This window comes from Rhodopseudomonas palustris (assembly GCF_007005445.1).
GTDB lineage: Bacteria > Pseudomonadota > Alphaproteobacteria > Rhizobiales > Xanthobacteraceae > Rhodopseudomonas > Rhodopseudomonas palustris_G.
The window spans coordinates 2985357-3042609 of sequence record NZ_CP041387.1 but is presented as its reverse complement, the minus strand read 5'-3'; the positions used below and the strand labels follow the sequence as shown (position 1 = coordinate 3042609).

The window sequence follows — 57253 nt, the reverse complement described above, 5'->3', positions numbered from 1 at the left end:
CGCGGGCGTGAAGGGTAACATCGCCGCCCCGGTCGGGTATCTCTACGAGACGCTGATGACCTCGTCGCTGGACGAGGTCGGCACCGTCTATGGTCTGCTCGCCGAGTCCGCCGCGCATCCCGACGATTTTTCGTGGGTCGTCTACCGATTGCGCACCGAGCCTCGCTGGCACGACGGCAAGCCGGTGACGGCCGACGACGTGGTATTTTCGTTCGACACGCTGAAGAAATACAGCCCGCGCTACGCCTCGTACTACCGTCACGTCGTCAAGGCGGAGAAGATCGGGGAGCGGGACATCCGATTCACATTCGATGCTCCGGGCAATCGCGAACTGCCGACCATCGTCGGCGAATTGATGATCCTGCCGAAGCATTGGTGGGAAGGCACCGACGCCCAGGGGCGCAAGCGCGACGTCTCGGCGACCATGCTGGAGCCGCCGCTCGGCTCGGCGCCTTACAGGATCAAGGACTTCGTCGCCGGCCGCTCGATCGCGCTGGAGCGAGTCAAGGACTACTGGGGCGAGAAGCTGCCGGCGCGGATCGGCCAGTACAATTTCGACGAACTGCGCTTCGAGTATTTCCGCGACAACACCGTGGCGCTCGAAGCCTTCAAGGCCGACCAGGCCGACTGGATCATGGAGAACTCCGCCAAGCAGTGGGCCACTGCCTACGATTTTCCGGCGATCACCGACAAGCGCGTCGTCAAGGAGGAGTTTCCGATCAACGATTCGGGGCGGATGCAGGCCTTCGTGCTCAACACCCGCCGCGATATGTTCAAGGACGCCCGGGTGCGGCGAGCCTTCAATTATGCGTTCGATTTCGAGGAGATGAACAAGCAGCTCTTCTACGGCCAGTATACGCGGATCGCGAGCTTCTTCGAGGGCACCGAGCTTGCCTCCAGCGGCCTGCCGGAGGGGCAGGAGCTGGCGCTGCTGGAAACCGTGCGCGACAAGGTGCCGGCCGAGCTGTTCACGCAACCCTACACCAACCCGGTCGGCGGCAGTCCGGAGGCGGTTCGCGCCAATTTGCGCGAAGCCATCAGGCTGGTGAAAGAGGCCGGCTTCGACATCCAGAATCGCAAGCTGGTCGATCCGTCCGGCAAGCCGGTCGTGGTCGAGATGCTGGTACGGGATCCGTCCTCCGAGCGCATCGCGCTGTTCTACCGGCCTTCGCTGGAGCGGCTCGGCGTCACCGTCTCGATCCGGGTGGTCGATGATGCGCAGTATCAGAACCGGACTCGTGCGTTCGATTTCGACATCATCACCGACCTGTGGGGCCAGTCGCTGTCTCCCGGCAACGAGCAGCGCGACTATTGGGGATCGCAGTCGGCGGATCAGCAGGGCTCGCAGAACACGATCGGTATCAAGAACCCGGCGGTGGATGCGCTGATCGACAAGGTTATCTTCGCCAAGGATCGTCCCTCGCTGGTCGCGGCGACGCGGGCGCTCGACCGCGTCCTGCTGTGGAACTTCTACGTCGTGCCGCAATTCACCTACGGATTCATGCGCTACGCGCGGTGGGACCGCTTCGGCCACGCGCCGCTGCCTAAATATGCGCGCTCGGGATTGCCGTCGCTGTGGTGGTACGACGCCGACAGGGCCGCCAAGCTCGGCAAGCGCTCTTGAGGATCGCTCCGGGTATGGCGCCGCTCAATCGCCGCAACGTGCTCGCTCTTGGCGTCGGCGCACTTGCGGCGGCCCAGTTTCGCGCCGCCGCCGCCGCCGCCGAGACTCTTGCTCACGGCATGTCGGCGTTCGGGGATCTGAAGTACCCCGCCGATTTCCCCCATTTCGACTACGTCAATCCCGATGCGCCGAAGGGCGGCGTGTTCTCGACCATCCCGTCGGTCCGCGCGTTCAATCAGTCGTTTCTGACCTTCAATTCGCTCAATGCCTATATCCTGAAGGGGGACGGAGCCCAGGGCATGGGCCTGACCTTCACGACCCTGATGGCGCGGGCCGGTGACGAGCCGGACGCGATGTACGGTCTCGCCGCCTCCAGGGTGGCGATCTCCGCCGACGGTCTGAGCTATCGCTTCACGATGCGACCCGAAGCGCGGTTTCACGATGGCAGTAGGTTGACCGCGCGCGATGCCGCGTTCTCGCTCAACATCCTCAAAGCCAAAGGCCATCCAGTGATCACGCAACAACTGCGTGACTTCATCGAAGCGAAGGCCGAGGACGACACCACGCTCGTGGCGACCTTCAAGCCGAAGCGTGGACGGGACGTGCCGCTGTTCGTCGCCGGCTTGCCGTTGTTCTCGGAAGCCTACTATTCCAAGCAGCGGTTCGATGAATCCACCATGGACGTGCCGCTCGGCAGCGGGCCCTACAAGGTCGGCCGGCTGGAATCGGGCCGTTACATCGAATTCGATCGGGTGCCTGATTGGTGGGGCGCCAAGCTCCCGGTCAACATCGGGACTTACAATTTCGACACCGTGCGGTTCGAATTCTATCGCGATCGCGACGTCGCCTTCGAAGGCTTCACCGGGCGGAGCTATCTCTTTCGCGAAGAGTTCACCTCGCGGATCTGGAACACCCGCTACGACTTCCCGGCGGTCCGTGACGGCCGCGTCAAGCGCGATATACTGCCGGACGAAACCCCGTCGGGCGCGCAGGGTTGGTTCATCAACACTCGCCGCGACAAGTTCAAGGACCCACGCGTGCGCGAAGCGCTCGGCTGCGCGTTCGATTTCGAGTGGACCAACAAGACGATCATGTACGGCGCCTATGCCCGCACGGTGTCGCCGTTCCAGAACTCCGACATGATGGCGGAGGGCCCACCCTCGCAGGGGGAGCTGGCGCTGCTCGAACCGTTCCGCGGCAAGGTGCCGGACGAAGTGTTCGCTGTCCCGTTCTCGCCGCCGGCGTCCGACGGCTCCGGTCAGGACCGTTCGTTGTTGCGCCGGGGGGCGCAGCTTCTCAACGAGGCGGGATTCGAGATCAAGAGCGGCAAGCGGCTGACACCATCGGGCGAACCGTTCCGTGTCGAGTTTCTCCTGGACGAGCCGGCATTTCAGCCGCACCACATGCCGTTCATCAAGAATCTCGGCACGCTGGGGATCGATGCCAGTTTGCGGCAGGTCGATCCGGTGCAGCTTCGAGCCAGACGTGACGATTTCGATTTCGATCTGGCGATCGAGCGCTACAGCTTTTCGACCGTGCCGGGCGACGCCCTCCGCAACTTCTTCTCGTCGCAGGCAGCCGCGACCAAGGGCTCCAACAATCTCGCCGGCATCGCCGATCCGGCGATCGACGCGATGATCGACGTTGTGATCGCCGCCGACAGCCGTGCCAAGCTGGTGGTCGCCGCCCGGGCGCTCGACCGGTTGATCCGCGCCGGCCGCTATTGGGTGCCGCAATGGTACTCTGCTTCGCACCGGCTGGCGTATTGGGACGTGTTCGGCCATCCGTCCAAACTGCCGAAATATGCCGGCGTCGGCGTGCCGGAATTGTGGTGGGCGACCGATACGGCGGCCGCCGGCCGAGGGAAATAGCATGGCCGCCTATATTACCCGCCGCATTCTTCTGATGTTTCCGACGCTGCTCGGGATTCTGTTCGTGTCGTTCGTCGTGGTGCAGTTCGCGCCGGGCGGGCCTGTCGAACGGGTGATCGCGCAGATCTCTGGTGCCGACACAGGCGCATCGTCGCGCGTCTCCGGCTCGTCCGGCGGCGATTTCGGTTCGCGGCCGCAAGCGGCGGGGTCGGCCGATGCGGTCAACTCGAAATATCGCGGTGCGCAGGGCCTCGATCCCGAATTCGTCAAGAGTTTGGAGAGACAGTTCGGCTTCGACAAGCCGGCACCCGAGCGCTTTGCGATCATGCTGTGGAATTTCGCCCGGTTCGATTTCGGCAACAGCTACTTCCGCGACGTCAGCGTCCTGCAATTGATCAAGGAGAAGCTGCCGGTCTCGATGTCGCTCGGAATCTGGATGACGCTACTGACCTACCTGGTGTCGATCCCGCTCGGCATCCGCAAGGCGGTCCAGGACGGCTCGAAGTTCGACACCTGGACTTCGGCGGTGATCATCATCGGGTTTGCGATCCCGGGCTTCCTGTTTGCGATCCTGTTGATCATTCTGTTCGCTGGCGGCTCGTTCTTCAGTTGGTTTCCGCTGCGCGGGCTGACATCCGACGGCTGGAGCGATTTTCCCTGGTACTGGAAGATCATCGACTATTTCTGGCACCTGACCTTGCCGCTGATCTCGATGGCGCTCGGCGCGTTCGCCACCATGACGCTGCTGACCAAGAACTCATTCCTCGACGAGATCCGCAAGCAATACGTCATGACCGCGCGCGCCAAGGGCTGCAGCCAGACCCAGGTGCTGTATGGTCACATCTTCCGCAACGCCATGCTGATCGTGATCGCCGGGTTTCCGAGCGCCTTTATCGGCGCGTTCTTTTCCGGATCGCTGCTGATCGAGACCATCTTTTCGCTCGACGGGCTCGGCCTGCTCGGTTTCGAGAGCGTGTTGAACCGGGATTATCCGGTGGTGTTCGGAACGCTGTTCGTGTTTTCGCTGGTCGGCCTGGTGGTGAACCTGATCTCCGATCTCACCTATATGTGGATCGATCCGCGGATCGACTTCGAGGCGCGGGACGTCTGATGACGCTGATCGCACGCGAGCCGATCGAGAGCACCACCAACATGCCGCTGGGCGAGGCAGTACCGCCGACGCGAAACCGGCTGGCGCTGTCGCCGCTGAACAAGCGGCGGTGGCAGAACTTCAAGGCCAATCGCCGTGGCTACTGGTCCTTGTGGATATTCCTGGTGCTGTTCGGGGTGTCGCTGTTCGCCGAGTTCATCGCCAATAACCGGCCGCTGCTGATCAAGCTCGACGGTCATTACTATTTCCCAGCCGTCGTGACGTATTCCGAGACCACCTTCGGCGGCGATTTCGAGACGGCGGCCGATTACCGCGACCCATATTTGCAGAAGCTGATCGCCGACAAGGGAGGCGTCGTGATCTGGCCTCCGATCCGTTACTCCTACGGCACCCACAATCTCGATCTGCCGACGCCGGCGCCGTCGAAACCGACCTGGATGCTGACCGAACAGGAATGCGCGGCGGTGGTCGCCAAGAAAGACGTCAAGAGCTGTCGAGACCTCGAGTACAACTGGCTCGGGACCGACGATCAGGGTCGCGACGTGGTGGCGCGGCTGATCTACGGCTTCCGGATCTCGATCCTGTTCGGCCTGAGCCTGACGATTGTGTCGTCGATCATCGGCATCGCGGCCGGCGGTATCCAGGGCTATTTCGGCGGATGGGTCGATCTGACCTTCCAGCGCTTGATCGAAGTCTGGACCGCGATCCCGTCGCTTTATCTGCTGCTGATCCTGTCGTCGGTGCTGGTGCCGGGCTTCTTCGTGCTGCTCGGCATTTTGTTGCTGTTTTCCTGGGTGTCGCTGGTCGGTCTGGTGCGCGCCGAATTCCTGCGCGGCCGCAATTTCGAATATATCACCGCGGCTCGCGCGCTGGGTGTTTCCAATGCCAAGATCATGGTGCGGCACCTGCTGCCGAACGCGATGGTGGCGACCATGACGTTTCTGCCGTTCATCGTCTCGTCCTCGGTGATGACGCTCACCGCGCTCGACTTCCTCGGCTTCGGCCTGCCGCCCGGCTCGCCGTCGCTCGGGGAACTGCTGGCGCAGGGCAAGGCCAACGTCCAGGCGCCCTGGCTCGGCTTCACCGGCTTCTTCGCGGTTGCGGTCATGCTGTCGCTGCTGATCTTCATCGGCGAGGCCGTTCGCGACGCCTTCGACCCGCGCAAGACGTTCAGGTGAGCCGCATGGACGCGATCAACCAGCCCCTGCTCGACGTCAGCGATCTGTCGGTTGCGTTTCACCAGCCGAGCGGCACCACCACCGCGGTCGACCATGTTTCGTACCAGATCAAACGCGGCGAATGCGTCGCGCTGGTCGGTGAGTCCGGTTCGGGCAAGTCGGTCAGTGCGCTGTCGATCCTGAAGCTGCTGCCTTATCCGAGCGCTTCGCATCCGTCCGGTCAGATCCGGTTCAAGGGCCGCGAGCTGCTCGGGATGTCGGAGCACGAGATTCGCGGCATTCGCGGCAACGAGATCTCGATCGTGTTTCAGGAGCCGATGACCTCGCTCAATCCGCTGCACACGATCGAGCAGCAGATCGGCGAGATCCTGCAACTGCACAGCGGTCCGCGCGGCGCCAAGGCGCGGGCGCGGATCGTCGAACTGCTGACCCAGGTCGGCATTCCCGAGCCCGAGACGCGGCTTGCCAGCTATCCGCATCAACTGTCCGGCGGCCAGCGGCAGCGGGTGATGATTGCGATGGCGCTGGCCAACGAGCCGGATCTGCTGATCGCCGACGAGCCGACTACCGCGCTCGACGTCACCGTGCAGGCGCAGATTCTGGCGCTGCTTGCCGACATCCGCGCCAGACTCGGAATGAGCATGCTGTTCATCACCCACGATCTCGGCATCGTCCGCCGCATCGCCGACACCGTCTGCGTGATGCACACCGGCAAGATCGTCGAGCAGGGGCCTGTCGAACAAGTCTTCACCGCACCTCAGCACGCCTACACGCAGGCGCTGCTCGCCGCCGAGCCGAAGCCGGATCCGGCCCCGCCGCGTCCCGACGCGCCGGTCGTGATTTCGACCGACGATCTCAAGGTCTGGTTTCCGATCAAGCGCGGGCTGCTGCGCAAGACCGTCGGCCATATCAAGGCGGTGGACGGCGTGACGCTCGCGATCCGCAAGGGCGAGACGCTCGGTGTGGTCGGCGAGTCCGGTTCGGGCAAGACCACGCTGGGACTGGCGATGTTGCGGCTGATCTCCTCCGAAGGCCCGATCGTGTTTCTGTCCAACAATATCCAGGGGTTGAAGTTCAAGCAGATGCGGCCGTTCCGCCGCGACATGCAGATCGTATTTCAGGATCCGTTCGGCGCGCTCAGCCCGCGCATGTCGGTCGGCGACATCATCGCCGAGGGACTGAGCGTGCACCAGCCGCAGATCGGCGAGGCCGAGCGCGAGGCGCGGGTGGTCAAGGCGCTCACGGATGTCGGTCTCGATCCGGCGACGCGCTTCCGTTATCCGCATGAGTTCTCCGGCGGCCAGAGGCAGCGCATCTCGATCGCGCGCGCAGTGGTGCTGGAGCCGAACTTCGTCGTGCTCGACGAGCCGACCAGCGCGCTCGACATGTTGTTTCAGGCGCAGATGGTCGACCTGCTGCGCGAATTGCAGCGCAAGCGCGATCTCACTTACATGTTCATTTCCCACGACCTGCGAGTCGTCGCCTCGCTCGCCAGTCATCTGATCGTCATGAAGCACGGCAAGGTCGTCGAGGAAGGCCCGGCGGCGGAGCTGTTCAAAAACCCGAAGACGGATTATACGCGAGCGCTGTTTGCCGCCGCGTTCCGGCTCGAAACCGCTCCGGACGTCGCCGCGGCGCAATAGGTGCTTGATGAGCGAACGTGACGAAACTGATCAGCTCGCGGATCGCGCGGCCGATGTTACCGTGTCGGTGCCCGAGACGATCGGGAAGGGCTTTATGGCCTACGAACGCTACGAGGTTTCGCTGCGGCGCGAGGGCGAACCTCCGTTGCTGCAGCAGCGCGATGTGCTGCGCGCCAGCCGGGTCGCCGCGGTGATCCCGATCGATCTCGCACGGGACGCGGTGGTGCTGATCCGTCAGTTCAGGCTGCCGGCGCATTTCGCAACCGGGCGCGGCGACATGGTCGAGATCGTTGCCGGGCGGATCGATCCGCACGAAACCGATGCCGAGGCCGCGCGACGTGAATGCATCGAGGAGATCGGGGTCGCTCCCGATCAGCTCGCGGAGCTGTACTGCGTGCTGCCGACGCCCGGCATCACCGACGAGCAGATCGTGTTCTTCGTCGGCCACGTCGATTCCAGCGCGGTGCTGCAACGTGCCGGTCTTGCCGAAGAGGACGAGGACACCGAGCCGTTCGTCGTGTCGATCGACGAGGCGCTCGCGGCGCTGAGCCGGGGCGCGTTCAGCAACGCGCTGCTGGTCACCGCGATGCAGTGGCTGGCACTGAATCGTGCGCAGTTGCGGGAGTGTTTCAGCCGAGCCGCTTGATCGCGGTCAGGGCGCTGCCGCCGTCTGCGATCCGGACGATCGCTTGCTGCGCCGGTTCGATCGCCGTCGCCATGTGATACGCGTTGGCGTGAACGATGCTCTCCGCGTCGCGCACGATCGCGACGTGGCCTTTCCAGAACATCAGGTCGCCACGCTTGAGCGCCGGCCCGCCAGTGAGCGGCAACGGTTTCCCCAGCGCTGCCTCCTGCATATCGCTGTCGCGGGGAGCGTTGATGCCGCAGGCGGCGAGCGCGGTCTGGACCAGTCCTGAACAATCGATGCCGAGACTGGTACGTCCGCCCCACAAATACGGGGTGCCGACGAAGCGCTCGGCGACGGCCACGAAGTCGGTCTCGAAGCAATCGAGCGCGGCAAGGTGCTGTAGGGGCAGGTACCAGCCGTCCTGCGTGACTGCGAAGCCCGCGTCCTCGCCGAGAACCGCGAGCCGTGCGCCGAGCGGCAACGTCGCGATCGGCGGCAATTTGATCGACGCAGCGGGGAAAGCAAAGGCGCGGAGTGCTGAAACCCTGTGGGTCGGCTTCGAGGCGGATCGACGCAAGGCCGCAACCGGCAGCCAGCCGACATAGTGGTCGGTCACGAGCTGACCCCACGCCCAGCCGTCGTCGTTGCGATCATAGATGACGACGCGTTCGCCGAGCAGCGCCTCGGTCTCCAGCGGAGCGTCGGTGTGCGGCGTCCGCCGCAGCGGTGCGATCGCGGCGCCGATCGCGAAGGTCTCGCCGTCGACGAACCGCGCAGCGGCGACCTGGCCTTCGAGATGTCTCGCCGCGAGATCGGGCCGCGCCGGCGTCAGTCTCCGATCGAACTCTGGATCAGCCATAGCGCTCGCTCAACAGCGCGAAGATCGCGCGCGCGGCCTGGCATTCGCCGCCTTCGGGCCGGCCGGGCTTGGCCTTCGGGGTCCAGCCGTAGATGTCGACATGCAGCCAGCTCCTGGCTGCTTCGACGAAACGCTGCAGGAACAGCGCGCAGGTAATCGAGCCGGCGAAGCCGCCGGACGGCGCGTTGTTGATGTTCGCGACCTTGGAGTCGAGCCACGAGTCGTACGGGGCCCACAGCGGCATCCGCCACAGCGGATCGTGCTCGGCCTTCGCGTGGCGTGCGAGGTCCAGCGCCAGCGCTTCATCGTTGGTGTAGTAGGGCGGCAGGTCGGGACCGAGCGCGACGCGGGCGGCACCGGTCAGGGTGCCGAGATCAATCAACAGGTCGGGGGCTTCTTCATCCGCATAGGCCAGCGCGTCGGCCAGCACCAAGCGGCCTTCGGCGTCGGTGTTGCCGATCTCGACGGTCGGCCCCTTGCGTGAGGCGAAGATGTCGAGTGGACGCATCGCATTGCCGGCGACGGCGTTCTCGACAGCCGGGATCAGTACGCGCAGCCGCAGCTTCAATCCGGCATCCATGATCATCGAGGCCAGCGCCAGGACGTTGGCGGCGCCGCCCATGTCCTTCTTCATGATCAGCATGGCGCTCGACGGCTTCAGGTCGAGCCCGCCGGTGTCGAAGCAAACGCCCTTGCCGACCAGCGTCACCCTCGGATGCGAAGCGTCGCCCCAGGTCAGGTCGATCAGCCGCGGCGCGCGGGTCGAGGCCATGCCGACGGCGCGGATCAGCGGGAAGTTGCGGGTGGCGAGGTCGTCGCCGACGATCGTGTCGAATGTCGCACCGAAGCGTTGCGCCAGAACCTGCGCCGCTTCGGCAAGTTCGGCCGGTCCCATGTCGTTCGCCGGGGTGTTGATCAGGTCCCGTGCCAGCGCCACGGCTTCTGCGGTGCGGCTGATCGCTGCCACGTCGATGCCGTCCGGCGGCACCAGTTTCACGGCCGAGGGCTCGGCGTGGCGATAGCGGCCGAACTTGTAGGCCCCGAGCGCGAAGGCCAGCACCGCGAGCCGGGCGTCGTGCGGCGCGTTGGCGAAGCGATAGCTGCCGGCCGGCAGCAGGCCGGGCAGGGCGCCGGGACGGAACGGGTCGTGCCCCTTGGCATCCGCCTCGTCGAGCCCGAACAACACGTGGCCGATGTCGCCTTCCGCCGTTGGCAGCGCCAGATACTGCCCGGGTTTGCCGTTGTAGCCCGCCGCCGCCGCAAACCGCTGCGCGGCTTCGGGCAGCCCGGCGCGGATCGTGTCCCAGCTCGATCTGGTGACGAACGAGATCGGAACGGCCGGCTGGTCGGAAACAGATTGAAACATCGCGTGCATGAGTTGCGTCTTTCGAATCGTGGGCGGCGGCGACGCCATCGGATTAACCCAACATTAGGGTTAACGCTCTATTGCTGAGCCGGAAGTCGTCGGCTTTGTGAGTAAGGGTGCCATGCGCGAGCTGTCTTGTCTTGCCCGGTTTGTTGCATCCGCGGCGCTGACCGTCAGCCTTGCGGTCAGTCTCGCAGGTTGCAAGACGGTGGGCATGTCGGGCGTCACGGGGGCGCTCGGCGAACGCAGCGAGGCTCCGGCCGATCCAAGCCGCACTGCGGATATCACCGGTGAGCGATACCGGGCGCGACCGAGCGATCCCGCCGCTGCTATCGCTTACGGCAACGCGCTGCGTGCGATCGGGCAGCGCGCCCAGGCGGTGGCGGTGCTGGAAAAAGCCTCGCTCGCCAATCCGAGCAACAAGGCCGTGCGCGCCGCCTACGGCCGCGCGCTCGCCGACAACGGCAATTTCCAACTCGCGTTCGATACGCTGTCGCGGGCACACAGCCCGGACAATCCGGACTGGCGGATTCTGTCGGTGCAGGGCACCGTGCTGGACCAGATGGGTCGCAACGACGAGGCGCGGCGCTACTATGCCAGCGCGTTGCGGCTGGCGCCGGGCGAGCCCTCGGTGCTGTCGAACCTCGGCATGTCCTATGTGCTGACCAAGGAACTGCCCAGGGCCGAAGAGACCTTGCGTCAGGCCTATTCCAGCGGCCGGGCCGACGAGCGGGTACGGCAGAATCTGGCGCTGGTGATCGGATTGCAGGGCCGCTACGCCGAGGCGGAGTCGATCGTCCGTGCGGATCTGCCGCCGGACGAAGCGGCCGCCAACGTCGCCTATCTCAAGCAGATGGTGAGCGGCCAGGACGCGGCGCGTGCCGGCCGCGGCGTGATGGCTTCGGGCCGCTGACGGCGAACCACGGCCGGGTCTCGATGCGTTACTGCATCGCCGCGAGGCGGATGCCGGTCGGGCCGAGGATCACCACGAACAGCACCGGCAGGAAGAACACGATCATCGGAACGGTGAGCTTGGGCGGCAGCGCGGCGGCCTTCTTCTCGGCCTCGTTCATCCGCATGTCGCGGTTCTCCTGTGCCATCACCCGCAGGCTCTGACCGAGCGGGGTGCCGTAGCGCTCCGACTGCTGCAGCGCCAGGCAGACCGATTTGACGCCGTCGAGGCCGGTGCGCTGCGCGAGGTTTTCGTAGGCCTGCTTGCGATCCTGCAGGTACGATAATTCGGCAGTCGTAAGGGTGAACTCTTCGGCGAGCGGTATCGACTGCGAGCCGATCTCGATCGACACCCGGCGAAACGCCGCTTCGATCGACATGCCGGATTCGATGCAGATCAGCAGCAGATCGAGCGCGTCGGGAAACGCCCGCTTGATCGACAATTGCCGCTTCTGAATCGCGTTCTTCAGAAACAGCATGGGAGCCTGCATGCCGAAGAAGATCGCGGCGATGCAAATGCCGATCTTGACGGTGAGCGGCTGCTGCAGATCGGTGATCACGAAGATGTACAGCGCCGAAGCCAGGCCGAAGACGACCGGCATCACCAGGCGGAAGAACAGAAAGGTGATGTAGGGCGCCTGGCCGCGATAGCCGGCCATCACCAGCTTGTCGCGCGCACTCTCCTGCGCCAGCCATTTGGCGAGGTTAAAGTCTTCCACCACGCGGGCCACGAATTTCTTCGGCGCCTGGCGCAGCGACACTTTTTCTGCTTTGGCGAGCCGGTCACGCTCGCGCTGGCGTATCCGCTCGCGTTCGCTGCCGACCGCCTTCATCCGCTTGGCCAAGGTATCGCCGACGATGAACGGGGTGACCAGCGTGTAGGCGGTGGCGGCGGCCGCGATCGCCGCGAGCAGCGTCGCCATGAAGCGCGTATCGTGGAATTTCTCGATCAGAAAATCGACCATGGATCGCCCTCAGAAGTCGAAATTGATCATCTTCTTCATCACGAAGATGCCTGCCGACATCCACAGCGCGGAGCCTGCGAGCAGAAGCCGCCCGGTGGGATGCGTCCACAGTAACGAGATGTAGTCGGGGGTGGTCAGGTAAACCAGCAGCATCACGATCAGCGGCAGCGCCCCGATGATCGTCGCCGAGGCTTTGGCCTCCATCGACATCGCCTGGATCTTCTCGGCCATCTTCTTGCGATCGCGCAGCACCTTGGAAAGGTTGCTGAGTGCTTCCGAGAGGTTGCCGCCGGACTTCTGCTGGATCGCGATCACGATGCCGAAGAAATTGGCTTCGGGCAGTGGCATTCGCTCGTACAGCCGGGCGCAGGCGTCGGCGAGCGGCATGCCGATCGCCTGGGTCTCGATGATCGCGTTGAATTCGCTGCGGAGCGGCTCCGGCGCGTCGGCGGCGACCACCTTGATCGAATCGAACAGCGGCAATCCCGCCTTGATGCCGCGGACGATGACGTCGACCGCGTCGGGGAGGGCTGCGAGAAATTTCTTTTCGCGGCGCCGCTTGAGGAAGCCCAGTGTCCAGCGCGGCAGGCCGAAGCCGGCCGCAAAGCCGAGACCGGCCGCGGCCACAAGCCCGGTGCCGATCATGATCGCGATGCCGAGGACCACCACGCCGATCGCGGCGGAGACCACGCCGAACTTGGCGGGCGTCCAATCCAGTCCCGCCTGCGACAGACGCATTCCCAGCGGAACGTTCTTCTGCTTCTGGCTGCGGGTCTCGATTTCCTTCAGCGAGCCCTCGATCTGCTCGCGACGTGATCGCTGGGTGCGGTCGACCTGACGAACGGCCGGAGTCGTTCTGGCCACGGAGGTGAGCCGCTTCTCCACATTCTTCTCGCCGGACAGCAGCGGATAGATGAAGACCCACGCCACCCCGCCGACGGCGACCGCCGCGAAGAAGCCGAGTGCGAGCGTCTGCATCTCCATCGCACCGGCTCCTTATGGGGTCGCGACGACCTCCGCGGCATCGAGCGCCGCGGCGAGTCGTTGCTCTTCGCCGTAGTAGCGGGCGCGTTCCCAAAATCGCGGACGACCGATGCCGGTGGCGCGGTGTCGGCCGACGATGTGGCCGTTGGCGTCCTCGCCCAGCAGGTCGTAGACGAAGATGTCCTGGGTGATGATGGTGTCGCCTTCCATCCCCACCACCTCGGTGACGTGGGTGATGCGACGCGATCCGTCGCGCAGGCGCGCAGCCTGGATGATGACGTCGATCGAGGCGCAGATCATCTCGCGGATGGTCCGCGACGGCAGCGCGAATCCCCCCATCGTGATCATCGATTCGCAGCGCGACAGCGCCTCGCGCGGGTTGTTGGCGTGGAGCGTGCCCATCGAGCCGTCGTGACCGGTGTTCATCGCCTGCAACAGGTCGAACGCTTCCGGACCGCGGACTTCGCCGACGATGATCCGTTCCGGCCGCATACGCAGGCAGTTGCGGACCAGATCGCGCATCGTGATCTGGCCTTCGCCTTCGATATTCGGCGGCCGGGTTTCGAGCCGGACCACGTGAGGCTGCTGCAACTGCAGTTCGGCGGCGTCTTCACAGGTGATGATGCGTTCGTCGTCGTCGATGTAGTTGGTGAGGCAATTGAGAAGCGTGGTCTTGCCCGAGCCGGTACCGCCCGAGATCAGTACGTTGCAGCGGACGCGACCGATGATCTGCAGGATCTGGGCGCCCTCGGGAGTGATCGCGCCGAACTTGACCAACTGGTCGAGCGTCAGCTTGTCCTTCTTGAATTTGCGGATGGTGAGCGCCGGCCCGTCGATCGCCAGCGGCGGTACGATGGCGTTGACGCGCGAGCCGTCGGCGAGGCGCGCGTCGCAGATAGGAGAGGATTCGTCGACACGCCGGCCGACCTGGCTGACGATGCGCTGGCAGATGTTGAGGAGCTGCTGATTGTCGCGAAAGCGGATGCCGGTGCGCTGGATGCGGCCGGCGACCTCGATGTAGACCGTGCCGGCGCCGTTGACCATGATGTCGGAGATGTCGTCGCGGGACAGCAGCGGCTCGAGCGGTCCATAGCCGAGCACGTCGTTGCAGATGTCGTCGAGCAATTCTTCCTGCTCGGCGATCGACATCACGATGTTCTTGATCGCGATGATCTCGTTGACGATGTCACGGATCTCTTCGCGCGCGGATTCGCCGTCGAGCTTGGCGAGCTGCGCAAGATCGATCGCCTCGATCAGCGCGCCGAAGATCGTCGCCTTGACCTGGTAGTAGGTGTCGGAGCGGCGGGTCTCGACTGTGGCCGGCGGAGGGGGCGTGGGGGCGGCCCGTGCGGGTGCGATCGGCGGCGACAGAACCTCCGGCCGGAATTCGGACGCGCGCGCCGCCGGCTCCGGCGCGAAGCTCGCCGGTTTCGGGGGTCTGACGTCGTTTTCCGGTCCGCGCTTACCAAACACCTCGATACTCCAACACCAGGCTTACTTGGCCCGCAGCTTCTCCAAGATCGGTGCCAGGAAGGAGCCTTTCGACTTCTTGGCTTCACCGCGCCCGGTCAATCGCTGAGCGATCTGCAGGAACATCTCGGTCGTCTTATGATTCGCGGCGATCTCCGCGATCATCTGGCCGTTGTTGGCGGCCGCGCCGAACATCTGCGGATCGAACGGGATCGAGACGATCGGAGGGCTCTCGATCGCCTTGGCGAACTCGGCGGTGGAGATCTCGGGTCGCTTGGGCACGCCGACCTGATTGAGGCAGTACAGCGGTGGACGGTCGTTCGGCCGCGCCGCCTTCAGAAGGTCGATCAGGTTCTTGGTATTGCGCAGATTGGCGAGGTCCGGCGTCGCGACGATCAGGATGTCGTCGGCGGTGATGAGGGACCGCTTGGCCCATCCGGTCCATTGGTGCGGAACGTCGAGCACGATGCACGGCATCGTGGCGCGTAGCGTATCGAAGATCGCGTCGAACGCTTCAGTGCCGAAATCGTAGACCCGGTCCAGCGTCGCCGGTGCGGCGAGCAGGCTGAGGTGATCGGTGCATTTCGACAGCAGCCGGTCGACGAATGCGGTGTCGACCCGGTCGGGCGAGAACACCGCCTCGGCGATGCCTTGCGGCGGGTCCTGGTTGTAGTCGAGGCCGGCGGTGCCGAAGGCGAGATCGAGATCGGCGACCACCGAATCCAGTGCCAGATCGCGGGCGATCGCCCAGGCGACGTTGTGGGCGACCGTCGAGGCGCCGACGCCGCCCTTGGCGCCGACCACCGCGATGATGCGGCCGACCGCCTTGGCTTCCGGCGCCGAAAACAGATTGCAGATCGAGCGCACCACGTCGATCGGCTGCACCGGCGCGATCGCGTAGTCGCTGACGCCGCGGCGGACCAGCTCGCGGTATAGCGTGACGTCGTTGACCTTTCCGATCACGATGACCCGCGTCCCCGGATCGCACACCGTGGCGAGCTGGTCGAGACCGGCCAGCACGTCGCTGCGGGCGTCGGTCTCGAGCACGATCACATTCGGCGTCGGAGCCGAGCGATAGGCCTCGATTGCAGCGGCGACGCCGCCCATCTGGATCTTCAGGTGGGCTTTGGCGAGGCGGCGGTCCTCGCCCGCGGCCTGCACCGCGGTCGCGGTTTCGACGGTCTCGCAGAAGGCTTGAACCGACACGCGCGGCGCCGGCGCGATGTGCTCGTCCGGCCCGGAGTCCGGGGCGGCGGTCGCCGATTCGTCCTGGTTCTGGCGCGAGTAGCTGATCATTGTCCGGCGTTGCTCAACTTGGTCTTGTCGGTGGTGTCCGGTTTGGTGGTGCGATAGACGTCGTTGGTCACCATGCGACGAGCGGTATAGGCCGGCGTCTCCGGCCGCGGTTGCACCAGGTCGGCCGGATTCTCGACCATTGCGGCGAGGTTGCGCTGGTTGGCGCAGCCCAAATTCCAATACGGGCGGTTGTCGTAGTAGCCCTTGTTCTTGATGCTGGGGCCGATGTCTTCCAGCCACAGCCCGCACGGCCCGGCGACGGCGGTGATCTTCGGATAGATCAGACGGATGGTCGCGAACGTGCGCGGATCCGCAGGGCGATAGTGTTTCACGGTGACGCCGCGCGGCGGCACGCCGTTGGCGGACAGCACCGATTGGATTTCCCGGATCGTATCCGATGCGGCGCGGGCGTTGGGCGTGTCGGAGGGCACCTCGGCGATGATCGCGCCGGTGCCTTCACGGAGCCAGGCCTGGCCGAGCTCGGCGACTTCGGCGCGTTGGAGCGCGGTGAGACCGCCGCGGCCGTTTCCGACGAACACCTCGACGGTGCGGTCGGCCTCGCGGATCGCGATCGGATGGCGCTGCCGATAGTCGGTCGGAATGCTCTGGGTGACTTCGACTTCCCGCTTGGTATGGGTGCAGGCCCCGAGCGATAGAGAAAAACCGATCAGGGCGACCCCGAGACCGAGGCCGCGCATCGCTCTGGCGGATGTAGGCAATGTCATCGTCTTGTCCTCGCTCCGCCTAGTCGGTGATGAAGCCGAAACGGCCGCGATAGGTGCGTGCCGGCTCGCTCCGCCCGGGAACGCCGTAGAGCTTGTTGAGGCTGCCGAGCAGATCGCTCTGCGGATCGGACGCGTCGGCGAAGCCGTCGTCGGGCCGCGACAGATCTTTCTGTGCCACCGCCCGCACCACGTAAGGGGTGACCAGCACCATCAGTTCGGTCTGGCGATTGATGTAGTCGCGGCTGCGGAACAGCGTTCCGAGAATCGGCAGTTGTGCGGCGCCCGGCATGCCGTTGATCGCCTGCTTGGTCTGCTCCTGGATCAGGCCGGCCATCGCCAGCGAGCCGCCGGAGGGGATCTCCAGAGTGCTTTCGACCCGGCGAGTCTTGATTGACGGCACCGACAGGCTGTTGATGACGACGGCGTTGTCGCTCGACACCTCGGAGACTTCCGTCATCACCTTGAGGCTGATCCGTCCTGCGGTCATTACCACCGGGGTGAAATTGAGCAGGATACCGAACTTCTTGAACACAACCGACGGGGTACAAACGCCGTTGGTGCAGGTGACGCCGCTCGGCACCGGAAATTCGCCGCCGGCCAGAAACGTCGCGGGCTCGCCGGAAATCGCCGTCAGGTTCGGTTCGGCAAGGGTGCGCACCACGCCCGCGCTCTCCATCGCCCGCAGGGTCGCGGTCACCGACGGCAGCGATCCGAATTTGGTGGTCAGCGCATTGTTGGGCACAAGGGCGCTGCCCGATTGCGTGAACGGGTTGGTATTGTTGAAGTTCACGACGGCGGTGCCGTAGGCCATGTTGGCGCTGAGATCGACTCCGAGCTGCTTGACGATGTCGCGCTGCACCTCGGCGACGGTGATCTTCAGCATCACCTGGTCGCGACCGCGGACCGCGATGTTGTTCACCACCTTCTTGTCGTCGCCGACCAGACGGGCGGCCAGATCGAACGCCTGCTGCGCCTCGATCGGGGAGGCCACCGAGCCGTTCAGCATCACGCCTTCGCCGAGTCCTTCGACGTGGATGTCGGCGGTCGGCAACGTCTGCCTGAGCGCGGTCCGGATGCCGTTGAGGTCACGGGTCACGGCGATGTCGTAAGCGGCGATCTGCCGGCCGGTCGAATCGAAGAATACGATGTTGGTCTGTCCGACCGCGGCGCCGATGATGTAGGCCCGCTGCGCCGACCGGATCACCGCATTGGCGATCTTCGGATCGGCCACCAGCACGTCCTTAATGTCGCGGGGAAGGTCGATCACCATCGACTTCCCGATGCCCAGCGCGACCGACTGCGCGTTCAGCCCGCCGGACGCAGCCGGCGCGGCGCGGTAGTCGCTTGCGTGGGCTGCCGTCCAGGCTGGGATCAGTGTCAGCACCGCTGCGGTGGACAGTGCGATGGCGGTGCCGCGCAGGGATCGCGTCGATTGAAGGCCGGTTCTGCGACTCATTTCCGTCCCCCGATCATTTCGACGTCTGGGTGGTGACGCCGTAGCGCACGATATTGACGGAGTCGCGCTTGGCGTCGTTTTCGGTCGTGGACGGCTGACCGGCGTCGGCGAGGCTGCGAAGCGCCAGCGCCAGCGTTCCGCTCTGCCGCGCCCGCGCCAGGTATTCGGCCTGCTCGGGCTTCAGCTCCAGCGTTGCGGTCTTGCCGACCACGACCTTCTGGCCATTCTTCTCCTCGATCGTCTGGTCGACCGCGAGTACGCGGACGTTGCTCAGAATGATCTCGGACACGATCTGCTCGCCACTCGGACGATCCGAGTTCTTTTCTCGCTTGGACAGGATCACGTCGACGCGGTCATTGGGCAGGATGAAGCCGCCAGCGCCGGTTTCCGGAGAGATCTCGGTCGAAATCGCGCGCATGCCGCTCGGCAGGATCGCGGCCATGAAGCCGGAGCCGTTGGCCTTGACCAGTTTCTGCTCGCGGATCGGCTCGCCGGCGATGAACGGCGACCGCGCGATCGATCCGGCGAGATCGGTCGTGGCGTTGGGTTGGTCGTTACGGCGGATGAAATGCGAGCTGGCCGTGGCGGCGGGCCAGGTCTGCCATTGCAGATCACCGGGGGCGACCGCCTGGCCGAGCGGAATATCGTTCCTGGCGACCAGGACCTCGACCGTTTGCATTTTTGCGACCGGCTCGGCGGGGGCCTGCGGCTGCGGCCCGGCGGTGCTGGCCAGATAAGCGGCGACGCCGCCGGCACCGACTGCGATGGTCAGGACGACAATGCGCGCGGTATTCATACGCTTCACTTTCCACATGACACGGGCGGCGCACCCGCCGCAGTGAGGCGAGTTGACCAGCTATTCGTCAAAGCATGGTTAATGAGGCGTATCTAAATCGCGTTAACGGGAAGTTCCTGCGCTGTCAGTGCAGCGTGAACCGGGCGAGGTCGACCGCCCCGATCCAGTCGGTTTGCGGATACACCGCGAGCGCGCCCATCGCCAGCGCGATGCCGTAGGGGATCCCGGTCTCCTGGGCATGGAGTCGCAGCAGCCAAGTCTGGCCGGCGAACACATAGGGCAGCGGCCACTGCCGGAAGCTCAGCAGCAGCAGCGTCAGCGCGCCGCCAAACAGCGAGGCGTAAAGCAGAAAGTCCAGCAGGTCGCCGAAGCCGAACCACAGCGCCGCCGCCGCCGCGACCTTGGCGTCACCACCCCCGATCCAGCCCATCGCGAAGCATCCGAACGCCACGGCCAGCACTGCTGCGCCGGCGCCGATATGCATGCCGAACACGGCGAGGCTCATGCCCGACATCGGAGCGAGCACGAGGAAGCCTGCCAGCAGCAGCAGCGATACACGATTGGAGATCGTCATCGTGAGCAGGTCGCTGGTCGCCGCGAACACCATCAGCGCGGGAAACAGCAGCAGGCGGAGAAGATCAGCGATCATGATCGGGTCTCGCCGAGGAGGCAGGGCAAAGGCGGTCGCGACTTGCGCCGACCACGTCGGTCAGCTTAGTGGGCAGAGGTGAATGATCGGGAAACGACAGCGGCCGCTCACCAGATCGTTGCGATCCGTATCGCGACTGCCACGATGCCGAGCACGAGCGCCGCGCACACCGCCGCCCGGGCGTCGAGATCTCGGAGGTCGAGCCGCGAGACCCTCTGTTTCGAAGCACGGTTAACCACGCTGTTCATGATTGCCGAGGCATTCCGTTGTCGTCCTGAAGCCGGTCGCGGAGCAAAAAGGCCTCGGATAACCGAGGCCTTTGCCTATCAATCAGCCGCGACGCGTCACTTCGCCAGTTCGTCCTTGATCTTGGTGAAGTTGGTCGAAAGCTGGCCGCCGACGCCCTGAACGGCGGCGATGATCGCCAGTGCGATGCCGGCGGCGATCAGGCCGTACTCAATGGCGGTGGCGCCGGATTCGTCCTTGATGAAACGCGCAACGATGTTCTTCATCGGGTAGCTCCATGTACACGTGGCTGTCGAACTCTGTTTGGTCTTGCCGGCGTTCTCAGCACCGTGACCATGGAACTAACCGTATGGGGTGGAAATTGCAGTGCAGTTAATTCGATTGCGTAAAAATGGGGGGATCGGGTGTTTCGGCCGCACTTATCCGGGACGGTAAATGTGCTGTTAATTTGAAGTAATTGTCGACGAAAGTCAGGCTGCACCGGCGTCTCGTTACCTTGCTTCATGCCCCTCGAAAGATCGTCTGCTTCAAAACCGGACAAACTCGATCGAATCCTCAGCATTCGATTTGCAGTTCGTTCATCAATTGGCGTCACCCTCGCTCCATCGGGCGCCGGCACCGCTGCGTATCGCTTAGGTCGGCTCGTAAACGTCCCGGAGTTGAGTATGTCGTCGATCCTCACGCGCCGCCTCGGCGCAACCTTGTTCATTCCTTCGCTGCTGCTGGGCTTGCTGTCGGCATCGGCGACCGCCGGCACCGAGGATTCGATTTCGGTCAATGTCGATCAGGCCAAGCTGATCAGGCTGCCGCAGGACATCGCCACCATCGTGGTCGGCAATCCGTTGATCGCGGACGTGACCTTGCAGCCGGGTGGCATGGTGGTCGTCACCGGCAAGGGCTACGGCGCCACCAACGTCATCGCGATGGACCGCAAGGGCGCGATCGTCGCCGATCGGCTGATCCAGGTCGAAGGGCCTTCCGACAAGGTCGTGACAGTGTATCGCGGTATCGACCGGGAATCCTACAGTTGTGCGCCGATCTGCGAGCGTCGGGTGACGCTGGGCGATTCCGAAAACTACTTCAAGTCGACCATGGATCAGACCGGGAAGCTCAACGAGCAGGCGAGCGGCGCATCGACTCCCAAGACGAATTGATGACGGCAGAGGCCGGCCGATCCGGGTTCCCGCCGGCGCCGTATGGTTGACGAACGCCTAACGTCGCGTGGCATTTTGCTCCAATCCTGCGAAACACTTCAACAATGTGTTGCGATTAGTTTCGGCGGCGAACAAGTCGACTGACGGAAGAGGGATGCGGGTCGATGCCGTCCATCGTTTCACAGGCACGCAGATTCCGCCGCGACCGGCGCGGCGCCACCGCGGTCGAGTTCGCGATGGTTGCTCCGATCTTCTTCGCCTTGCTGTTCGCGATCATCGAAATCTCGATGATCTTCTTCGCAGGGCAGGTGCTTGAAACCGCGGTGCAGGATTCGTCTCGTCTGATCCTGACCAGGCAGGCGCAGGAATCGGCGATGAACCAGGAGGGCTTCAAGACCGAGGTCTGCAATCGCGTCAAGGCGCTGCTCGATTGCGGGGTCGTCCGAGTCGACGTGCAGAACTACGGCAGCGACTTCAGCAATGTCAGCCTCGTCACCCCGATCGACAACGACAAGAACTTCATCGACAATATGAAGTACGACATCGGCGGACCGGGTGACATCATCGTGGTGCGGGTATTTTATCAGTGGCCGCTGTTCGTCACCAGGCTCGGTTTCGATCCATCGAACCTGGCCGGCGGCAAGCGCCTGTTGACGGCGACCGCCGCGTTCCGCAACGAGCCCTGAGCGAGACCCGTGATGCGCGCCCCCACTGATCGTCTGCGCCGTGCGCGCTTGCTGCTGAGGAGGCTGCGAACCGACCGCCGCGGCGTGGCGGCGACCGAGTTCGCGATCATCGTGCCGTTGATGTTGTTGATGTTGCTGGCCACCGTGGAAGTGACCTCGGGGATTGCGGCCGACCGCAAGGTGACGCTGGTGGCGCGAACCCTGTCGGACCTGGTGTCCCAAGCCACCAGCGTCACTGACAACGACATGAAGAGCGTGTTCGCAGCGAGCTACAGCGTGCTGGCGCCGTATCCGACCGCTGGCGCAAAGGCGACGATCACGGAAATCTACATCGACAAGAACAACGTCGCGAAAGTGCTCTGGAGCAAGTCGGGAACGGTGACGCAGAGCGGCACCACGGCCTCCGCCGCGCTCACCGCGTCTCCCCACGGTCAGGGCGACACCATCGGTATTCCGGACGGTCTCAAGGTCGCCGATACGTTCCTGATCTTCAGCGAGTTCAGCTATTTGTATCAGCCGGCGATCGGCTATCTGGTGCCGAAGGCGGGCGTGAGCCTGAGCGACACGGCCTACACACGGCCGCGGCAAAGCAGATGCGTCAACTACCCTCAGGCGGTCGCCTGCCCCTGAGGATCCGCGCCCTGTCGATCGCGCGAGGATCGTCCGGCGGCAAGTCGAGCGGCGGCTATTCGGGCACAGATTCCGGGAGGCAAAAAGAAACGGGGCCACGCTGATGGCGCGGCCCCGTTTGGTTCAGAACCGAAATCTGCTCAGCTTGCAGCGCGCAGATTGTCGGCCGACGACTTGCCAGAGCGGCGATCGGCAACGATTTCGTAGCTGATCTTCTGGCCCTCGCGCAGGGTGCCGAGACCGGCACGCTCGACTGCGCTGATGTGCACGAACACGTCGTTGCCGCCGTCATCCGGCTGGATGAAGCCGTAGCCCTTGGTGGCGTTGAACCACTTCACGGTTCCCATGCTCACGGGTGGTAGTCCCTTCTCAATATAGACACGGTCGATACCCACTTGGTCTCAGGTGGGCTGGTGAGATCGAATTTTTGGAAGGGTCGTCAGCGTCTGAACCGGCTGTACCGGTGGATAGCTAATGTCGTCCGGCCGAAAATCGATTAACAGATATTATGCGAAGCCTGCCCTCAAGACAATCCTGGCATGCGCGATTTTTTGATCGCGCGGGTTCCGCAAGTGGGGAGCTGTCTGCGCTTTGCCGGTGACGGCAAAGCGCCTTGTCGTTAGGCAGTCTGCCCTTAGCGGCGGCGGAACTGGCCGCGCGGCGGGCCGCTGCGCGGCGGGCCGCCCGGCCGCTCGTCCTTGTGCCGGAAGATCAGCCGGCCTTTTTCAAGATCGTAAGGCGACATCTCGACCGTCACCCGGTCGCCCGCCAGGGTCTTGATGCGGTTCTTCTTCATCTTGCCGGCGGTGTAGGCGACGATTTCATGCCCGGTATCGAGCTGCACGCGATAGCGCGCATCGGGGAGAATTTCGGTCACCAGTCCTTCGAACTGGATCAGCTCTTCTTTGGCCATCGGTATCTCCAGATCGGCTTTTCGTTAGCGATGCGGTCGTTGGTGCGCGGCCGGCTGGGCCGGGCGGTTCTTGCGCTGCAAGAACGCCACGCCCTGCAGTCCCTCGCCATTCCGACTGTGCTGCGGGCGCGCCGCCGTCTCGTGGCGGCTGGCTTCCGGCTGGCGGGCAGGGCCAGCTGCAGGACCGCGGCGCCGACGATTCTTTCCCCGCGTCGGTGCATCACCATTGCGCGGCGGATGGCCGTGGGGCGATTGACGGGGGCCGCGATGCGGCGGCGGGGTGGGGGCGGCGTGGGCGCCCGGGGTACGGCGATCTTCCTTGGGCAGCGACACCTTGATCAGCTTTTCGATGTCGCGCAGATACGCCATCTCCTCGCCGGCGCAAAGCGAGATCGCAGTGCCGTCCGCTCCGGCGCGCGCGGTGCGGCCGATGCGGTGGACGTAGGTCTCCGGAATGTTCGGCAGGTCGAAATTGAACACATGCGACACGCCGTCGACGTCGATACCGCGGGCGGCGATATCGGTCGCCACCAGGGTCCGCAGTTCGCCGGTGCGGAACGCCGCCAGCACCCGCTCGCGGTAATTCTGCGACTTGTTACCGTGGATAGCGTCGGCGGTAATGCCGGCGCGGGCCAGCCCCTTCACCACCTTGTCGGCGCCGTGCTTGGTCCGGGTGAACACCAGCGCCTGATTGACCTTCTCGTCCTTGAGCAGTTGGGCGAGCACCGCCGGCTTGGCCGAATGGTCGAGCTGGATCACCCGCTGGTTGATCCGCTCCACCGTCGAGGACACCGGCGTCACCGCAACCCGGGCGGGATCCCGCAGCATCTGCTCGGCCAGGTCGGCGATATCCTTCGGCATGGTGGCCGAGAAGAACAGCGTCTGCCGCTTGATCGGCAGTTTGGCGACGATCTTCCGGATGTCGTTGATGAAGCCCATGTCGAGCATGCGGTCGGCTTCGTCCAGCACCAGGAACTCGACCTGGGTCAGCTTCAGCGCATTGCCCTGGACCAGGTCGAGCAGCCGGCCCGGGGTCGCGACCAGCACGTCGACGCCGCCCATCAGGCTGCGCACCTGCCGGCCCATCGGCACGCCGCCGATCGCCAGCGTGGCGGTGAGATGGATGTGGCGGCCATAGGCATTGAAGCTGTCGAGGATCTGGCCGGAGAGTTCCCGGGTCGGGCTCAGCACCAGCACCCGGCAGGTCTTGGAGGTCGGCTTGATTCGATTCTGCAGCAGCCGGTGCAGGATCGGCAGCGCGAACGACGCGGTTTTGCCGGTGCCGGTCTGGGCGATGCCGACGACGTCACGGCCGGCGAGCGCGAGCGGAATCGTCTGCGCCTGGATCGGCGTCGGGGTCAGGTAGTTTTCTTCTTTGAGAGCGCGAGAGATCGGATCGGCGAGACCAAAATCCTGAAAGGAGGTCAAAAGGTGGGTTCTTTCCATGATGAAAGCAGGCGCCCGACGATCTTCGCCAGGAGCGCGCGAGTGTGTCCGGGACACCCGCGTGTTTGGGGCGTCGATCTGGGTTAGCTGAAGGGGCAAGCCAGAAACCGCACTTCGCTACCGGAAAGCGGGATCAGAACACGCGGCTCGCAACGACCTGAGGATTCTCTAGGTCACACAGTCATATGGAACATCGCTGCACTGCTTTCAAGGTCGAATTGCGGGGTCGGCCAGGATTGGGGCACAGCGGCAGGGCAATAATTAATCAGGCAGGGCCGTGTTGTATATTTATTGAGCCGTCTGCCCGCCCGACGATCACGAAATCTGCCCATTCTTTAGCCGATCTGTTTGCTCGGATTCCGTCCAGGCCGAATTGAAGCACCCGAACAGAGCCTTAGGGGCACGGCCGGGCATGGCATAGTTCTTGCGAACACTTTGTCGCAGACGGCCGTTGGGGCCGCGCATCATGTCTGCGTCAGGGAGATCACACCTCATGGGTATTGCATCAAAGCGACTAGGCGCGACGCCGATCAGCCGCCGCAAATGGCTGGCTGCGGCGGCCGGCCTGGCTCTCGGTCTGTCGGCGTTCGGGCCGGCGAAAGCGGCGGACGACACCATCAAGGTCGGCGTCCTGCATTCGCTGTCCGGCACCATGGCGATCAGCGAGACCACGCTGAAGGACACCGTGCTGTTTCTGATCGACGAGCAGAACAAGAAGGGTGGCGTGCTCGGCAAGAAGCTCGAAGCGGTGGTGGTCGATCCGGCGTCGAACTGGCCGCTGTTCGCCGAGAAGGCTCGCGAGCTGATCACCAAGGACAAGGTTTCGGTAGTGTTCGGCTGCTGGACCTCGGTGTCGCGCAAGTCGGTGCTGCCGGTGTTCAAGGAGCTGAACTCGATCCTGTTCTATCCGGTGCAGTACGAAGGCGAGGAGAGCGAGCGCAACGTATTCTACACCGGCGCCGCGCCGAACCAGCAGGCGATCCCGGCGGTCGACTACCTCGCCAAGGAGGAAAAGGTCGAGCGCTGGGTGCTGGCCGGCACCGACTACGTCTATCCGCGCACCACCAACAAGATCCTCGAGGCCTATCTGAAGTCGAAGGGCGTCAAGTCCGAAGACATCATGATCAACTACACCCCGTTCGGTCACTCCGACTGGCAGACCATCGTCGCCGACATCAAGAAGTTCGGCTCGGCCGGCAAGAAGACCGCCGTCGTCTCGACCATCAACGGCGACGCCAACGTACCGTTCTACAAGGAGCTCGGCAACCAGGGCATCAAGGCCACCGACATCCCGGTGGTGGCGTTCTCGGTCGGCGAAGAAGAGCTCGCCGGCATCGACACCAAGCCGCTGGTTGGCCATCTCGCCGCCTGGAACTACTTCCAGTCGATCAAGACGCCGGAGAACGAGAAGTTCATCAAGGCGTGGCAGGCCTACACCAAGAACCCGAAGCGCGTCACCAACGACCCGATGGAAGCTCACGTCATCGGCTTCGACATGTGGGTGAAGGCGGTCGAGAAGGCCGGCTCGGTCGATCCGGACAAGGTGATCGACGCGCTGCCCGGCACCAAAGCGCCGAATTTGACCGGCGGCATCTCTGAAATGCTGCCGAACCACCACATCACCAAGCCGGTGTTCATCGGCGAGATCAAGGCCGACGGCCAGTTCGACGTGGTCTGGAAGACCCCGGGCCTGGTGCCGGGCGACGCCTGGTCGAAAGAGTTGGACGGCTCGAAGGACCTGATCGGCGACTGGGTGACGCTGAAGTGCGGCAACTACAACACCGTGACCAAGAAGTGCGGCGGCCAGGGCACCTGACGGTGCGCCCGATCGTCCGCTGACATCCAACAGGAGAGGGCGGCAACGCCGGTCGCGCGCCGCCCTTTCGCTCCCTCGACGCACCTTCATCCTTGCCGGGATATTTCAGTGCCTGTCACCCATCTGTCGCGCATTCTGTTTGCCGCGGTCGCGATCGCGTTCGCCACTTTGGGGAGCTTGCCGGCGCTGGCCGGTCCCTATGAGGACGCCATCGCGCAATTCGCCCGGGATTCCTTCTCAGACACCGAGGACGCGATCGGCAAGCTGGTCGCCAGTGGCAATCCGCGCGCCGCGGTGATCATCACCGCGCTGCAGGACGGCAAGCTCTACGCCGATCCGGACAGCACAGCGGCGTTCATCAAGGCCGACGACGGCAAGATCGCCAATGCGGCGACCGGCGATGCGGTCGGTGCGCTGCCGGCCAAGGCCACCGCGGTCCGGCTCAACAACAAGCTGCGCCGCGCCGTCTCCGGCGCGATGGCCGGACTGACGCTGCTGTCGCCGGACCTCGACAAGCGCATCCAGGCGGCGCAATCGGTGTTCAAGTCGCACGACGATACCATGCTGGAGACCGTCGAGGCCGCGCTGAAAGCGGAGAAGAACGCCGCCGCGAAGCAGGCGTTCGCCGAGGCGCGTGCCGCGATCCTGCTGTTCAAGCAGGGCGCCAGCGATGCCGACAAGCTCGACGCCATCGCTGTGATCAAGGCGCGCGGCGATCGGGAAGCGATGGCGCTCTTGACCGGCGTGCCGGCGGGGCAGAGCGCCGCCGTCACCAGCGGCATCGCCGCCGCCAAGGCCGCGATCGAGCGCAATCTGGCGATGTGGTCGATGGTGCAGAACGCCTGGTACGGGCTGTCGCTCGGCTCAGTGCTGCTGCTGGCCGCGATCGGGCTCGCCATCACCTTCGGCGTGATGGGCGTCATCAACATGGCGCATGGCGAGATGGTGATGCTCGGGGCCTACACCACCTTTGTGGTGCAGGAGACCATCCGCACCTCGTATCCGGCGCTGTTCGACTATTCGCTGCTGATCGCGGTGCCGCTGGCCTTTCTGGTCGCCGGCGCGATCGGCGTGCTGATCGAACGCAGCGTGATCCGCTTCCTCTATGGCCGGCCGCTCGAAACCCTGCTCGCCACCTGGGGCCTGTCGCTGATCCTGCAGCAGGCGGTGCGCACCATCTTCGGCCCGACCAACCGCGAAGTCGGCAATCCGAGCTGGATGAGCGGCGCGTTCGAACTCGGCCAGATCACCATTACCTACAACCGGCTGTGGATCCTGTGCTTCACGCTGGCGGTGTTCGTGCTGCTGCTGGCGATGCTGCGCTACACCGCGCTCGGCCTGGAAATGCGCGCGGTGACGCAGAACCGCCGGATGGCGGCATCGATGGGCATCGCCACCTCGCGGGTCGACGCGCTGACCTTCGGGCTCGGCTCCGGCATCGCCGGCATCGCCGGCGTGGCGCTGTCGCAAATCGACAACGTCAGTCCCAACCTCGGCCAGAGCTACATCATCGACAGCTTCATGGTGGTGGTGTTCGGCGGCGTCGGCAATCTGTGGGGCACGTTGGTCGGTGCGTTCTCGCTCGGCATCGCCAACAAGTTCCTCGAGCCGTTCGCCGGCGCGGTGCTGGCCAAAATCGCCATCCTGGTGCTGATCATCTTGTTCATCCAGAAACGCCCCCGCGGCCTGTTCGCGCTCAAGGGGCGGGCGGTGGAGGCATGAGGATGATGATCGCATTCAACTCATGGCTCGAGACGCGCCGCGATGCGGCGCTCCTCACCATGAGGACTTCGCTTGCTGCATGCTCTCAGCACAGCCCTCATCCTGAGGAGCGGCCGAAGGCCGCGTCTCGAAGGATGAGCTGCCGCGGAGGCCGCGTATGACCCCGCACATCCTTACCCGTTCGCTGAATCGCAGTGCGACGGCCTTCCTGCTGATCCTCGCCGCGGTCGGAATCCTGCTGCCGCTGCTCAATCTGCTGACGCCGGAAACCTCGGCGCTGCATGTGCCGACCTATCTGATCTCGCTGTTTGGCAAATACGTTTGCTACGCGCTGCTCGCACTCTCCATCGATCTGATCTGGGGCTATTGCGGCATCCTTTCGCTCGGCCACGGCGCGTTCTTCGCGCTCGGCGGCTATGCGATGGGGATGTATCTGATGCGCCAGATCGGCACCCGCGGCGTCTACGCCAATCCGGTGCTGCCGGACTTCATGGTGTTCCTGAACTACAAGGAACTGCCATGGTATTGGTACGGCTTCGACATGTTCTGGTTCGCGGCGCTGATGGTGCTGGTGGTGCCGGGGCTGCTGGCGTTCTGCTTCGGCTGGCTGGCGTTCCGCTCGCGCGTCACCGGCGTGTATCTGTCGATCATCACCCAGGCGATGACCTACGCGCTGCTGCTGGCGTTCTTCCGCAACGATTTCGGCTTCGGCGGCAACAACGGCCTGACCGATTTCAAGGACATCCTCGGCTTCAACGTCCAGGCCGACGGCACCCGCGCGGCGCTGTTCATGCTGAGCTGCCTGGCGCTGGCGATCGGCTTCCTGATCTGCCGGGCGGTGGTGACGTCGAAGCTCGGCAAGGTGCTGATCGCGATCCGCGATGCCGAGAGCCGCACGCGCTTTCTCGGCTACCGCGTCGAATCCTACAAGCTGTTCGTGTTCACGCTGTCGGCCTGCATGGCCGGCGTCGCCGGCGCGCTGTACGTGCCGCAGGTCGGCATCATCAATCCGAGCGAATTCGCCCCGGCCAATTCGATCGAGGCGGTGATCTGGGTCGCGGTCGGCGGCCGCGGCACGCTGGTCGGCGCGGCGCTCGGCGCGGTCGTGGTCAACTACGCCAAGACGGTGTTCACCTCCGGGCCGCTGGCACCGTATTGGCTGTTCATGCTCGGCGCGCTGTTCGTCGCGGTAACGCTGTTGCTGCCGAAGGGCATCATCGGCACCTTCAACGCCTGGTGGGAAGGCCGCAAGGAGAAGGGCGCTGCGCGCGACAGCGCCGCCGCTGCAGCCGCGGAAAGTGCCGCGCGCGAGGACGGCGTGATCGAACCGAAAGCCGGCGGAGCGACCTCATGAGCATGCTTGAAACCCGCTCGACCTCGGCGATGCTGTATCTCGACGGCGTCCACGTCTCGTTCGACGGCTTCCACGCCATCAACAATCTGTCGCTGACGCTCGAGCCCGGCGAGATGCGCGCGATCATCGGCCCGAACGGCGCCGGCAAGACCACGATGATGGACATCATCACCGGCAAGACCAAGCCGGACAAAGGCGAGGTGGTGTTCGACGGCACCGTCGATCTCACCAGGCTCGACGAGACCGAGATCGCCAAGCTCGGCATCGGCCGCAAATTCCAGAAGCCGACGGTGTTCGAAAGCCAGACCATTGAGGACAATCTGCTGCTGGCGCTCAATGTCGATCACCGCGTCCGCGGCACGCTGTTCTGGCGCCGGAGCAGGGACGAGAGCGACCGGATCGAGCGCGTGCTCGACATCATCCGCCTGCGCGACTCTCGCGACCGGCTCGCCGGCTCGCTGTCGCACGGCCAGAAGCAGTGGCTGGAGATCGGCATGCTGCTGGCACAGGACCCCAAGGTGCTGCTGGTCGACGAACCGGTCGCCGGCATGACCGACGTCGAGACCCAGCAGACCGCGGAGCTTTTGCGAGAGATCAACAGCCACGACAAGACCGTGATGGTGGTCGAGCACGACATGACTTTCGTCCGCGAACTCGGCGTCAAGGTGACGTGCCTGCACGAAGGCTCCGTGCTGGCCGAGGGAAGCATTGACGACGTGTCCGCGAACGAACGGGTCGTGGAAGTGTATCTGGGGCGGTGACAACTCATCCTTCGAGACGCGCCCTTCGGGCCGCTCCTCAGGATGAGGGCCTCGCCCTGAGGAGGTCCGAAGGACCGTCTCGAAGGGCGGGCGGCAAGGAAAGCGATGCAATGTTGAACGTCGACAACATCAATCTCTACTACGGCGCGGCGCAGGCGCTGCGCGGGGTATCGATCGCCGCGGAGCCCGGCAAGGTCACCTGCGTGCTCGGCCGCAACGGCGTCGGCAAGACCAGCCTACTGCGCGCGTTGGTCGGGCAGCAGCCGATCGCGTCCGGGGCGATCACCTTCGACGGCACCGACATCTCACATCTGAAGCCGTATGAGCGGGCGCGCCGCGGCATCTCGCTGGTGCCGCAGGGCCGCGAGATCTTTCCGCTGCTCACGGTCGAAGAGAATCTCAAGACCGGCTACGCACCGCTGAAGCGCGCCAACAAGTCGATCCCGGACGACGTGTTCTCGCTGTTTCCGGTACTCAACTCGATGCTGAACCGCCGCGGCGGCGATCTGTCCGGCGGTCAGCAGCAGCAGCTCGCGATCGGCCGCGCCTTGGTGATGCGGCCCAAGCTGCTGCTGCTCGACGAGCCGACCGAAGGCATCCAGCCGTCGATCATCAAGGACATCGGCCGGGCGATTTCGTATTTGCGCAATCTCGGCAACATCGCCATTGTGCTGGTCGAACAATATCTCGATTTCGCCTGCGAACTCGGCGACAGTTTCGCGGTAATGGACCGCGGCGCAGTGAAATACACCTGCGACCGCGCAAATCTGGACCCCGCCGAGATCAGCCGGCAGATGGCGCTGTGACGTTGCGCGGCGGAGCGGCCGCTGCCGAGGGGGCTATGCAGACGGACAAGGCCGCCACGGCATCGCAGACCTTCGCCGCCAATCGGGCGGTCGGCGAAGTGGCCGTCGAGGTGCGGGCGGACGGCGGCGTCATCCGGCGTGGGCCGGTGCACGAAGCCGGATCGCTCCGGGTGCGCTTTCCGTCGCCGGAGCAGCAGGGGCTGTCGGCCGTGCTGGTGAACACCGCGGGCGGCGTCGCCGGTGGCGATCGCTTCAGCATCCGCCTCGACGTTCAGGCCGATGCGCGGCTGACGCTGACCACGGCGGCGGCCGAGAAGGTGTATCGCAGCCATGGTCCGGCTGCGCAGCTCGATATCACCCTCAAGGTCGCGAGCGGCGGCCATCTGGCGTGGCTGCCGCAGGAGACCATCCTGTTCGATCAGGCCCGCGCCGAGCGACGGATCGATATCGAGCTTGCGGACGATGCTTCGCTGCTGCTGTCCGAGATGGTGATCTTCGGCCGCTCGGCGATGGGGGAGACCATGCAGCACGGCCGCTTCGTCGACCGCTGGCGGATGCGGCGCGGCGGCAAACTGGTGTTCGCCGAAACCGTGCGGCTCGATGGCGAGATCGGTGCCCTCTTGGCACGCCCTGCAGTGGCCAAAGCCGGTGTCGCGATCGGCACTGCGCTGATCGTGCCGGGCGATGCGGCGCTGGTCGAACGGCTGCGCGAGGCGGCCGATACGTTCGGCGCCGAGCTTGGGATTTCGGCGTGGAATGGGTTTGCAATGGCCCGGTTCTGCGCCCAAAATGCCGCGAAGCTGCGCGCCGACATGATGACCGTTCTCGGCCGCGCCGCCGGCCGCGCGCTGCCGCGGCTGTGGCTGAGTTGATCCCGCGTCACGTCCGAATTTCAGGCTCATTCGATCGAGTGCCTTCATGAACCTCTCCCCCCGCGAAAAGGACAAGCTGCTGGTCTCGATGGCAGCGATGGTCGCCCGCCGCCGGCTCGAGCGCGGCGTCAAGCTCAACCATCCCGAGGCGGTGGCGCTGATCACCGATTTCATCGTCGAGGGTGCGCGCGACGGCCGCAGCGTCGCCGAATTGATGCACGCCGGCGCCCAGGTGATCACGCGCGACCAGTGCATGGACGGCATCGCCGAAATGATTCACGACATCCAGGTCGAGGCGACATTTCCCGACGGCACCAAGCTCGTCACGGTGCACCAGCCGATCAGGTAGCAAACATGCGTTTCCGTCGCGTTCATCCTTCGAGACGCGCCCTGCGGGCCCTCCTCAGGATGAGGGCCGTGCGAGTCGAAGCCCTCATGGTGAGGAGCCCGGCGGCGCTCGAAGAGCGTAGTCGGGCGTCTTGAACCATGAGTTTGTAGGAGAAGGTCGATGATCCCCGGTGAACTGTTCATCGAAGACGGCGAGATCGAGCTCAACGCCGGGCGTGCCACGGTGACGCTGACGGTGGCCAACGCCGGCGACCGGCCGATCCAGGTCGGCTCTCACTATCATTTCTTCGAAACCAACCCGGCGCTGCAATTCGACCGCGACAAAGCGCGCGGCATGCGGCTCGACATCGCCGCCGGCACTGCCGTCCGCTTCGAGCCCGGCCAGAGCCGAGACGTGCAGCTCGTCGCGCTCGCCGGCCGGCGCACGATCTACGGCTTCCGCGGCGACGTGATGGGGAAACTCTGAGATGTCGGTCAAGATCTCACGTTCCGTCTATGCTGACATGTTTGGCCCGACCACCGGCGACCGCGTCCGGCTCGCCGACACCGATCTGATCATCGAGGTCGAGAGGGATCTCACCACCTACGGCGAGGAGGTGAAGTTCGGCGGCGGCAAGGTGATCCGCGACGGCATGGGGCAGTCGCAGGTGACCAACGCCGACGGCGCCGCCGATACGGTGATCACCAACGCGCTGATCGTCGACCATTGGGGTATCGTCAAGGCCGACGTCGCGCTCAAGGCCGGGATGATCGCGGCGATCGGTAAGGCCGGCAATCCAGACATCCAGCCCAATGTCGATATCGTCATCGGCCCGGGCACCGACGTGATCGCCGGCGAGGGCAAGATCCTCACCGCCGGCGGCTTCGACAGCCACATCCATTTCATCTGCCCGCAGCAGATCGAACATGCGCTGATGAGCGGCGTCACCACGATGCTCGGCGGCGGCACCGGGCCGTCGCACGGCACCTTCGCGACCACCTGCACCCCGGGCCCGTGGCATATCGGCCGGATGATTCAGTCGTTCGATGCCTTCCCGGTCAATCTCGGGATCTCCGGCAAGGGCAATGCCGCGCTGCCCGGTCCGCTGAAGGAGATGATCGAAGGCGGGGCCTGTGCGCTCAAGCTGCACGAGGACTGGGGCACGACGCCGGCGGCGATCGACAACTGCCTCACCGTCGCGGACGAATACGACATTCAGGTGATGATCCACACCGACACGCTCAACGAGTCGGGCTTTGTCGAAGACACCGTGAAGGCGTTCAAGGGCCGCACCATTCACGCCTTCCACACCGAAGGCGCCGGCGGCGGCCACGCGCCGGACATCATCAAGGTCGCTGGCCTGCCCAACGTGCTGCCGTCCTCGACCAATCCGACCCGGCCGTTCACGAAAAACACCATCGACGAGCATCTCGATATGCTGATGGTGTGCCACCATCTCGATCCGTCGATCGCGGAAGACCTCGCCTTCGCGGAGAGCCGCATCCGCAAGGAGACGATTGCCGCGGAAGACATCCTGCACGACCTCGGCGCGCTGTCGATGATGTCGTCGGATTCGCAGGCGATGGGTCGGCTCGGTGAAGTGATCATTCGCACTTGGCAGACCGCCGACAAGATGAAGAAGCAGCGCGGCGCGCTGCCGCAGGACTCTTCGCGGAATGATAACTTCCGGGTCAAACGCTACATCGCCAAGTACACCATCAACCCGGCGATCGCGCATGGTGTGTCGAAGCTGATCGGCTCGGTCGAGACTGGCAAGCTGGCCGATCTGGTGCTGTGGTCGCCGGCGTTCTTCGGCGTCAAGCCGGACTGCATCATCAAGGGCGGCAGCATCGTCGCGGGGCCGATGGGGGATCCGAACGCCTCGATCCCGACGCCGCAGCCGGTGCACTATCAGCCGATGTTCGGCGCCTTCGGCAAAGCGCTGACGGCGTCGTCGGTGGTATTCACCTCGCAGGCCGCCGCCGCCGGCAATCTCGCCCGTGATCTGGGAATCGCCAAGACGCTTTATCCGATCAGCAACGTCCGCGGCGGCATCTCCAAGAAGAGCATGATCCACAACGACGCGACGCCGAAGCTCGAAGTCGATCCCGAGACCTACGAAGTCCGAGCCGACGGTGAACTCCTGACCTGCGCGCCGGCCGAAGTGCTGCCGCTGGCGCAGCGCTACTTCATGTTCTGAGGGGCTTCTCGTTCATCAACACGGGCCTGTTGCGCGCAACCTCTCCGCCCGTCATTCCGGGGCGCCGCGAAGCGGCGAACCCGGAATCTCGATCCGCACAAACTTCGGGATTCCGGGTCTGCGCGCTGTCGCGCGCATCCCGGAATGACCGTCGCGCGGTGGTGCGGTGACGCGGTAGAGGCCCCTTTGCATCCCGGCGGCATCCGCCTAATGTCCCGCGCGCCGGCCTCATGTCCGGCCTTGCAGACACAAACCGCCGGGAGGAATATCCGTGATCTATGTCGTCGCCACTTTGACCGTGAAGCCCGAAATGCGTGCCGAACTGATCGCCGCTGCCAAAGCCTGCATCGCCGAGACGCGCAAGGAGCCCGGCAACATCGCCTACGACCTGCACGAGAGCGTCACCGAGCCGTCCAAGATGGTGTTCGTCGAGCAGTGGGAAAACGCGGAAGCGCTGGAGCCGCATCGCAAGGCCGAGCACATGAAGACGTTCGGCCGCGTCGCCGTCACCTGCTTCGCGGCGCCGCCCAAGATCGAGATCATCACGCCGGCGAACGTCGTGACCAGATAGGAGACACCATGATCCGCGCCACCGCCGTCCGCGGCCAGCATCGCTGGACCGATACCCCGGCCGACACCGTCGTGCTCGATTTCGACGAACGGCATCGCCGCCGCATGGCGATGACCGGGACGCGGGGACTGTCGTTCCTGCTCGATCTGGAGCAGGCGGTGGCGCTGCGCGGCGGCGACGCGCTGGTGCTGGAAGACGGGCGGCTGGTGGAAGTGGTCGCGGCTCCGGAGCCGCTGCTCGAGATCCGCGGGCGGGATCCCTTGCATCTGGTGCGGCTCGCCTGGCATCTCGGCAACCGCCATCTGCCGACGCAGCTGATGGCCAAAGCGCTGCGCATCCGCCGCGACCACGTCATCGCCGACATGGTCCGCGGCCTCGGCGGCAAGGTGGTGGAGATCGAAGCGCCGTTCGATCCGGAAGGCGGCGCGTACGCACCGGCGCACGACAGCGGCGAGGCGGCGCACGCGCACCACGATAATGGTCAGCATGATCATGCTCACCACGATCACCATCATGGTCACGCGCATCACGACCACGATCACGCTGATGGCGGCTGCTGCGGGCATGATCATCATGGCCACGACCATCATGTCCATGACGAGCACTGCGGCCACTCGCACAAGCATGAGCACTGAGCCGGAGGCGTCGGCGCAGCCGCTGCCGGCGGAGCAGAGCGCCGCGCTGTTCCGGCTGATGACCTGGCTATCGCCGGCGTTTCCGGTCGGCGCGTTCTCGTATTCCAGCGGCATCGAATGGGCGGTGGAGGCGGGCGACATCACCGACGCTGCGACGCTGCGCGATTGGCTCGACGCGATGCTGCAGCATGGCGCCGGGTTCTGTGACGCGGTGCTGCTCAGCCACGCCTATCGTGCGACCGAGCGCGGCGACGACGCGGGCCTGTCCGCCGTCGCCGAACTCGCCGCGGCGTTCGTCACCTCGGTGGAGCGCCAGCTCGAAACGCTGTCGCAGGGCCGCGCCTTCATCGAGATCGCCCGCAAGGCCTGGGACAGCGATGGCCTCGGCCGTGCGGTGGCGGCATGCGGCGAGGCGATCGCCTATCCGGTCGCTGTCGGTCTCGTCAGCGCCTCGCATGGCGTGCCACTGCCGGCGACGCTGCACGGCTTCCTGCATGCGGTGACGTCAAACTGGATCTCGGCCGGCGCGCGGCTGATCCCGCTCGGCCAGACCGACAGCCAGCGCGTGCTCGCAGCATTGGAGCCCGCGGTGATCGCCACCGGCAGCCGCGCGCTCGCAGCCTCACTCGACGACCTCGGCAGCGCCACCTTCCGCGCCGACCTCGCCAGCCTCCGCCACGAGACACAGTACACCCGGCTGTTTCGGTCGTAGGATTACGCCGTCATTCCGGGGCGCTTGCACAGCAAGCGAACCCGGAATCTCGAACTTGCATGCGTGTCAGATTCCGGGTTCGCGCTGCGCGCGCCCCGGAATGACCACGGTGGGGGAATGAGAACTCGCCGCAGGACGGCGAGTGATCGGAACTACCCCACCATCCGGTCGCGGCCGGCCCAGAAGCCGGCGCGCAGGACTTTCTTGTCGATCTTGCCGACGCCGGTCATCGGCAGTTCGGGGACGAACTTGACCTGTTTCGGTGCATGCGCCGAGCCCTTGCGGGTCTTCACCAGTTCGATCAGTTCGCGCTCATCGGGCTTGGTGCCTGGCTTGGCGACCACCACCGCAGTGACGGCTTCGCCCCATTTGTCGTCCGGCACGCCGACCACCGCGACCATCGCGACATCCTGATGCGTCGACAACACGTCTTCGACCTCACGCGGGAAGATGTTGAAGCCGCCGGACACGATCATGTCCTTCTTGCGGTCGAGAATGTACATGTAGCCGCGGTCGTCCTGCTTGGCGATATCGCCGGTGTGCAGCCAGCCGCTCTTCAGCGTTTCGGCGGTCTGCTCCGGGCGCTTCCAATATTCCGCCATCACGTGTGGCGCGCGCACGCAGATCTCGCCGGCCTCGCCGAGCGGCACTTCCTGATCGTTCTCATCGAGAATCCGGGCATCGCAGGCCGCGATCGGGAAGCCGCACGACAGGAACAGCTCCGGCTGCTTCGGATCGTGATCGGCCTTGCGCAGCACCGACACCGGATAGCACTCGGTCTGGCCGTAGAGCTGCGAGAACACCGGGCCAATCCGCTCGATGCCTTCGATCAGCCGCGTCGGCGACATCGGCGAGGCGCCGTACAGCACCAGATCGAGCGACGACAGATCGGTCTTGGCGAGCGACGGATGGTCGAGCAGCACATAGACCATGGTCGGCACGAACAGCGTAAAATTGATCTTCTCGCGCTCGATCGTCTGCAGTACCGCTTCGGGATCGAACCCCTTCATCATGTGGATGGTGCCGCCGCGGATCAGCGACGGCAGCACCTTGGTGCCGGCGACGTGGCTGATCGGCGCGACGGTGAGATAGCGGGGATCGAACGGGATTTCGAAATCGGCCAGGATCGCATTGGCGAAGCCGGCGTTCTCGCGATGGTGGCGCAGCGCGCCCTTCGACTTGCCGGTGGTGCCGCCGGTGTAGTTCAGCACCGCGACGTCATCGAGCCGCGCAAAGTCGCGCGCCGTGGCGCTGCCGGCCTGATCCAGCGCGATCAGCAGATCGAGTCCGTAGTCGGCACGGCCGATGGTGAAGACGTGGCGCAGGCCGGTCGCCTGGGCGGCAAGCTCGCCGCCGCGCTCCAGAAAAGCCGCAGCGTCGACGATCAGCACCGCGGCTTCGGAGTCCTCGATCTGATCGAGCTGATCCTGGCGCGAGCCGAGCGGATGCAGCCAGGTGATGGCGAAGCGGCAGAGCTGCGCCGCGACGCCGGCGCACCAGGTCTCGGCACGGTTGGCGGTAAGCAGCGCGACCCGCGTGCCGGGCGGCAGGCCGAGCCCCATGAACACCTTCTGGATACTGCCGATCATGTCGGTGGCGCCGCGATAGCTCAAGCTGCCGCCGGGCCAGGCGAACGCGGTGCGCGACGGATAGCGCGCCAGTGCCCGCAATGTCTGCGTGCTTGCGGTCGGAAAAGCGTTGAGCTCGGCAGTCATGGCGTCGTGTCTCCCTTGTCTTTGTCATCGGCTATTGGGCGTGCCAATGTTCGGCAACGACACTAGCACGGCAGACCACTGCCGATGCAAACAGAGCAGGAGGAAACTGCCGTGAAATCATCCGACCGTCTGGCGCGCTTCGGTGATCGTCTCAGTTTGCCGCTGATTGCGGCACCAATGTTTCTTGTATCGGGCGTCGATCTAGTGGCTGCGGCATGTAGTAGCGGCGTGATCGGATCGTTCCCGACGGTGAATTGCCGTACGACGGAACAACTCGGTGACTGGCTCGGCGAGATCAACCGCCGAATCGCGGCACACGAGCAGGCGAGCGGCCGGCGCGCCGCGCCGTGGTGCCCCAACCTGATCGTGCATCGCTCCAACGCGCGGCTCGCCGACGATCTGAAGCTGCTGCTGCAGCAACGGCCGGAGGTGGTGATCACCAGCGTCGGCTCGCCGCAGCCGGTGATCGCGCCGCTGCACGATGTCGGCGCGATGGTGCTGGCCGACGTTGCGAGCATCCGTCATGCCGAACGCGCGGCAGCGGCCGGCGTCGACGGCCTGGTGCTGCTCACCGCCGGTGCCGGCGGACAAACCGGGTGGCTCAATCCGTTCGCCTTCGTGCGTGCGGTGCGGCAATTCTTCGACGGCGTGATCGTGCTTGCCGGCGGCATCAGCGACGGCGTCGCGCTGCGCGCCGCGATGACGCTCGGCTGCGATCTCGGCTACATGGGCACCAAGTTCATCGCCACCGAAGAGAGCCTCGCCGACCCGCGCTACAAGGCGATGCTGGTAGAGGCGAGCGCCGACGACATCCTGCTCACCAAAGCGTTCACCGGGCTACAGACCAACATGTTGCGGCCCTCGATCGTCGCCGCCGGGCTCGACCCGGACGATCTGCCGGAGCGCGGCGGCATCGATATCGGCAAGGACATCGATGTCGGCGCACGCGAGGATCGGCCGAAGCGGTGGCGCGACATCTGGAGCGCAGGCCATTCGGCGTCCGGCATCGGCGGCATCGTGCCGATCGCCGAGCTGGTGGCGCAGACCTCGGCCGAATTCCGCAACGCGGCGTAAGCTGCGCCGGCCATCGACGGCCGTGCGGCGCCGTGGCATGCTTCGGCGATAAACAAGAACACTCTCGGGAGACTACGCCATGAGGAGCTTTCGCGTCACCGATTTCGGCAAACCGTTGAGCGAAGACAACCGGCCGACGCCGGAACTGACCGGCACGCAGGTGCTGGTGCGCGTCAAGGCCGCCGGCATCTGCCATAGCGATCTGCACATATGGGAAGGCGGGTATGAACTCGGCCACGGCCGGAAGCGGCTGTCGCTGCAGGACCGCGGCGTCGCGCTGCCGCTGACGATGGGGCACGAGACCGTCGGTGAAATCGTCGCCGCCGGTCCTGATGCCAAGGACGCCAAGATCGGCGAGGTCGCGCTGGTGTATCCGTGGATCGGTTGCGGCGAATGCGACGTCTGCAAGGCCGGCGACGAGAACATGTGCCTGAAACCGCGGTTTCTCGGCGTGTATTGCGACGGCGGCTATTCGGACGAACTGATCGTGCCGCATCCGCGCTATCTGCTCAGCCTCGATGGTCTCGATCCGGTCACCGCGGCGCCCTATGCATGCTCCGGCATCACCACTTACAGCGCGCTGAAGAAGCTCGACTTCTGCCTCGACAGCCCGATCGTGATCTTCGGCGCCGGCGGACTCGGACTGATGGCGCTGGAGCTGCTTAAAGCAATGGGCGGCAAGGGCGCCATCATGGTCGATATCGACGCAGCCAAGCGCGACGCGGCACAGAAAGCTGGCGCGCTCGGCACCGTCGACGCGGCATCGCCGGACGCGCTGGCGCAGATCGCGGCCATCGCCAAAGGTCCGGTGCGCGGCGCGCTCGATCTGGTCGGTAATCCGCAGACCGCGCAGCTCGGCTTCGATTGTCTCACCAAGGGCGGCAAGCTGGTGATCGTCGGCCTGTTCGGCGGCGGCGCGCCATGGGCGCTGCCGTTCATCCCGATGCGCGCCATCACCATCCAGGGCAGCTATGTCGGCAATCTTGCCGAGACGCAGGAATTGCTCGACCTCGTCCGCGCCAAGAAGGTGTCGCCGATCCCGGTCACCAAGGTGACCTTGCCGCAAGCCTACGACGCGCTGCTCGATCTGCAGAAGGGCAAGCTGGTCGGCCGCGCGGTGCTGACGCCGTAGGCCTCGAACATCGCCTTCGTCATTGCGAGGAGGCGAAGCCGACGAAGCAATCCAGTTCGGTGCACGCGGCTGGATTGCTTCGCTCCGCTCGCAATGACGGGGAGATGTCCTGCTATTGATCGCCAGCGGCGATGCGCTCGGCTTCCGCGACGTCCTCCGGCGTGTTGGCGTTGAAGAACGGATCGAATGGCGTGACCGGCCACTCCACCTCGGCGCGCGGAGAACGCGCGGTGAAGCGTTCGACCTTGCGGATGTCCTCGTCGATCAGGGCGGTTCGCAATGCGTCGCGCAGCGCGATCGGCCATAGCGCGATCACCGGATGCAGATGGCCCCCCGACGCCGCCACGGCGATCTCGGCACTCCCGGCGCGTCGGGCCTGATCGAGCCGGGCCACCAGATCGCGCGGCAGAAACGGACAATCGCCCGGCACGGTCAGAACATGATGCGCGTCCGGCTGTGCCGTCGCGGCCCATTGCATCGCGGCCAGCACGCCGGCGAGCGGGCCGGGGAGGCCGTGCACCGTATCGGCGATCACCGGCAGGCCGAACGGGCCGAACCGGCTCGGATCGCCATTGGCGTTGAGCGCCAGCACGCCGCATTGCGGCTGCAGGCGGTCGATCACATGCGCGAGCAGCGGCCGGCCGGCGATCGACCGCAGGGGCTTGTCGCCGCCGCCCATCCGGCGGGCAAGGCCGCCGGCCAGGATGACGGCGGGTGGTCGAACATCAGCCATTGCGCACTCCGCGCCACGTCGTCACTCGGCAATGCCCGTGGTTAGCTCACCATGGCGCGGCTCGGCAATAAGAACGAGGCCGAAGGCAATTGACCGCGCGTCGCGGCTTCGTCATCGTCCGCCGCCATGGCCAAGACTGTTCTCGATCTCACCGGGCTGAAATGCCCGCTGCCGGTGCTCAAGACCCGCAAGGCGCTGCCGCGTTTGCAGCCCGGCGATGTGTTGGAAGTCCGCTGCACCGATCCGATGGCGCTGATCGATATTCCGGTGCTGATCGGCGAGACCGGCGATCGCATCACCGCGAGTGAACGCAGCGACGAGATGATCGTGTTCGTCATCGAGAAGCTCGCCAGCGCACCGGCTGTGGACGGTGCGCAGGACTGATAGCTCCGCCAAGGAACCATCGCCGACCGGCATCATTGATCTTCGTTCCGTAGGGAGGAGATCATGGCCCGGAAATATTCCAAGAAGGCGTCCGCCAAGGTCGGCCGCGCGATGAAGAAGCGCAAGGCCGGCACGCTGAAGAGCGGCGGCTCCGGCAGCAGGAAGGTCAAGAGCCGCAAACAGGCGATCGCGATCGGTCTGTCGGAAGCCCGCGCCGAAGGCGCGAAGGTGCCAAAGAAGAAGACCGGTAAGAAGGCCGCGAAGACGTCGAGCAAGAAGGCCACTAAGTCCGGCCGTAAGACGACGAAGAAGACGACCAAGAGGACGACGAAGTCCAGCAGCACGCGGGCCGGGACGAAGAAGTCATCGGGCCGCAAGTCGTCGAAGTCATCCAGCACGCGCGAAACATCCACCGCGCGAAAATCGTCTAGCCGCAAATCGTCGTCGCGCAAGTCTGGCAAGAACAAGTCTGCCAAGAAGAAGTCGTCGGACTGAACACGTACCACCCAAGCGCGAGTCATTCCGGGGCGCTTGCGTAGCAAGCGAACCCGGCGACTGTCTCATGTGTCAAGGGTCTTACCTTGATATGGCGTGTCGGCTTTGACGAGTGCGTTGGCTGTGACGAGCAGTTTTCGGGCGATTGCGATGAGCGCGACCTTTCCGGGTTTTCCTTGCAGGCGAAGGGCGTTGTAGTCGTCGCGGAGCTTGGGGTGGTGGCGGGCGGCGACCAGGGCGGCCATGTAGAGGGCGGCGCGAACGCAAGGACGTCCGCCGGCGATGGCGGCGCGAGGCGGTGCTGCGCCGGATTGGCTGACGTGCGGCGCGAGCCCTGCGAGGCTGGCGATGGCCTTGCGATCGCGCTGGCCGAGTTCGGGTAGGTCGGTGATGAGGAGCGTGGCCACCCGTTCGCCGATGCCGGGGATCGATTTGAGGATGTGAAGGACGCGGCGGAGTTCGGCGTCGTCGCCGATGCGCCTGGCGAGTTCGGCCTCGATGGCTTGGCACTGCGCCGACAACGCGGCGATCGCGGCCCGATGACTATCGAGCAGGAGCGTGCCACGGACCTGCTTCATCCGGGTCTTCTCCATCGCGATCATCTCGGTGAGCTGGCGGCGTCGGAGCGACAACGCTTTCAGCTCGAGTTGGGTGTCGGTGGGCAGGGGGCGCAGGGTCTCGGGCATAGTCAGAGCGAAGCGCGCAATCAGCCGCGCGTCCAGCCTGTCGGTCTTGGCGCGACCGCCTTCGGCCTCGCGGAACGCCTTGATCCGGCGCGGATTGACGATACCGACTTCGAAGCCGGCGACCGAAAGCGCTTTGACAAGCGGTTCGGCATAGGGACCGATCGCCTCCAGAACCACCCGCCTGACGCCGGAGCGTTCGAGGCGGGCGATGATCTCGGCGATGCCCTCGGCCAGATTAGGCATTCGGAAGGTCTGGCCCGACGGAGCCAGCGCGACATCGAGAAAACGTTGGCCGGCATCGACGCCGGCCGCAACCGCAAGCGGCACTGCAATCGTCATGGGCATCGGTCCTGTATGCGGGCGATCACCGCAACGGCAATGCCCGTGCGACTGTTCGATCAAGCAACACCGACAGAGGCGCCCGCACCGGGTTACGGCGAGATGATCGGCCGGGAATCTACCGAGCGGCCTCCGTCGTGCTGACTATGCACCAGCACCTCGCAGATACAGGAATCTGGAGGTTCAGGGCACTGACGGTTCGGCAGCGCAGCTGCAAAATAACTTCGAGATTCCGGGTTCGCGAGCTAGCGCTCGCGCCCCGGAATGACGTGTGGGGCAGAGCTTCAAGGCGTCCTAAGCTATCAGAGCAGCATGACGCGCCGCGCGAGCTAAGCCAACTCACCCCGCCTTGCGCTGCCTCGCGTTGGAGCGGCGGGCTTTGGTGGTGCGTGCGGAGGAGCGGGAGGCTTTGCGGCGGCCGTGGGCCTTGCCGGTCTTGGCTCCGGACTTGCCGCCTTCGAGACTCTGCTTCAGCGCGTCCATCAGGCTGACGACGTTGCTCTCCTTCTCCTCGGGTTCGGGGAGCTTGATCGACTTGCCGGAGGCCTTGCGCTTGACCAGGGCCTTCAGCGCGGTCTCGTATTCGTCCTTGATTTTTTTTGGATCGAAACGCGCCGCCTTGGTCTCGAGGATGTGGCCGGCGAGTTCGATCATGTCCTTGGAGATTTTCGGCGACTTGATGCCGTCGAAATACTCGTCCGCATCGCGCAGCTCGTAAGGGTAGCGCAGCGTGGTCGCCAGCAGTCCCTTGCCGAATGGCTCGATCGCCAGCACATGCTCGCGGTTGGTGAGGACGATGCGGCCGAGCGCGACGCGGCCCTTGTCCTTCATCGCGTCGCGGATCACCGCGAAGGCGTCGGTGCCGGCCTTGCCATCGGGCACGATGTAATACGGATGATTGAGAAAGCGCTGATCGATTTCGTCGGCCGGCACGAAGCTGTCGATGTCGATGGTGTGGGAGCTTTCGATCTGCACCGCTTCGAGTTCGTCCTTTTCGATCTCGATGTACTTGCCCTTGCGCACCTCGTAGCCGCGGGCCTTCTGATCCTTCTCGACCACCTCGCCGGTGTCTTCGTCGATCATCTGCTGCTTCAGCCGATTGCCGGTTTCCGCATTGATCATGTGGAAGCGGGTCTTCTCGACGCTGGTCGTGGCCGGATACAGCGCCACCGGGCAGGTGACGAGGGACAGCTTCAGCGTGCCCTTCCAATAGGCGCGAGGCATGGGAGTTCTCCGAGGGCTCGAGCAGTCGCGACCGGGCGGTCACGTCGATGCTATCATGGGTGGAACTTGAACGGGCATCCCGGGTTTTGGTTCCTGTCCTGCCCAGCCGGTCGGCGGTGAGTAAGGAGCGACGGTGGCCAGCAACAAGCTCAGCATCTACCGCAAGAAACGCGACTTCGAGCAGACCGCGGAGCCGCGCGGCGACGCCAAGGTGGCGCCTTCGAAGCAGCGACGGTTCGTGATCCAGAAGCACGACGCCACCCGTCTGCACTACGACCTGCGCCTGGAATATGGCGGCGTGTTCAAGTCCTGGGCGGTGACCAAGGGGCCGTCGCTCGATCCGCACGACAAGCGCCTCGCCGTCGAGGTCGAGGATCATCCGCTGGACTACGGCGACTTCGAAGGCACGATCCCGAAGGGCCAGTATGGCGGCGGCACGGTGCAGCTCTGGGACCGCGGCTATTGGGAGTGCGACGATCCCGAGCGCGGCTTCAAAAAGGGCGACCTGAAGTTCACCCTGCACGGCGAGAAGCTGCATGGCAGCTGGGTGCTGGTGCGGATGCGGCACGACCGCAATGGCGGCAAGCGCACCAATTGGCTGCTGATCAAGCACCGCGACGATGACGCCCGCGAGGGCGACGCCAACACCGTGCTCGACGACGACCGCTCGGTCGCCTCGGGCCGCGCCATGGAAACGATCGCGGCGGGCAAGGGCAAGGCACCGAAGCCGTTCATGCTGCGCAAGGCGGCCGCGAAGGTGACGGCGGATGCGGTGTGGGATTCCAACACCGGGCTTGCGGCCGATCAGCGCGCGGAAACCGGCGCTGCGAAGAAGGCGACGAAAGCCAAGCCGAAGACGCCTGCCAAAGCGAAACCTGCGAAGTCCGCGAAACCCGCGGCGCGGAGTAAGTCAGCTGTTCGTGGCACGCACGCGGCCATGCCGGATTTCGTGCCGCCGCAGCTCTGCACCTCGGTCGAACGGCCGCCCGGCGGCGAGGGCTGGGGCCACGAGATCAAGTTCGACGGCTACCGGATGCAGCTCCGCATCGAGCAGGGGCAAGCCAAGCTGCTGACGCGCAAGGGCCTCGACTGGACTGGCAAATTCAACGCGATCGCGGAAGAAGCGGCGTCGCTGCCGGACGCGATCATCGACACCGAGGTGGTGGCGCTGGATTCGCACGGCCAGCCGGATTTCGCCGCGCTGCAGGCGGCGCTGTCGGACGGCGACACCGACAATCTGATCTGCTTTGCATTCGATCTGCCTTATGCGGAGGGCGAGGATCTGCGCCGGCTGCCGCTGTCGGAGCGCAAGGAGCGGCTTGCCGCTTTGCTGAAGGCCGCACGTGGCCGTCGCAAGGAGGGCCTGATCCGCTACGTCGAGCATTTTGAAACCGGCGGTGACGCCATTCTGCAGTCGGCCTGCAAGCTGTCGCTCGAAGGTATCATGTCGAAGAAGCTCGATGCGCCGTATCGCTCCGGCCGCAGCGGAGCCTGGACCAAGGCGAAGTGCCGCGCCGGCCACGAGGTAGTGATCGGCGGTTGGAAGACCACGAACGGCAAATTCCGTTCGCTGCTGGTCGGCGTTCACCGCGGCGATGACCTCGCCTATGTGGGCATCGTCGGCACCGGGTTCGGCCAGGATGTGGTCAAGCGCATCCTGCCCGAGCTGAAGGCGCATGAAGCCGATAGCAATCCGTTCAGCGGCGCCAATGCGCCGAAGAAGACACGCGACGTCCACTGGGTGACGCCGGAGCTGGTCGCCGAGATCGAATTCGCCGGCTTCACCGGCGGCAGCATGGTGCGTCAGGCGGCCTTCAAGGGGCTGCGCGCCGACAAGCCGGCTGCGGAGGTCGAAGCCGAGGCGCCGCAGCAGGTCGAGTTGGCCGAACCAAAGCCGAAGCGCCGGGCCGCCAAGACGGCGAAGCCGCGAAAGGCTGCGGGCAAGCGCGCCGCGCCCCGCCGCGCCGACGCTGCCCGGTCCGAGGTGATGGGCGTGGTGATCTCCAAGCCCGACAAGGAGCTGTGGCCGGAGAGCGAGATCAGCGGCGCGGTGACCAAGCGCGATCTGGCCGATTACTTTGCCGAAGTGGGCGACTGGCTGATCCCGGACATCAAAGGCCGGCCGTGTTCGATCGTGCGCGCGCCCGACGGCATCGGCGGCGAGCTGTTCTTTCAGCGGCACGCCATGCCGGGAATGTCGAACCTGATCGAACTGGCCAAGGTCTCCGGCGATCGCAAGCCGTATGTGCAGATCGACCGCCTCGAAGGCCTGATCGCCGTGGCGCAGATCGGCGGCGTCGAGTTGCATCCTTGGAACTGCGCGCCGAACCGCTACGACGTGCCGGGACGGCTGGTATTCGATCTCGATCCGGCGCCCGAGGTCGGGTTCGACGAGGTGATCGTGGCCGCCAAGGAAATGAAGCAGCGTCTCGAAGCGCTGGGGCTCGCGACGTTCTGCAAGACCACCGGCGGCAAGGGCTTGCACGTCGTGGTGCCACTGAAGCCCGATGACAGTGTCGACTGGAAGGCTGCCAAGACGTTTGCCCAAACGGTGTGCGCGCAGATGGCCGAGGACAGTCCCGAGCAGTATCTGCTCAACATGTCGAAGCAGAAGCGTACGGGAAAGATTTTCCTCGATTATTTGCGCAACGACCGGATGTCGACCGCGGTCGCGGTGCTGTCGCCGCGCGCCCGCGCCGGCGCCACGGTGTCGATGCCGGTGACGTGGTCCCAGGTGAAGGCCGGTCTCGACCCCAAGCGCTACACCATCGAGTCGGTGCCCGCGCTGATCAAGCGGTCCAAAGCGTGGACGGACTACGACGAAGCGGACACTCCGCTGAAGCCGGCGATCAAGGCGCTGACGTCGGGTCGGAAGTAGGCGGCCGTTTTTCGATGCGCGATGGCCGGGCGTTCGAGCCCGGCCACGACCTTGTCGATCAGCCAACGGAACGATGCCGTGCGTCAGATCTTGCCGAGCAGCAGCAAGATCAGCAGGATCACGATTACCAGGCCGAGACCGCCGCCGCCGTAGTAACCAGTGCCGTAGAACGGCCCGCCGCCGACTCCGGTGAAACCGCCCAGCAAGGCGATGATCAGGATGATCAGGATGATAGTGCCGATGGACATCTTGCTCTCCTTGTCGCGGCGGATCGCCCGAATGCTCCGCCTGTCGGAAGGAGAACACGGCGTAACAATGAAGGTTCCGCGGCCGAAACTCTGCGTGGTGCGCGACGCCCTGTTGTTGTCGCAAGACGTGCCTAGATAGGGAGACATCAATCCGCTCCAGTGACGAGGACGCCGCGATGTCAGCTCCGCTTGTCGTATCGATTCCCCATCGCCTCGGCCGCGACGAAGCACGCCGGCGGCTACAGACCGGCCTCAGCCGCGCGGCGATCAACGTACCGATTTTGAAGGTGGACGAAGAGACTTGGCGCGGCGACCAGATGCTGTTTCGCGTCCGTGCGCTCGGTCAGGTCGCTGCCGGTCAGGTCGACGTCGCCGAGGATCACGTCCGACTCGAAGTGCGCCTGCCGTGGCTGCTGCAGAAGTTCGCCGACGCGGCGCGTGTCGCGATTCAGAAGCGCGGTCATTTGATGTTGGAGAAGAAATGACGGCCTGTGCGCTGCACCAAATTGTGGCGTTGCAGAAAGTAGTTATCGGCAATTGCGTTAAGTTGTAAGTAACCGAATCTTGGAATCCTGGTCGTGCGGGTGAGGGAACCGATTTCCTGATCGGCACAAACCCCGTCAGGCCGTCCGGCTCCAGCTCCCGGGCGGCCTCGGTGTTTTGTGGGGGCGTGTGCAATCGCGCCAAAGCAGTCGATGGTCATGGTGTTGCCGCACGTCTCCCCGAGACATTCCGGGGCGCGCGCAGCGCGAACCTGGAATCTCGAAGCGAGCAGGGCTTTGTGGAATTCGGTGCGAGGGGCAGAATTCGAGTTCGCTCGCTGGCGGGAGTGGCCCGGAATGACGGCGCTGCAGTCTGCTGTGCGTTCAGCCGCGTCGTGTGCGTCTTGAGCCGGCGACCCGGGCGCGACGCACAGCGACTGGGAGGTGGCGGAACAGGTCGCGCAGCGCCAGGTTGCCGGAGCTGTCGTCGCCGGTCTCGGTCTCGACCACGTAGCCTGTGGTATCCACCGCGCCTTCGAACACCTCGCCGGTGGGCCATTGCCGGCCGTTGTCGGATAGCGCCGCAAAGCCTTTGCCGACCACGACGATCACCGCCTCGCTGCCGCGGCTGCGGGCGAATGCGACGATGTGGTCACGATGCGGGCCCTTCACCGCGAGTGGACGATAGTCGCCGTCGGTGAACAGCTCGGCATGGTCGCGGCGCAGCCGCAGCAGATTGTGAGTCCAGGCGAGCTTGACGCGGCCGTCACGCCAGTCCGCGATCAGCGCGTTCCAGTCCGGCCGATCGTGTAGTGTCTCCAGCGCCTTGGCGCGCGCGGCGAAATCCACCGGCCGGCGGTTGTCGGGATCGACCAGCGAAAAATCCCAGAATTCGGTGCCCTGATAGAAATCCGGTACGCCCGGTATCGTCGCCTTCAGAGTCACCTGACCGAGCCCGTTGAGCGCGCCGAGCAGCGACAATCGCCGGTGCAGGTTCTCGACCGACTCCAGGAACGCGCCCGACAGCGAGGAATCGAGCATGCGGTCGATGAAGGTGCGCACGCCTTCTTCGTAAGCGAGGTTCGGATTGAGCCAGTTGGTTTCCTGCTTGCCCTCGCGGGCAGCCTTCAGCGCGAATCCCTGGAAGCGATCGGCGAAATCCGGATCGGGCGTCAGCGGCCAGGCGCCGAGCAGCGCCTGATACAGCATGTATTCGAACGCGGGCGAGGGGGCTCGCATCTCGCCGTCGACGACGAGATGCGGCGCGTTGAGCAACTTCCATTTGCCGACGGCGCTGGCCCATTCGCCGGGGATTTCGGCGAGGGATAGCAGCCGCGCGCGCGCGTCTTCGCCGCGCTTGGCGTCGTGCGTCATCGTCGCCGTCATGCCGTGCGGCCAATCCTGGGCGCGGCCCTGCATCTCGGCGTGGAATGCGGCTGTCGGCATCTCGGGGGCGGCCGGATCGCCGCCGACCTCGTTCAGGGCCAGCAGCCGGTGATAGCGATAGAATGCGGTGTCCTCGAGCGACTTCGCCATTGTCGGCCCGGTGAACTGCTGCACCTTGAGGGCGAAACGGCGCACCCGCGGCTTGGAGTGTGGCGCGCGTCCGGGCTTCACCAGGTCCATCGTCAGCACGTCTTTGAGGAATTCGAAGATGCCGTCGTCGGCGCCGAACCAGTCGGCCCGCGCTTTGGCGATGGTGTCTTCGATCAGCCGGCGGTCGAGCTGGGTCGGGCTGTTGCCGGTCAGATAGGTGCGATACACCGGGAAGTGCAGCACATAGAGCTCGAATGCCTGTCGCAGATTGTCGGCGGAAAAATCGCGGGTCGAGTAGTGACCCGATGCGATCCGCGCCAGCAGCCGGGTGAGCACGGTGAACTCGCTCAGCAGCAGCGTCTCCAGCACGCGGCGCTTGGCGGCCTTCAGCACCGGATCGAACGTCGGCGACAGATTGCTGGCCTGCCGCCAAGTCTCGTCGAGCGGCTTCAGGCCGCCGCCGTCGAGCAGCACTCGGGTGATGACGTTGAGCCATTCGTAGCCGGTGGTGCCGTGCACGCCGGCGAAGCGATGCAGCTCCTCGCCCTCGCCGAGAATTTTTTCGATCACGGTGTACAGCGGCGGCGCATCCGGCCCCTGCGCGTCGCGCGCCAGCCGGCGCAGCCGCTGGAAATACTGCGCCGGATCGCGCAGGCCGTCGATGTGGTCGAGGCGCAGGCCCTGCAGTTGGCCGTCGGCGAGCAGCTTCTTCACCCGACTGTGGATCGCCGCGAAGGTGGCGGCATCTTCGACGCGCAGGCCGGCGAGGGTATTGACGTCGAAGAACCGGCGGTAGTTGATCTCGCTCGACGCCAATTGCCAGTGCCCGAGCTTGTAGTGCTGGCGCTCAAGCAGATTGTGGAGCGCCTGGATCTGGGTGGCGCGGCCTTCGCCGGCGCGGTAGGCGTCGAGACCGCGTGCGATCACCTCGGCAGCGCCAGGTATCGCCTTCAGCGCCGCCTTGAATTCCGGGGCCTCGGCGCGCGCGGGGCGGCGCAGCCCGGTGTAGCGCGCGGCGAGCTCCAGGATCGCGCGGCCCGTATCGGTTTCGGCGGCATCGGCCTCGCGCACCACGGTGCGCAAGATCTCGCTGTAGCGCTGCGGCGCGATCGGCAGCCGATGTTCGTAGTACCAGGCCGAGAAGCTGCCGTCGGCGGAGTCATAACGCAGTTCGATCTCGCCGCCTTCGAGCGCCTTGCCGTAGGACGAGCCGATGATCGGCAGCAGCACGCCGCCGCGAGCGCGGAACGGCAGCATCTCCCAATCGATGTCGAACGAGGCGGCGTGCGGCGAGGCCGGGCCCCATTCCAGCACGTCGAGCCACCACGGATTGTCGGCGTAGTGCACGCCGACATGGTTCGGCACGAAATCGAGGATCAGGCCGATGTCGTGCTGTTTCAGCGCGGCGCTGAGCCGGGCGAAGCCTTCTTCGCCACCGAGCTCGGGATTGAGTTGGGTGTGATCGACGATGTCGTAGCCGTGGGTCGAACCCTTGCGCGCCTTCATGAACGGCGACGCGTACAGATGCGAGAGGCCGAGCCGCTTCAGGTAGGGAACGATTGCGGCAGCGGCGTCGAAACCGAAATCGGCGGTGAGCTGAAGGCGATAGGTCGCAGTCGGAATGGCAGGGGGCATTTAGGGTTGCTCAAGGCGCCAGGACACCGCCCAAGGCGGAATGATCCGGGTCCAATCGCCGCCCCATAAAATAGTTCCCGACGCGGCCGGCGTGCCGCCGTCGCGCTCCTGGTCCGACAGATTGGCGACGAGAGCGAGTGTGGCGCCGTCCGCCAGCCGCCAGTGTGCGGTCAGCAGCCCGCCCTCGGCGATTGCGGCGGTGTCGAACCGCGCTCCGGCGAGCCGCGGCGCGATCGCGTTGCGGCGGACCTGCAGCAGCCGCGACACCAGCGCCAATCGCTGCGCGCCGGCGCCGCCATCGCGCTCGCGCCAGTCGAGCACGGCGCTGTCGAAGGTGTCGTGATCGAGCGGATCGGGGACGTCGTCGCCGTATTTCTCATAGGCGCCAGCGAATTCCTTGCGGCGGCCGTCGCGCACCGCTTCGGCCAGCTCGCCGTGGAAGTCGCAGAAGAACGGAAACGGCGCCTTCGAGCCCCATTCCTCGCCCATGAACAGCATCGGCACGGTGGGCGCCAGCAGCGTGATCGCCAGCGCGGCTTCGATCGCCGCGGGCTTGGCGAGGCTCTCCAGCCGGTCGCCAAGCGCGCGATTGCCGATCTGGTCGTGGTTCTGCAGGAAGTTGACGAAGCCGAGCGGTGGCAACTCGCCGCTCGGCTCGCCGCGCGGGGTGCCGCCGCGATGCGCCGACGGCTCGCCCTGATAGGCGAAGCCGGAGCCGAGCGCGCGCGCCAGGTGCCGCAGCGGCGCATCGGCATAGTCGGAATAGTAGCCCTGGCGCTCGCCGGTCAGCGCGACGTGCCACGCGTGGTGATAATCGTCGTTCCACTGCGCGCGATACTGCCCGCGCGACGGATCGGTGACCGGATCGAGCACGGCGGCGATGTTGTCGTCGTTCTCCAGCACCAGATGGATGTGCCGCCCGGTCTCGGCCGCCAGCTTGCCGGCCTCGCGGGACAATTCGTGCAACATCGGGATCTCGCCCTGATCGGGGATCGCGTGCACGGCGTCGAGCCGCAGCCCGTCGAACCGATAGTCGCGCAGCCAATGCAGTGCGTTCTCGATCGCGAAGGCGCGGACTTCGCCGACCCGATAGTTGATCGCGTTGCCCCACGGTGTGTGCTTGTCGGAGAAAAAATCGGGCGCGTAACCGCCGAGATAATTTCCCTCCGGACCGAAGTGGTTGTAGACCACGTCGAGAAACACCATCAGGCCGCGCAGATGCGCTTCGTCGATCAGCGCCTTGAGATCTTCCGGACGGCCATAGGCGCTGTCTGGCGCGTACCACAGCACGCCGTCGTAGCCCCAATTGCGCTGTCCCGGGAAGTCTGCCAGCGGCATCAATTCCAAAGCGGTGATTCCTGTCGCGACCAGATGATCGAGCTTGTCGATCATCGCGCGGTAGCTGCCTTCGGGCGTGAAGGTGCCGACATGAGTTTCCAGCAGCACGGTATCGGCCCACGGACGGCCACGCCAATCCGTTGCGCGCCAAGCGTAGGCGGCGTGGTCGATCACTTCGCTGGGGCCGGAGATGTCGTCGGGCTGAAACAGCGAGCCGGGGTCCGGCACCTCGAGCTCGCCGTCGATGCGGAAGCGATAGCGTGCGCCGACGCCGGGGCCGGCGACTTCCGCCGCGTGCCAGCCCTTGTCGTCGCGCAGCATCGGATGCGTTGCGCCGTCCAGCACCACCTCGACCTGCTGCGCGTTCGGCGCCCACAGCCGGAATTCGACGCCGCCGGCCGTGAGGCGCGGACCGAAGCTGCGTCCGGTCATGCCATCGTCCCGGCAAAGGCGAGCACCGAGCGTGGCGGCGCCGAGCTGACGCTGCCGAATTTCAACGGCGCGACCTGCACGGTATCCTTGGTGGTGTCGAACAGCTGGTGCCAGACAGGAAAGTCGCTGGTCTTCGGCAGATGGAAGTCGATCGCCTCACCCCCAGAATTCAGCACAATGAAGATGGAATCGCCGCCGGCCTCGCTCGGGCTCAGCATGTAGGCCAGGAAGCGGCCGTCGGGAAACGCCCAATCCTGCTCGGTCATCTCCGCCGCCGACGGCGTCAACCACAGCACGCCATACGAGCCATCGGCCCGGCGGCCATCGAGCCAGCGGCGCGAGCGAAGCTGCGGAAAGCGGCGGCGGATGTCGGTCATCAGCCCGACGAACTCGACCATATCGTCGTCGGTGTTGCTGCCGTCCCAACCGACCCAGCCGATCTCGTTGTCCTGGCAATAGGCATTGTTGTTGCCGGACTGCGAATTGCCGACCTCGTCGCCGGCGAGCAGCAGCGGCACGCCCTGCGCCAGGAACAGGCAGGCGAGCTGGTTCTTGCGAAGCTGGCGGCGCAGGCCGAGAATCTTCGGATCGTCGCTCGGGCCCTCGACGCCGCAATTGATGCTGTGATTGTCGTTGGACCCGTCGCGATTTTCCTCGCCGTTGGCGAGGTTGTGCTTGTGCTCGTAACTGAACAGGTCGGCGAGCGTGAAGCCATCGTGCACGGTGACGTGATTGACGCTGGCGCGCGGCATCCGGCCGTCGTGGTTGAACATGTCGGACGAACCGGTCATCCGCCGCGACACTTCGCCGATCAGGCTGCCTTCACCGCTCCAGTAGCGCCGCATCACGCTGCGGTAGCGATCGTTCCATTCCGACCATTGCGACGGGAACGCGCCGACCTGATAGCCGCCCATGCCGAGATCCCAAGGCTCGGCGACCAGCTTGACGCCGGCCAGCGCCGGATCCTGCCGGATCGCGGTAAAGAAGCCGCCTTTGCGGTCGTAGCCGTTGGGCCCGCGCGCCAGCGTGGTGGCGAGGTCGAAGCGGAAGCCGTCGACGTGGCAGACTTCGACCCAATAGCGCAGGCTGTCCATCACCATCTGCAGCACGCGCGGATGCGTCAGGTTCAGCGAATTGCCGCAGCCGGTAAAGTCGTCGTAGTAACGCGGATTGTCGGGCTGCAGCCAATAGTACGAGGCGTTGTCGATGCCGCGGAACGACAGCGTCGGACCGAGATGATTGCCCTCCGCGGTGTGGTTGTAGACGACGTCGAGCAGGACTTCGATTCCGGCGTCGTGCAGCCGCGCCACGGTGGTACGGAACGAGTCCAGCGGATTGTCCTTGTCCGGCGCGTAGCGGGTCTCCGGTGCGAAGAACGAGATCGTGTTGTAGCCCCAGTAGTTCACCAGCTTCTTCTCGACCAGGATGCGGTCATCGACAAAGCCGTGAACCGGCAAAAGTTCAATTGTGGTAACCCCGAGCCGTTTCAGATGCGCGATCATCGACGGGCAGGCGAGGCCTCCGAAGGTGCCGCGCAGTCCGGGCGGCACATCGTCGCGAAGCTGGGTCAGTCCCTTGACGTGGGCTTCGTAAATGACGGTGTCTTCCCAGCGGATCCCGGGCCGGGTTTCGCGGCGGCCGCTGCCGACGGTCTCGTCGACCACCACCGCCTTCGGCATGCCGCGTGCGTTGTCGCGGCGGTCGAACGACAGATCCTCGCGCGGAGAGCCGGTGCGATAGGCGAAATGGGCTTCGCTCCATACCAGGCGTCCGCTCAGCCGTTTGGCATAGGGGTCGAGCAGCAGCTTGTGGGCGTTGAAGCGATGGCCGTGGTCAGGATCGTAGGGCCCGTACACCCGGTAGCCGTAGAGCTGGCCGGGCGAGACGTCGTTGAGATAACCGTGCCAGACGTCTTCGGTGCGCTCCGGCAGTTCGATCCGCTCCAGCTCGCGGCGGCCTTGGGCGTCGAACAGACAGAGCTCGACCTTGTGGGCGTTGGCGGAGAACAGCGCGAAGTTGGTGCCGCGCCCGTCCCAGGTCGCTCCGAGACGGGAGTCGGTTCCGGCGGTGAGGCGCATAGCGAGTATCCCGATCAAGAAGTTCGCATAGCCTGCGATTGTCTTTGTTAGCGAACTTCGAAATCGAAGGACACTGTTAATCTGCTGTTCCGGCGCGGCGCCGTGGACAACGCCGCCGGCGCGCAGGGCTGGCTCGCGGGACTGTCACATTGGAGCTGTTTCGGCTCTGGCGACCCCTTCGGAGCATTTCGCCTTAGATCCGAAGCCTCAAGGACTGGCGACACGCGATCGTCCTGCCCGATGTCGCCCGACTTTCGTCTGTTCAGTCCTCTGGGACGAGGAATATAGCGGCGAGCGGCGGAATCGTCAGGCTCAGCTCCGGCACCAGGCCGTCCCGCGGTCGGACTTCGCCGCCATTGCCGACATTGCTGCCGCCGTACACTGCCGAATCCGAGTTGAATACTTCGCGCCAGCGGCCCGGAAACGGTACGCGCACCCGGTAGTCCTGATATACGTTCGGCGAGAAGTTGACGATCACCAGGCAGCGCGATCGGGTGTCGTTGCCCTTTCGCATCCATGCGAACACGTTGCGGTTGGCGTCTTCGGTGATCAGCCATTCGAAGCCGAACGGATCGCAGTCGAGCTGATGCAGCGCCGGCAGCGACCGATACAGCTTGTTGAGGTCGCGGATCAGTGCCTGGATGCCGGCGTATTTCGGATAGTCGAGCAGGTGCCAATCGAGCGAGCGGTCGTGGCTCCATTCCCGCTCCTGGCCGAACTCACCGCCCATGAACAGCAGTTTCTTGCCGGGGTGGCCGAACATGAAGGCGTAGTAGGCACGCAGGTTGGCAAAGCGCTGCCACTCGTCGCCCGGCATCCGGCCGAGGATGGAGCGTTTGCCGTGCACGACCTCGTCATGCGACAGCGGCAGGATGAAATTTTCCGAGAACGCGTAGTGCAGCCCGAACAGAATCTGGCCGTGATGATATTTCCGGTGGATCGGATCCTTGCTGATGTAGTTCAGCGTATCGTGCATCCACCCCATGTTCCATTTGTAGCCGAAGCCGAGTCCGCCGAATTCGACCGGTCGAGACACCTGCGGCCACGCCGTGGATTCTTCGGCCGCGGTGGTGGCGTGCGGGAATTTGGCGTACACCTCGGTGTTGAATCGGCGAATGAACTCGATTGCCTCGATGTTCTCACGCCCGCCGAATTTGTTGGGAATCCAGCCGCCTGCCGGCCGGCTGTAGTCGAGGTACAGCATCGACGCTACGGCATCGACCCGCAGCGCATCGATGCCATAGCGCTCCAGCCAGAACAGTGCGTTGGCGGTGAGGAAATTGACCACTTCGGTGCGGCCGTAATTGTAGATCAGGGTGCCCCAGTCGAGATGCCGCCCCTGCATCGGGTTGGCGTGCTCGTACAGCGCAGTGCCGTCGAAATTACCGAGGCCGTGCGGATCGTCCGGGAAATGGCCCGGCACCCAGTCGAGCACCACACCGATGCCGGCTGCATGCAGGGCGTCGACCAGCGCGCAGAAGTCTTCCGGCGACCCGAACCGCGAGGTCGGAGCATACAGGCCGGTCGGCTGGTAGCCCCAAGATCCGTCGAACGGATGCTCGCTGACCGGCAGGAATTCGACATGGGTGAAGCCCATGTCTTGGACATAGGCCGGCAATTGCTCGGCGAGCTCACGGTAGGTCAGCCACTGGTCGCCGTCCTTGCGGCGCCACGAGCCGAGATGCACCTCGTAGATCGACATCGGTGCCGACAGCGCGTTGATGTTGTCCGGGGCGGGTCGCGGTCGCGGCAGCGTGGTGGCATCGACCACGATCGATGCGGTCTTCGGCCGCAGCTCGGCGGCGAACGCCAAGGGATCTGATTTCTGGGGCAGTTGCTCGCCGTTCGGTCCGGCAAGATCGAACTTGTAGTGATCACCGGCGCGGGCGCCCGGGATGAACAGTTCCCAATAGCCGTTGCCGCGCACCCGCATCTGGTGGCGAAGCGGATTCCAATAGTTGAAATCGCCGACCACGCTGACGCGGCGTGCGTTGGGCGCCAGTACCACAAAGGCGACGCCGGCGATGCCGTCCAGCTCCATCGGATGGGCGCCGAGCTTGTCGTACAGCCGCTGATCGGTGCCTTCACCGAGCAGATAGAGATCGAAGTCGGTCAGGATCGGGGGAAAGCGATAAGGGTCGTGCAGCTCGACGGTGGTGTCTCCGAACCGGGCGCGAAGCGTGTAGCGCGATGCGGCGCCCGGCAGCGCTCCGACGAATAGGCCGGACCGGTGGGCCTGTTCGAGCGAAGCCGTGGTGCCGTCGTCTCCCACCACCTCGACCGCGGTGGCGTCCGGCAGCAGGACGCGAACCACGGTACCGCCGTCCTGTGGATGCGGGCCGAGATAATGAAACGGGTCGGCATGACGGCCTTCGACAACAGCGTAGGCTTCGTCACTCAATTGCGCGGTCATGGAAACT

General features: G+C 65.0%; 52 protein-coding genes (2 of these 52 only partly in view). 28 read left to right on the top strand and 24 right to left on the bottom strand.

Translation table 11 applies throughout. The features are described 5' to 3' along the window. The 6 genes in view from FLL57_RS13940 to FLL57_RS13915 are tightly spaced (at most 14 nt apart) and all read left to right on the top strand, a layout consistent with a single transcriptional unit that may run on beyond the window. A protein-coding gene (locus tag FLL57_RS13940; protein ID WP_013501424.1) for an extracellular solute-binding protein crosses the window boundary here: on the top strand, positions 1–1624 show its 3' portion. 272 nt of this gene lie to the left of the window's left edge; 1624 of the gene's 1896 nt are visible here — the last part of the coding sequence; its start codon lies beyond the left edge, outside the window; it ends in the stop codon at positions 1622–1624. Between the two features lie 14 nt (positions 1625–1638). Beyond that, the gene (locus FLL57_RS13935; RefSeq protein WP_142883183.1) at positions 1639–3495 is read left to right on the top strand and encodes an extracellular solute-binding protein; all 1857 of its coding nucleotides are present in this window, start codon (positions 1639–1641) and stop codon (positions 3493–3495) included. Between the two features lies 1 nt (position 3496). Beyond that, positions 3497–4606 (top strand): microcin C ABC transporter permease YejB, encoded by a 1110-nt coding sequence (locus tag FLL57_RS13930; protein ID WP_013501426.1) that lies wholly within the window; start codon positions 3497–3499, stop codon positions 4604–4606. Further along, entirely contained in the window at positions 4606–5784 is a 1179-nt protein-coding gene (locus FLL57_RS13925; protein ID WP_142883182.1) for an ABC transporter permease, read from the top strand. Before FLL57_RS13930 ends, FLL57_RS13925 begins: the two co-directional genes overlap by 1 nt. Before the next feature lie 5 nt (positions 5785–5789). After that, positions 5790–7427: an ABC transporter ATP-binding protein gene (locus FLL57_RS13920; RefSeq protein WP_013501428.1), complete on the top strand. Its 1638-nt coding sequence runs from the start codon at positions 5790–5792 to the stop codon at positions 7425–7427. Between the two features lie 7 nt (positions 7428–7434). Next, complete coding sequence (locus FLL57_RS13915; RefSeq protein WP_013501429.1) at positions 7435–8073, top strand: NUDIX domain-containing protein; 639 nt, start codon at positions 7435–7437, stop codon at positions 8071–8073. On the opposite strand, the gene FLL57_RS13910 is transcribed toward FLL57_RS13915, so the two are convergent. Further along, positions 8057–8914 (bottom strand): NlpC/P60 family protein, encoded by an 858-nt coding sequence (locus FLL57_RS13910; protein WP_142883181.1) that lies wholly within the window; start codon positions 8912–8914, stop codon positions 8057–8059. The two genes, FLL57_RS13915 and FLL57_RS13910, sit on opposite strands and share 17 nt — an antisense overlap. Continuing rightward, on the bottom strand, positions 8907–10289 hold the full coding sequence (locus FLL57_RS13905) for a leucyl aminopeptidase family protein (protein ID WP_013501431.1): 1383 nt from the start codon (positions 10287–10289) through the stop codon (positions 8907–8909). Before FLL57_RS13905 ends, FLL57_RS13910 begins: the two co-directional genes overlap by 8 nt. A 112-nt stretch (positions 10290–10401) precedes the next feature. On the opposite strand from FLL57_RS13905, the gene FLL57_RS13900 reads away from it, so the two are divergent. Beyond that, on the top strand, positions 10402–11193 hold the full coding sequence (locus tag FLL57_RS13900) for a tetratricopeptide repeat protein (RefSeq protein ID WP_013501432.1): 792 nt from the start codon (positions 10402–10404) through the stop codon (positions 11191–11193). 28 nt (positions 11194–11221) lie between these two features. On the opposite strand, the gene FLL57_RS13895 is transcribed toward FLL57_RS13900, so the two are convergent. The 9 genes from FLL57_RS13895 to FLL57_RS13855 all read right to left on the bottom strand — a co-directional run bounded on the left by FLL57_RS13895 (position 11222) and on the right by FLL57_RS13855 (position 20084). Next, positions 11222–12196, bottom strand: a complete 975-nt coding sequence (locus FLL57_RS13895) for a type II secretion system F family protein (RefSeq protein WP_013501433.1) — start codon at positions 12194–12196, stop codon at positions 11222–11224. A 9-nt stretch (positions 12197–12205) separates the two neighbouring features. Further along, positions 12206–13180 carry a type II secretion system F family protein gene (locus tag FLL57_RS13890; RefSeq protein WP_013501434.1) on the bottom strand — a complete coding sequence of 325 codons (975 nt, stop codon included), beginning with the start codon at positions 13178–13180 and terminating at the stop codon, positions 12206–12208. Positions 13181–13192: 12 nt separating this feature from the next. After that, positions 13193–14653, bottom strand: coding sequence for a CpaF family protein (locus FLL57_RS13885; protein WP_142883180.1), 1461 nt, complete (start codon positions 14651–14653; stop codon positions 13193–13195). 21 nt (positions 14654–14674) lie between these two features. After that, the gene (locus FLL57_RS13880; RefSeq protein WP_013501436.1) at positions 14675–15946 is read right to left on the bottom strand and encodes an AAA family ATPase; all 1272 of its coding nucleotides are present in this window, start codon (positions 15944–15946) and stop codon (positions 14675–14677) included. Beyond that, on the bottom strand, positions 15943–16671 hold the full coding sequence (locus FLL57_RS13875; protein ID WP_142883179.1) for a CpaD family pilus assembly protein: 729 nt from the start codon (positions 16669–16671) through the stop codon (positions 15943–15945). The genes FLL57_RS13880 and FLL57_RS13875 overlap by 4 nt, the downstream gene beginning before the upstream one ends. A gap of 19 nt (positions 16672–16690) precedes the next feature. Beyond that, complete coding sequence (locus FLL57_RS13870; protein WP_142883178.1) at positions 16691–18127, bottom strand: type II and III secretion system protein family protein; 1437 nt, start codon at positions 18125–18127, stop codon at positions 16691–16693. Positions 18128–18140: 13 nt separating this feature from the next. Further along, a complete protein-coding gene (gene cpaB, locus FLL57_RS13865) occupies positions 18141–18923 on the bottom strand; it encodes a Flp pilus assembly protein CpaB (protein ID WP_142883177.1) in 783 nt (260 codons plus the stop codon). Between the two features lie 124 nt (positions 18924–19047). Further along, a complete protein-coding gene (locus FLL57_RS13860; RefSeq protein ID WP_142883176.1) occupies positions 19048–19572 on the bottom strand; it encodes an A24 family peptidase in 525 nt (174 codons plus the stop codon). Between the two features lie 344 nt (positions 19573–19916). Next, on the bottom strand, positions 19917–20084 hold the full coding sequence (locus FLL57_RS13855) for a Flp family type IVb pilin (protein ID WP_013501441.1): 168 nt from the start codon (positions 20082–20084) through the stop codon (positions 19917–19919). Between the two features lie 399 nt (positions 20085–20483). Here FLL57_RS13855 and FLL57_RS13850 point away from each other — a divergent pair, with 399 nt between their 5' ends. The 3 genes from FLL57_RS13850 (at position 20484) to FLL57_RS13840 (ending at position 22288) form a co-directional block, all read left to right on the top strand. Next, positions 20484–20972: a pilus assembly protein N-terminal domain-containing protein gene (locus FLL57_RS13850; RefSeq protein ID WP_013501442.1), complete on the top strand. Its 489-nt coding sequence runs from the start codon at positions 20484–20486 to the stop codon at positions 20970–20972. Between the two features lie 164 nt (positions 20973–21136). Further along, on the top strand, positions 21137–21658 hold the full coding sequence (locus FLL57_RS13845; RefSeq protein WP_142883175.1) for a TadE/TadG family type IV pilus assembly protein: 522 nt from the start codon (positions 21137–21139) through the stop codon (positions 21656–21658). Positions 21659–21670: 12 nt separating this feature from the next. Continuing rightward, a complete protein-coding gene (locus FLL57_RS13840) occupies positions 21671–22288 on the top strand; it encodes a TadE/TadG family type IV pilus assembly protein (protein ID WP_142883174.1) in 618 nt (205 codons plus the stop codon). A 140-nt stretch (positions 22289–22428) separates the two neighbouring features. Here the strand turns inward: FLL57_RS13840 and FLL57_RS13835 are convergent, their stop codons facing one another. The 3 genes from FLL57_RS13835 to FLL57_RS13825 form a co-directional block, all read right to left on the bottom strand. Next, entirely contained in the window at positions 22429–22641 is a 213-nt protein-coding gene (locus FLL57_RS13835) for a cold-shock protein (RefSeq protein ID WP_011440687.1), read from the bottom strand. A gap of 281 nt (positions 22642–22922) precedes the next feature. Further along, positions 22923–23201, bottom strand: a complete 279-nt coding sequence (infA, locus tag FLL57_RS13830) for a translation initiation factor IF-1 (RefSeq protein ID WP_011159210.1) — start codon at positions 23199–23201, stop codon at positions 22923–22925. A gap of 24 nt (positions 23202–23225) precedes the next feature. Then, entirely contained in the window at positions 23226–24647 is a 1422-nt protein-coding gene (locus tag FLL57_RS13825) for a DEAD/DEAH box helicase (protein ID WP_185966145.1), read from the bottom strand. Between the two features lie 493 nt (positions 24648–25140). Between FLL57_RS13825 and urtA the strand changes: the two genes are divergently transcribed. From urtA to FLL57_RS13765, 12 genes are all read left to right on the top strand, one after another. After that, entirely contained in the window at positions 25141–26463 is a 1323-nt protein-coding gene (urtA, locus tag FLL57_RS13820; protein WP_047310077.1) for an urea ABC transporter substrate-binding protein, read from the top strand. Between the two features lie 108 nt (positions 26464–26571). Then, complete coding sequence (gene urtB / locus FLL57_RS13815; protein WP_047310076.1) at positions 26572–28185, top strand: urea ABC transporter permease subunit UrtB; 1614 nt, start codon at positions 26572–26574, stop codon at positions 28183–28185. Positions 28186–28342: 157 nt separating this feature from the next. Beyond that, positions 28343–29539, top strand: a complete 1197-nt coding sequence (gene urtC / locus FLL57_RS13810; RefSeq protein WP_013501448.1) for an urea ABC transporter permease subunit UrtC — start codon at positions 28343–28345, stop codon at positions 29537–29539. Then, positions 29536–30300: an urea ABC transporter ATP-binding protein UrtD gene (gene urtD / locus FLL57_RS13805; protein WP_047310074.1), complete on the top strand. Its 765-nt coding sequence runs from the start codon at positions 29536–29538 to the stop codon at positions 30298–30300. Before urtC ends, urtD begins: the two co-directional genes overlap by 4 nt. 110 nt (positions 30301–30410) lie before the next feature. Continuing rightward, positions 30411–31106, top strand: a complete 696-nt coding sequence (gene urtE / locus FLL57_RS13800) for an urea ABC transporter ATP-binding subunit UrtE (RefSeq protein ID WP_142883173.1) — start codon at positions 30411–30413, stop codon at positions 31104–31106. Between the two features lie 35 nt (positions 31107–31141). Beyond that, the gene (locus FLL57_RS13795; RefSeq protein WP_142883172.1) at positions 31142–31978 is read left to right on the top strand and encodes an urease accessory protein UreD; all 837 of its coding nucleotides are present in this window, start codon (positions 31142–31144) and stop codon (positions 31976–31978) included. A gap of 46 nt (positions 31979–32024) precedes the next feature. Next, positions 32025–32327, top strand: a complete 303-nt coding sequence (locus FLL57_RS13790) for an urease subunit gamma (RefSeq protein WP_011159202.1) — start codon at positions 32025–32027, stop codon at positions 32325–32327. Positions 32328–32486: 159 nt separating this feature from the next. Continuing rightward, positions 32487–32792 (top strand): urease subunit beta, encoded by a 306-nt coding sequence (locus tag FLL57_RS13785; protein ID WP_142883171.1) that lies wholly within the window; start codon positions 32487–32489, stop codon positions 32790–32792. A gap of 1 nt (position 32793) precedes the next feature. Then, the gene (gene ureC / locus FLL57_RS13780) at positions 32794–34506 is read left to right on the top strand and encodes an urease subunit alpha (RefSeq protein ID WP_142883170.1); all 1713 of its coding nucleotides are present in this window, start codon (positions 32794–32796) and stop codon (positions 34504–34506) included. A 271-nt stretch (positions 34507–34777) separates the two neighbouring features. Next, entirely contained in the window at positions 34778–35077 is a 300-nt protein-coding gene (locus FLL57_RS13775; RefSeq protein ID WP_142883169.1) for a putative quinol monooxygenase, read from the top strand. A gap of 8 nt (positions 35078–35085) precedes the next feature. After that, entirely contained in the window at positions 35086–35712 is a 627-nt protein-coding gene (locus tag FLL57_RS13770) for an urease accessory protein UreE (RefSeq protein WP_142883168.1), read from the top strand. Beyond that, a complete protein-coding gene (locus FLL57_RS13765) occupies positions 35702–36424 on the top strand; it encodes an urease accessory protein UreF (RefSeq protein WP_013501457.1) in 723 nt (240 codons plus the stop codon). The genes FLL57_RS13770 and FLL57_RS13765 overlap by 11 nt, the downstream gene beginning before the upstream one ends. Positions 36425–36576: 152 nt before the next feature. Here FLL57_RS13765 and FLL57_RS13760 read toward each other — a convergent pair whose 3' ends face one another. Beyond that, the gene (locus FLL57_RS13760) at positions 36577–38139 is read right to left on the bottom strand and encodes an AMP-binding protein (protein ID WP_142883167.1); all 1563 of its coding nucleotides are present in this window, start codon (positions 38137–38139) and stop codon (positions 36577–36579) included. A gap of 84 nt (positions 38140–38223) precedes the next feature. Between FLL57_RS13760 and FLL57_RS13755 the strand changes: the two genes are divergently transcribed. Continuing rightward, positions 38224–39213 carry an NAD(P)H-dependent flavin oxidoreductase gene (locus FLL57_RS13755; RefSeq protein ID WP_185966144.1) on the top strand — a complete coding sequence of 330 codons (990 nt, stop codon included), beginning with the start codon at positions 38224–38226 and terminating at the stop codon, positions 39211–39213. A gap of 79 nt (positions 39214–39292) precedes the next feature. Then, positions 39293–40345: an alcohol dehydrogenase gene (locus tag FLL57_RS13750; RefSeq protein ID WP_142883165.1), complete on the top strand. Its 1053-nt coding sequence runs from the start codon at positions 39293–39295 to the stop codon at positions 40343–40345. A 112-nt stretch (positions 40346–40457) separates the two neighbouring features. Here the strand turns inward: FLL57_RS13750 and mobA are convergent, their stop codons facing one another. Then, positions 40458–41078: a molybdenum cofactor guanylyltransferase MobA gene (gene mobA / locus FLL57_RS13745; RefSeq protein WP_047307770.1), complete on the bottom strand. Its 621-nt coding sequence runs from the start codon at positions 41076–41078 to the stop codon at positions 40458–40460. A 126-nt stretch (positions 41079–41204) separates the two neighbouring features. On the opposite strand from mobA, the gene FLL57_RS13740 reads away from it, so the two are divergent. Beyond that, a complete protein-coding gene (locus tag FLL57_RS13740; RefSeq protein ID WP_047307771.1) occupies positions 41205–41462 on the top strand; it encodes a sulfurtransferase TusA family protein in 258 nt (85 codons plus the stop codon). A 63-nt stretch (positions 41463–41525) separates the two neighbouring features. After that, positions 41526–41957 (top strand): DUF6496 domain-containing protein, encoded by a 432-nt coding sequence (locus FLL57_RS23560; protein WP_142883164.1) that lies wholly within the window; start codon positions 41526–41528, stop codon positions 41955–41957. Between the two features lie 65 nt (positions 41958–42022). On the opposite strand, the gene FLL57_RS13730 is transcribed toward FLL57_RS23560, so the two are convergent. Together FLL57_RS13730 and FLL57_RS13725 are read right to left on the bottom strand one after the other, a co-directional pair. Continuing rightward, positions 42023–42982, bottom strand: coding sequence for an IS110 family transposase (locus FLL57_RS13730; protein WP_142884215.1), 960 nt, complete (start codon positions 42980–42982; stop codon positions 42023–42025). Between the two features lie 339 nt (positions 42983–43321). Then, entirely contained in the window at positions 43322–44206 is an 885-nt protein-coding gene (locus FLL57_RS13725) for a Ku protein (protein ID WP_142883163.1), read from the bottom strand. A gap of 133 nt (positions 44207–44339) precedes the next feature. On the opposite strand from FLL57_RS13725, the gene ligD reads away from it, so the two are divergent. Continuing rightward, complete coding sequence (gene ligD / locus FLL57_RS13720) at positions 44340–47084, top strand: DNA ligase D (protein WP_142883162.1); 2745 nt, start codon at positions 44340–44342, stop codon at positions 47082–47084. An 83-nt stretch (positions 47085–47167) separates the two neighbouring features. On the opposite strand, the gene FLL57_RS13715 is transcribed toward ligD, so the two are convergent. Continuing rightward, a complete protein-coding gene (locus tag FLL57_RS13715; RefSeq protein WP_013501467.1) occupies positions 47168–47332 on the bottom strand; it encodes a DUF3309 family protein in 165 nt (54 codons plus the stop codon). Between the two features lie 176 nt (positions 47333–47508). Here FLL57_RS13715 and FLL57_RS13710 point away from each other — a divergent pair, with 176 nt between their 5' ends. Then, positions 47509–47817, top strand: coding sequence for a polyhydroxyalkanoic acid system family protein (locus FLL57_RS13710; protein WP_047308136.1), 309 nt, complete (start codon positions 47509–47511; stop codon positions 47815–47817). Between the two features lie 381 nt (positions 47818–48198). Here the strand turns inward: FLL57_RS13710 and treY are convergent, their stop codons facing one another. The 5 genes from treY to treS all read right to left on the bottom strand — a co-directional run. Continuing rightward, positions 48199–50985 carry a malto-oligosyltrehalose synthase gene (gene treY / locus FLL57_RS13705; RefSeq protein ID WP_142883161.1) on the bottom strand — a complete coding sequence of 929 codons (2787 nt, stop codon included), beginning with the start codon at positions 50983–50985 and terminating at the stop codon, positions 48199–48201. Further along, positions 50986–52755, bottom strand: a complete 1770-nt coding sequence (gene treZ, locus FLL57_RS13700) for a malto-oligosyltrehalose trehalohydrolase (RefSeq protein WP_013501470.1) — start codon at positions 52753–52755, stop codon at positions 50986–50988. After that, complete coding sequence (gene glgX, locus FLL57_RS13695; RefSeq protein ID WP_047309768.1) at positions 52752–54833, bottom strand: glycogen debranching protein GlgX; 2082 nt, start codon at positions 54831–54833, stop codon at positions 52752–52754. Before glgX ends, treZ begins: the two co-directional genes overlap by 4 nt. A 262-nt stretch (positions 54834–55095) precedes the next feature. Then, a complete protein-coding gene (gene glgB / locus FLL57_RS13690; protein ID WP_013501472.1) occupies positions 55096–57246 on the bottom strand; it encodes a 1,4-alpha-glucan branching protein GlgB in 2151 nt (716 codons plus the stop codon). Next, positions 57243–57253, bottom strand: partial view of a maltose alpha-D-glucosyltransferase gene (gene treS / locus FLL57_RS13685; RefSeq protein WP_142883160.1) — the final stretch only. Its footprint extends 3292 nt past the window's final position; the window shows 11 of its 3303 coding nt (coding positions 3293–3303); its start codon lies off the right edge, out of view; its stop codon occupies positions 57243–57245. Before treS ends, glgB begins: the two co-directional genes overlap by 4 nt.

Coding starts and splice junctions, on each gene's coding strand:
- FLL57_RS13935 (WP_142883183.1), top strand. CDS start 1,639: ATGGCGCCGCTCAATCGCCGCAACGTGCTCGCTCTTGGCGTCGGCGCA.
- FLL57_RS13930 (WP_013501426.1), top strand. CDS start 3,497: ATGGCCGCCTATATTACCCGCCGCATTCTTCTGATGTTTCCGACGCTG.
- FLL57_RS13925 (WP_142883182.1), top strand. CDS start 4,606: ATGACGCTGATCGCACGCGAGCCGATCGAGAGCACCACCAACATGCCG.
- FLL57_RS13920 (WP_013501428.1), top strand. CDS start 5,790: ATGGACGCGATCAACCAGCCCCTGCTCGACGTCAGCGATCTGTCGGTT.
- FLL57_RS13915 (WP_013501429.1), top strand. CDS start 7,435: ATGAGCGAACGTGACGAAACTGATCAGCTCGCGGATCGCGCGGCCGAT.
- FLL57_RS13910 (WP_142883181.1), bottom strand. CDS start 8,914: ATGGCTGATCCAGAGTTCGATCGGAGACTGACGCCGGCGCGGCCCGAT.
- FLL57_RS13905 (WP_013501431.1), bottom strand. CDS start 10,289: ATGCACGCGATGTTTCAATCTGTTTCCGACCAGCCGGCCGTTCCGATC.
- FLL57_RS13900 (WP_013501432.1), top strand. CDS start 10,402: ATGCGCGAGCTGTCTTGTCTTGCCCGGTTTGTTGCATCCGCGGCGCTG.
- FLL57_RS13895 (WP_013501433.1), bottom strand. CDS start 12,196: ATGGTCGATTTTCTGATCGAGAAATTCCACGATACGCGCTTCATGGCG.
- FLL57_RS13890 (WP_013501434.1), bottom strand. CDS start 13,180: ATGGAGATGCAGACGCTCGCACTCGGCTTCTTCGCGGCGGTCGCCGTC.
- FLL57_RS13880 (WP_013501436.1), bottom strand. CDS start 15,946: ATGATCAGCTACTCGCGCCAGAACCAGGACGAATCGGCGACCGCCGCC.
- FLL57_RS13875 (WP_142883179.1), bottom strand. CDS start 16,671: ATGACATTGCCTACATCCGCCAGAGCGATGCGCGGCCTCGGTCTCGGG.
- FLL57_RS13870 (WP_142883178.1), bottom strand. CDS start 18,127: ATGAGTCGCAGAACCGGCCTTCAATCGACGCGATCCCTGCGCGGCACC.
- cpaB (WP_142883177.1), bottom strand. CDS start 18,923: ATGAATACCGCGCGCATTGTCGTCCTGACCATCGCAGTCGGTGCCGGC.
- FLL57_RS13860 (WP_142883176.1), bottom strand. CDS start 19,572: ATGATCGCTGATCTTCTCCGCCTGCTGCTGTTTCCCGCGCTGATGGTG.
- FLL57_RS13855 (WP_013501441.1), bottom strand. CDS start 20,084: ATGAAGAACATCGTTGCGCGTTTCATCAAGGACGAATCCGGCGCCACC.
- FLL57_RS13850 (WP_013501442.1), top strand. CDS start 20,484: ATGTCGTCGATCCTCACGCGCCGCCTCGGCGCAACCTTGTTCATTCCT.
- FLL57_RS13845 (WP_142883175.1), top strand. CDS start 21,137: ATGCCGTCCATCGTTTCACAGGCACGCAGATTCCGCCGCGACCGGCGC.
- FLL57_RS13840 (WP_142883174.1), top strand. CDS start 21,671: ATGCGCGCCCCCACTGATCGTCTGCGCCGTGCGCGCTTGCTGCTGAGG.
- infA (WP_011159210.1), bottom strand. CDS start 23,201: ATGGCCAAAGAAGAGCTGATCCAGTTCGAAGGACTGGTGACCGAAATT.
- FLL57_RS13825 (WP_185966145.1), bottom strand. CDS start 24,647: ATGGAAAGAACCCACCTTTTGACCTCCTTTCAGGATTTTGGTCTCGCC.
- urtA (WP_047310077.1), top strand. CDS start 25,141: ATGGGTATTGCATCAAAGCGACTAGGCGCGACGCCGATCAGCCGCCGC.
- urtC (WP_013501448.1), top strand. CDS start 28,343: ATGACCCCGCACATCCTTACCCGTTCGCTGAATCGCAGTGCGACGGCC.
- urtD (WP_047310074.1), top strand. CDS start 29,536: ATGAGCATGCTTGAAACCCGCTCGACCTCGGCGATGCTGTATCTCGAC.
- urtE (WP_142883173.1), top strand. CDS start 30,411: ATGTTGAACGTCGACAACATCAATCTCTACTACGGCGCGGCGCAGGCG.
- FLL57_RS13795 (WP_142883172.1), top strand. CDS start 31,142: ATGCAGACGGACAAGGCCGCCACGGCATCGCAGACCTTCGCCGCCAAT.
- FLL57_RS13790 (WP_011159202.1), top strand. CDS start 32,025: ATGAACCTCTCCCCCCGCGAAAAGGACAAGCTGCTGGTCTCGATGGCA.
- FLL57_RS13785 (WP_142883171.1), top strand. CDS start 32,487: ATGATCCCCGGTGAACTGTTCATCGAAGACGGCGAGATCGAGCTCAAC.
- ureC (WP_142883170.1), top strand. CDS start 32,794: ATGTCGGTCAAGATCTCACGTTCCGTCTATGCTGACATGTTTGGCCCG.
- FLL57_RS13770 (WP_142883168.1), top strand. CDS start 35,086: ATGATCCGCGCCACCGCCGTCCGCGGCCAGCATCGCTGGACCGATACC.
- FLL57_RS13765 (WP_013501457.1), top strand. CDS start 35,702: ATGAGCACTGAGCCGGAGGCGTCGGCGCAGCCGCTGCCGGCGGAGCAG.
- FLL57_RS13760 (WP_142883167.1), bottom strand. CDS start 38,139: ATGACTGCCGAGCTCAACGCTTTTCCGACCGCAAGCACGCAGACATTG.
- FLL57_RS13755 (WP_185966144.1), top strand. CDS start 38,224: ATGCAAACAGAGCAGGAGGAAACTGCCGTGAAATCATCCGACCGTCTG.
- FLL57_RS13750 (WP_142883165.1), top strand. CDS start 39,293: ATGAGGAGCTTTCGCGTCACCGATTTCGGCAAACCGTTGAGCGAAGAC.
- mobA (WP_047307770.1), bottom strand. CDS start 41,078: ATGGCTGATGTTCGACCACCCGCCGTCATCCTGGCCGGCGGCCTTGCC.
- FLL57_RS13740 (WP_047307771.1), top strand. CDS start 41,205: ATGGCCAAGACTGTTCTCGATCTCACCGGGCTGAAATGCCCGCTGCCG.
- FLL57_RS23560 (WP_142883164.1), top strand. CDS start 41,526: ATGGCCCGGAAATATTCCAAGAAGGCGTCCGCCAAGGTCGGCCGCGCG.
- FLL57_RS13730 (WP_142884215.1), bottom strand. CDS start 42,982: ATGACGATTGCAGTGCCGCTTGCGGTTGCGGCCGGCGTCGATGCCGGC.
- FLL57_RS13725 (WP_142883163.1), bottom strand. CDS start 44,206: ATGCCTCGCGCCTATTGGAAGGGCACGCTGAAGCTGTCCCTCGTCACC.
- FLL57_RS13715 (WP_013501467.1), bottom strand. CDS start 47,332: ATGTCCATCGGCACTATCATCCTGATCATCCTGATCATCGCCTTGCTG.
- FLL57_RS13710 (WP_047308136.1), top strand. CDS start 47,509: ATGTCAGCTCCGCTTGTCGTATCGATTCCCCATCGCCTCGGCCGCGAC.
- treY (WP_142883161.1), bottom strand. CDS start 50,985: ATGCCCCCTGCCATTCCGACTGCGACCTATCGCCTTCAGCTCACCGCC.
- treZ (WP_013501470.1), bottom strand. CDS start 52,755: ATGACCGGACGCAGCTTCGGTCCGCGCCTCACGGCCGGCGGCGTCGAA.
- glgX (WP_047309768.1), bottom strand. CDS start 54,833: ATGCGCCTCACCGCCGGAACCGACTCCCGTCTCGGAGCGACCTGGGAC.
- glgB (WP_013501472.1), bottom strand. CDS start 57,246: ATGACCGCGCAATTGAGTGACGAAGCCTACGCTGTTGTCGAAGGCCGT.